Here is a 54,234-nt window from a genome sequence, read left to right as displayed (position 1 = left end):
TGTCGCTGGACCTCACGAGCACAGAGGGATAGCGACGATGCGCACCAAAGACGTGATAGCCGTAGCCTGCGTCAGCTTCATCGTCCCCGCCAGGCCGCACCGCTGACAGGCTGACACTCGGCTCCCGGACCCCGGACAAGGAGACAACGACAGTGGGCACACGGACGGTTGCGATCTTCTCCCTGGGCGGCACCATCGCCATGACCATTGATCCGGCCACCGGCGGTGTCGTGCCGGCCCTGTCCGCCCATGACCTCCTCGCCGCCGTCCCCGCCCTGCGGGACCTCGACGTCGAACTGCACGTCCACGACGTCCGGAACGTGCCCAGCGCCTCCCTCGGCTTCGACGACCTGAGCGCGCTCTCGGACGCCCTCGCCGACGCCTTCCGGACCGGCTGCGACGGCGCGGTGGTCACCCAGGGCACCGACACCATCGAGGAGACCGTCTTCCTCCTCGACCTGCTTCATCCCGGCGACCAGCCGATCGTCGTCACCGGGGCGATGCGCAACCCCACCCTGCCCGGGGCGGACGGCCCGGCGAACATCCACGCGGCCGTCATCGCCGCCGCTGCGCCGGAGTTGACGGGTGCCGGCGCGGTGGTCGTCCTCGGTGACGAGATCCACGCCGCCCGCCAGGTCCACAAGTCCCACAGCACCAGCCCCGCCGCCTTCACCTCCCCGGCCACCGGCCCGCTCGGGCGGCTCTACGAGGGGCACGTCCACCTCCACGGCCCGCTCGCCCGCCGTACGACCTTCGCGGGCCCGTCGACCGGCGCCGCGGCCCGCGTCGGCCTGTACACCGCGACGCTCGGCGACGACGGCACCCTCCTCGCCGCGATGGCGAAGGCGTGCGACGGGCTCGTCGTCGCCGCGTTCGGAGTCGGTCACGTCCCCGAGAACTTCGTGGGCATCCTCGAGCAGGCCGCGTCGCGGATCCCCGTCGTCCTCGCCAGCCGCATCGGCAACGGGCCCGTCCTGCAGGGCACATACGGCTTCCCCGGCTCGGAGAAGGACCTGCTGGCCCGCGGACTGATCCGAGCCGGCCACCTCGACGCCTACAAGGCCCGCCTGCTCCTGCACATCCTGCTCAGCCAGGGCCGCAACCTCGCCGACATCACGGCCGCCTTCGCCGCCGCGGTCCCCTGACTCGTCGGTCGCGGAGCCCGTCGGCCGTCACCGCCGAGGTGTCAGGAGCGGCTGTGCGGGCTCCCCGTGTGGTCCGCGTTTCGGCCGAGGCCGGGGCCGGGGCCGGGGCCGGGGACGCGGACCACACGGGGAGCGTGCGTGGCGGTCAGGCCGGCGGGGTGCCGTTCGGCCAGACACAGGGGGAGCTGACGCGCAGGGAGAGGTTGTGGCTCGCGTCGGAAACGCCGTCCAGGACGGCGAGGAAGTCGTCCTTGGGGTTCTTCAGCTTGATCCAGTCGGGGCCGGTGGCGTCCGAGGTCGGCTGGAAGCCCCGGTCGGTCAGGAAGGTGCGGAAGGCGGCGGCGGTCTCGGCCTTGGGCGCGGACGGTACGTCCCCGAAGTCGTACCCCCGGGCGGTCTGCTTCCTGCCGTGCGGGCCGACGTCGTCGTGGTCGCACTCCAGGTCGCTGAAGTCGCCCGAGCCGGCGGTCGGTTTGACCGGCAGCTTGGCCAGGATGTCCGCGAGGTAGCCGTCGACCTGCTTCTTCGCCTGGTCGAGTGTGACGGTGGGCTTCGACCGCTCCGGCACGGTGTTCGCGCCGCAGGCGGCGAGCAGCAGCGTCGCCGCCGCCAGCGCGGCCGCGGCGGCGGACCGCCGGGCGTGGCGGATGTTGCGCGTGTTGCGCGTGTTTCGGGTGTTGCGGGTTTCGCTCATGAGATCGGCTTTCCGGCGATGGCCTCGCCCATCGCGCGCAGGGAGGCGGAGCCGTTGTTCCAGTAGTCGGAGTGGCCTGTTCCCGGGCTGGTGGGGAGGATGTGGGCGCCGAACTGGTCGACGCTCGGGTCGCGCCCGAAGGCCACGTGGTGGTCGGGGTTGTCGTTGAAGCCGGTCCAGGCGCCGATGTTGTTCTCGACGTTGCTCCACGCCCCGCCGAGGTCCTCGGGCGCCGCGTACTTGATGATGTCGTCGTCGCCCTGCGCCGCGAAGACGTGGGACGGGTCGACGCCGAGTTCCTTGGCGTGTTCGACGCCGGCGCCCGGGCTGGCGATGAGGACGACGTTGTCGACGGGCAGGCCCTTGTCGCGCAGGGTGTAGCCGACGGTCGTGGTGCCGTAGCTGTGGCCGAGGATGGTGTTGTTGGAGGGCTTGCCCTCGTGCGTGGCGCGCAGGCCGGTCTCGAAGCTGTGCAGCTTGTCCTCGGCGTTCTTGGCGTACGTGTCGTCCGCCGCCTCGGGGATGATCGACTGCGGCGCGTCGTAGCCGATCCAGGTGATCGAGGACGTGGTGGCGGGATCGCCGGCCTTCTTGTTGGCCGCGTTCGCGGAGGCGACCATGAGGTCCGACCGGTCGATGTCGCCGCCGACGCCGCCGAGCCGCGCGCCGGTGCCGGGGACGTACGTCGAGACGTTGTCCGCGGTGTCCGGGTTGTTGACGGCGACGATGGCGTGGCCCTTGCCGTTGGTGTCGAAGCCGAGCAGGTACGTGGGCGGGTGGCTGGCGTCGACCGGCTTGTTGAGCCGGTCCTCGATGGCCTTGACGCCCTTCATCTTGTCTTCGAGGTCGTCGTGCTGGCGCTTCCACTCGTCGTACTTGGGGTTGGGGACCGGCTCGCCCTTGACGTAGCCGAGGAACTGCTTGGGCTCGGGGCCGAGGCCGTCGAGCTGGCGCTGCAGGTCCTGCTTGCCGTGCTGCAGGTTGATCCGGTTGGCCTGGTCGCGGGCGGCGGCGGGGACGCCGTCGAGGCCGCCGACCTGGTCGGGGTGGTTGAGGATCATCCGTTGCTGCTCGGCGTCGGTGAGGCTGTTCCACCATCCCTTGACGCTGTTGGGGTCGGTGCCGGCGGGCGGCACGTCCTCGAGCTTGCGGGCCGCGTCGGTGTCGGCCTTCGCGGTGGCGGAGTCGAGGCCGGTGCCGTTGCTCGCGTTGGTGGCGAGGTGGCCGAGGCGGGCGCTGATGGTCTGGTCGGCGTGGTCGGCCTCGGTGAGCGCGGCGGTGATCCGCTTGCTGATCAGCTGGGCCTGCGCCTCGGCGTCGGTGCCGGCGAAGTTGGCCGATTTGGGGTCGTTGTCCCAGGTGATGCCGCCGTCGGGGGCGACGGTCATCTTCTTGGCCTTCGCGTCGTCGAGGGCGCTGATCAGGTGTGCCTGGGCGGCCGCGAAGCCCTCGGAGGCTTCGTGCAGGGCGGTGCCGACGAGGGTGAGTTCCTGCTTGGCGGCCTGGAGTTCGTTGTCCAGGAGCTGGATCCGGGCCTTGGCGTGCTCGGAGGCGGTTCCGGTCCACTGCGAGTTGTTCAGCCGGTTGATGACTTCCTGCTGCCACGACTCGTGGTGCTGGCCGAAGGCGGTGGTCAGGGTGTCGAAGGCGGTTTTCGCGGTGATGAGGTTGATGAAGTCGGCGTCGTAGAGGGTCTTGATGTCCATGGGTTACTCGGCTGCCTTCGCGCTGGAGGGCTTCACGGGGCCCGGGACGAAGGTCGTGCCGAACGGGTCGGGCTCGGCCGGGACCGGCGCGTTCGGGTTTCGCATGCTCTCGTGGATGTCCTTCTCGACCTGGCGGTAGTACGTGGCCGACGCGGCGAGCTTGGTGCCGACGTCCCCCATGTCACCGCCGAGCTTGTCCAGCAGCGTCTTCCAGTTCGTCCCGCAGCTCTGGATGGCGGTGGCCGTCTGCCAGCCCTTCAGGCCGCCGGCGGCCTGGTTGCACGGCTCGGTGACCTTCGAGGTCTCGCCCGGTATGAGGCCACCGATGTGCTGTGCGCTCTGCCCGCAGCCGTCCAGCTCGGCCGGGTTGACCTTGAACTCCAAGCCCGCATCGGGATCAGCCATGTCTTTCCCCCGTAGTTCGTCCGGCCCCTGGGCGTTCCCGCGGCCGTGTTTCGTCAGACAGGATCGCTGGGGGATCGTAATCGGTTGCAGGTCGGCCGTGATCCGCGGGCACCGGCTCGGGCTCGGGCACAGGCTCGGGTGCGGTATCGGGCGCGGCTCCGTGGCGGCCGCGCCGACACCAGCGGACTGTGCCTGGGGTGCGCGGGGCCGGATGGTGAACTGCCGTGTGGAATACCTCATTTGAGTGAAGGTTTGTCCACGGATCGTCGGAACGGCGGCGGCTCGCCGTAGCCTCGGTGGCGACCCGTGGCCACCGAGGGTGCGCGATCCACTCGAAGCCGCAGCAATCCACTGGAAGCCGGCAGGAATCCGTTCGGAGCCGCAGGAATCCGTCGACTCGGAAAGGCCATCGACAGCATGACAGACCCATCGGGCGGGAACGACGCGACGACCGGCGGGCCCTCCCGCCGCAAGCTCCTCAAGATCGGCATCGGCGTCGCCGTGGGGGCGGGGGCCATCGGTTCGGGTGCTCCTGCGGCGATCGCCAACGGCCCGTACGACCCGACCGGTCCGACGATCGCGACCAAGGTGAGGAACCTCAGCGGCCCGGTGGAGACCGGGCCGTTCGCCTCGCCGTGGACCGACCTCGGCATCCCCGTCCTGTGCCCGGACGGCACCATGCTGTTCGTCTGCGGCGACACCTTCGACGGGGACCAGGTGGGCGCCGCCGACTGGCGCGCCCCGGTCGGTCTGCGCTCCGGCAGCGCGGACCTGAACAACCTGCGCATCGACGGCAGTGTCGGCGGCGGCCACGCCAACAGCCTCGTCGACGAGCCGCACAACCCGGTCGGCGACAGGTTCACGACGGCGATCCCGTCCGACGTGTTCGTCGTCGACGGCGTGATGTACATGCACCTCATGCGGGGCGTCATCTACGACACCCACCACACCGACTTCTGGCGCTCCACCGACAACGGTGAGACCTGGGAGTACCTGTGCCAGTGGGCGGGCGACCTGCACGGCGGCCAGTTCCAGCAGAAGACGTACGCCGTGGCCGACGACGGCTACTGCTACGTCCTGTCGACGGTCTTCAACCGCGACGTGGAATCGGGAATGCTGCTGCACCGGGTCCGCAAGGACAGCCTCGGCAACCCGGACGCCTACGAGCCGTGGGGCTACGCGGACGGCGGCTGGCGGTGGAACGCGCCCGCCCCGACGACGGTCTTCGGCACCCGCAAGTGGGGCGAGATGTGCTTCCGCGCCATGGACGGCAAGTACGTCCTCACGTGGCTGAACATGGACCCGCTGTCGATCAGGGCGATGGTCTTCCCCCTCCCGACCTCGGACCTGACCAGGACCCTGGAACAGGCCATGATCCTTCCCGGCACCCCGGGGCAGGAAGTCGGCAATCTCGTCGCCAGCCCGTACGGCGGCTTCGTCATCCCCGGCTCGACGTTCGGCAACTTCCACATCGTCGTCAGCCAGTGGTACGACCCGATGAACTACCGGATCATGCAGTACCGGATCAACATGCTGTCCTGACGGCGCACCTGCACCGGCACCGCGCACTGGCACCCTCGAGGAGCGCTCCTCGTCGTCGGCGCAGGTGTGACAGCGGCGGTCGTCGAGGCGGGCTCGGGCCCGTACGGCCAGGCCAGCCCGGACCACCCGTACGGCCAGGCCAGCCCGGCCGTCGGACGGCGGCTCTGCTGTGGCGCCGAGCACGTGCCTCGCCGACTGTGGGGGTGCCGAGGCCACCGCCTCGACGCAGCCGGCAGAAGGGTTCTCCCATGGCCATCACCACGACCGACCACGCAGTCCCTCACACCTCGACCGTCCCCGCAACGGCGGGCCAGAAGGTCGAACTCTTCGTGCGGGAGCATGACGGCACGCCGTCCGGTCCCCCCGCGAACCGCAAGGCCGTCCTCATGCTGCACGGCAGGAGCATTCCGGTGCTGGCGGGCTACGACCTCCAGCACACCTCGTACGGGTGGGCCAAGGCCCTCGCCCAGGCCGGGTACGACGTCTTCATGATGGACCTCCAGGGGTCGGGCGGGTCGCCGCGTCCCCGGATGGAGGACCCGTGCAACGTCAACCCCGGTCAGCAGTCCGCTGTCACGCCCCCGCTGATGGGCTCGCGCACCGCGAGCTACCCCTTCGTCCTGACCAACTCCCAGAGCGACCAGGACGAGGTCGCCACCGTCGTCGACTACATCCGCAGCACCCGCGGCGTCTCGAAGGTCGCCTTCATCGGCTGGTCGGCGGCCGCGTTCGCGATGGGGCCGTACGCGATCAAGAACCCGGGGAAGGTGGAGAGCCTGTTCCTCCTCGCCCCGATCTTCCCGCCGCTCGGCCCGCCGAACCCGCCGACCCTGCCGGCGCCGGGCTTCCCCACCCACGTGCTCACCAGGAAGGGCTTCGAACAGGCCTGGACCAACGAGGTGCACTGCACGGACCAGCGTGAGTCCGACATGGTCGACGTCGTGTGGAGCGCCCTGATGGACATCGATCCGATCGGCCGCACCTGGGGACCGGTCGACCCGTCGACCGGGAAGCCCGCGGGCGCCAGCCGGTACCGGAACTTCGTGACGTGGGGCTGGAACAACACGACCGCGGGGCAGGGAGGCGTCCTCGGCGGAAGCGTGCCCGTGCTGATCGTGCACGGCGAGTTCGACAGGACAGCCAACACGACACCGTCCAACCCCAACCCGGCGCTCGACTTCCACGTCCCCGCGCTCTACGACGCCATCACGGGACCGCACAAGATCCTGGTCACGGTGCAGTGCGCCAGTCACTCGATGCCCTGGGAGGTCCAGCACAAGAACCTGCACAACCTGTCCAAACACTGGCTCGACCAGACCAAGGTCGACGGCAAGACCGAGGGCCGCTTCGAGATGGACGACAACGGCAACATCAGCCCGGCCTCGTAGGCCGGCCGGCGGCTGTGACCGGCCACCACGACCTCGGCGACACCTGGCACGAAGCCCTCGCCGCCGCCCTGGCCGCACCCGTGCTCACCAACGCCCTGCACGCGGCACGGGACCGGACCGCGCGCAGCCGGGACGGGCCGATCGCGGGCTACCGCCGTGCGTCGACCTGGACGACCGCGTGCCGGCCGTTGGTGCGCCACGGCGCGCCGCTGCTGTCGAGCCGGTCGACGCTGGCGGCGTCGACACCGACGATGACGTCCGACTTCAGCGTCCGCAGGGCCGCGACGGCTGACGGGAAGTGCCCCGTCGCCTCGGTGAACGGGGTGGTCGGCGGCCAGAGCCGGTCGCCGACCAGACGGCGGTAGTTGAGGTCGCCCTTGACGACGGTCAGTGCCGCGCCCGCGAACTCGGCCCGGAGGCCGGCGGGCATGTCGTGGAACGGCAGCGGCGCACAGAAGAACGGGTGGGTACGGACCACGAGCGTGCCGCTGCCCATCGCCTGCCACAGCCGCTCGCCGACTGCCCCGGCGGCCGGCGACGGCGCGCTGCGCAGGCGTTCGACTGCGGCGAGGACGTCGGTCATCGTCGCGTCCGACACGTAGTACGGCTGGGGTTTGACGTACAGGGCGACCTGCGCCGCCGAGCCGCAGGCCAGCAGGTGGTCGATCAGTACGAGGTCCGGCAGCAGCTCCCGGCCCGCGTTGTCCGCGACGACGCAGACCCGCCCGCCGCCCCCGGCCCGCTCCAGTACGGCCCACAGCAGCGCGCTGTCGTCGGCGACCAGGTCGGACGCGGCCGGCCCGCCGGGCTCCGCGGTGATCCGGAAGCTGAGGTCCGCGCGGTTGCCCCACAGCGCGGACGACAGCAGTGCGTCTGCCCGCCGGGCCTGCGACAGAGCGTCGAGCCCGTCCAGCGCCGCCAACTCCTCGTCCACCGCCTCCCCGCCCAGCTCGGCAGTCTTGAACGGCGCGAACGGGTCGACGCCTTGCCACGCACCGGGACGGAAGTAGCCGGTGGCGTCGAGAAGTCGGCGGTAGAAGTAGCTCTCCGCCCACAGGAACGGCGCCTCGCCCCACGGCCTGCCCCACAGGCCCTCACCCCACGCCAGCCACTGGGCCGCGTCCGGAGCATCCGGGTGCGGCGGCTCCAGGACGCCGGTGGTGCTCTCCACGAGCAGCCGCTCGACCGCCGCCCGCTCGGCGGGGCCGTACGGCAGGGCGTCGAGGACCTGCCGGACGAGCTTCGGATGGCGTTCGTGGAAGACGCCCCAGGCGAAGGACCCGAGAACGTCGCTGCGGATCACGGGCGCGTTCGACACGGTGGGGCTCGTCTCTCTCGTCGGCATCGGGCGGGCGGGTCGGCGTTGGGCAGGGGCAGCGTCGGGCGGGCGGGTCGGCGTCGGGCCGGGTCAGCGTGGCCGCAGCCCGGCGAAGACCACGTCGAAGATCCGTTCGCGGGCCGCCGGATCGGCCGCGAGCTGCTCCGCCGCCGTACCGACGCCGACGAGCAGCGCGATCAGCTCCGGCAGGCCCACCTCGGGGCGCACGGCCCCCACCCGCTGCGCGCCGTCCAGGAGTTCGGACAGCTGGGCGCGCATCAGCTCGCTGGACTCCCGCAGGGAGGCGTGCACGTCGATGCCGGCTTCGGTGAGGGCTCGGGTGAACTCCTGTTTGCCGGCGGACTGTTCGACGACCAGGCGGAAGCAGGCGAAGAAGGCCTCGGCGGGTTCGGTCTCGGCGGCGAGCCGGGCGGCGCGGTCGGTGATCGTCTGCAGCCGGCGGACCACGACGGCTTCCAGCAGTGCTTCCTTGGTGGGGAAGTGGCGGAAGAGGGTGCCGATGCCGACGCCGGCGGCGCGGGCGATCTCCTCGGTGGGCACGCCGACGCCGCGGGTGGTGAACACCTCGGTGGCGGCGTCGAGGAGCCTGGCCCGGTTGCGGGCCGCGTCCGCGCGCAGGGGCCGTTCCGAAGCGCTGCTCATCCCGCTCGTCTCCCTCCTCTCCGCGGCGATCGCGGATGTACCCGTGGACCACCGGAGTGGGCAGTCCGTGTCGTTCCAAGTGGAGTCGCTGGTCCGATTCTAGCGGCGCGATCCCGGGGGTTGATCATCTCCGAAACGCCGTTGCCGCGCGAGGTCTCCGTCGAGTTGCTGGGCGGCAGGGAGCGGTCGACCCGTCAGAAAAGCCGACCCCGCCGAGTCACCGTAAGGGCCTTCGCCCCCGAGTCGGCCCCTGTGCTGGCTGGCGGCACGTCGAGGGTCATCCGGTTCGGCAGCACCTCCACCGTCAACGGCATGGGGCAGGTCTTCCCACCGGTGGTGATGATCATTAAGGTGTGGAAGTTGTGAGCATGCGTGAATCCGGTGACGAACTGTGGGAAGAGTTCGTCAAGGAGTTTGAGAAGAACAACGCGGTGCGGGAGCCGAGTGCCGCCGAACGGGCGCGCCGGCCCGTGCGACGAAACGCGCGGCGTCGGCTGCTGCTTCCCGTGGCCGCTGCGCTGCTGGTAGCCGCAGGCGCGGCGGCGTCTCTACTCCGACCGTCGGATCCGGACCCGGCGCCGGCCGCCGCAGCCCCGCCTGCGCCGACCGCCGCGGCTGCGCCGCCATCGTCCGCTCCCTCGCCGCACGCAGCGACGCCGTCGATCGGCGCCCCGTCGGCGGCGTCCGACGGTCCGACCTCGGCGATCCCGCTGTCCGTCTTTCCGGCGCAGGTGCAGGGGTACACGCTGGTGGCGGACGTGGCGCACCCGAGTTGCACCGGCCCGGACACCGTGGCGCCGACCCTCGCCGGGTTGATCACACAGGGCCACGGCTGTCTCGGCGTCGACCTGGCGCTGTACAAGGATGCCGAGGGCAACCAGTACAACCTGGCGCTGTTCACCATGAAAGACCCGGGCGACAGCGTGCACCTGGTGACCCTTCTGGGCTCCCACCCCGAGGCCTACGAGGTCGCCGTCCACATCCCGCCCACGGACTCGGGCCTGAGCCGGTTGCCGGCCGACAGCGGCCTCGTGCAGGGCTTCGCGTCCTACGGGCACGGCATGCTCATCGGTATGGCCCAGTGGTCCGATGGTCGGACCGCAGACTTCGACAAACTGTCGAAGCAGCTCTCGCCGCTGACCGAGGCCGTCATCAACAACGTTCCTGCCTGACGAAGCGCCGTGCCCGACTCGCTCCTCCTCGAAGGGCACGGCGCCCCACCGGACGTCGTACGGCGCCGAACCAACCTGTTGCACGCCCTGGGGCCTGCCTCTGACACGCCGCGGCATCTGGAAGCGCTCCTCGGCGATGATCCGAAGGCCTTCGTCGACGACTCGGCGGCGACACGCGTCCCTGGCTCGGCAACCCGCACGTGGGCGCCGGGGCTGCGCAGCCCCGGCGCCCGAACTGGCCGGCGACGATGCAGCGGCCCGGATTCTGCTGGGACTGGCACAGTCGCCGCACGCGTTCGGCGCGTCATTCGGCGACATGGCTCCGCCGCTGCAGTTCCAGTTCAAGCCGTACAAGGACCTGCTCACGGCAGCGCTCCTCTGGCGGGTCGACGGCGCCGAGATGACCGCGCCGAGATGACGGCGCCGAGCTGACGGCTTCGTCGAGCTCCTGATCCGGACTCTCCGGCCTGTCACCAAGCGAGGGCCGCCCGGCGGGTCCGGACCTACCCCGGGGACTTGACCGCCGCAGGGAGGCGAGCTGCGTGGGCGGTGGTCTGGCGACCCGTTCGGTAGCGGCCCGGGGTCGTTCCGATGAGGTCGGTGAACGCTGCGATGAAGCTGCTGGGGTTGGCCCATCCGCAGGCGTGGGCGGTCTGGGTGGTGTCGTGGCCGTCGGCGAGGAGCACGAGCGCGTGGTAGATGCGCAGTTGCGTGCGCCACTCGTAGAAGGTCATGCCGAGCTCGTTGCGGAACAGTCGGCTGAGGGTGCGGCTGCCGGCTCCGATCGCCTTCCCGAGTTCGGCCAGCGTGGCGTTGTCGGCCGGTGTCTCGTACAGCATCCGGGCGACGGCTTGCAGTCGGTCGTCCTGTGGCTCCGGCAGGTGCAGTGGCTGTTCGTGTGCTTCGCCGAGTTCGTCGACGAGGACTCGAAGGAGGCGAGCGCGCGCAGGGCGGCTGTAGCCAGGCGTGGCGTCGTCGGTGTCGCGGGGGCCGGTCAGGGCGAGCAGGACCTCGCGGGCGAGGGCGGAGGCCAGGAACACGGCGGGATGGTCCGGTAGGAGCCGGGCGAGGGACGGTGCGAGGAAGACGATCCGCATATCGGTGTCGCCGTGGGCGCGGTGAGAGTGCGTGGACCCGGCGGGGGTCCAGGCGACCCGGTTGGCGGGAACGACGGACGTGCCGCGCTCGGTGTGAACTGCCAGGACGCCGCCGGCCGCGTAGACGAGGTGTCCCCGGGTGTGCGACTGCTCCGCGCTTGTTCCGCCGGACGGCCAGAGGTGGCGCCCGCCGGACGGCCACACATGTGACGTCACACCGGCGTTCGGGCGGGGTGGGCGGTGAACAGGCATCGGTTGGCACTCTAGCGGTGGCAAGCCACCCACCCACCCACCCACCCTCTGCGAGGCCGCACCTCCTGGTCGACGTCCCACGTCCCGCAGCCGACAGGGCCGCTTCCTGTACCGGCCGGAGGACGTCACCGCGGGTGACGGATCGCGCCACCGCGGATGACAGGGCGTCATCCGCGGGAGGGCGCCCACCAGGGCCGACGGGCAGTCGCGCGGGAGGCGCGTGCCGGTCAGCCCGTCGGCATGCCGATCTGGTCGCGTTCGAGTGCGGAGCGAAGTTCGGACAGGAGCTGGACGGCGGCCGGTCCCGAGGGGCCGGCGAGGGCGCCTGCGGTCAGCTCGGCCAGTGTCTCGGTGAAGGTCGCCGCCGCGGCCTCGACGAGTTGCAGGCCGTCGTCTGTCAGGTCCAGCAGTGATGAGCGGCGATCCGACGGGTTGGGTTGCCGCATGACCCACGCCTGCTTCTCCAGGCGGTCGATGCCCTTGCTGGTCGCGCCGATGCCGATGGCGAACTCGGCGGCGAGGTCGGCCACCCGGGACCCGGGGTGGTCGCGCAGGAAGCGCAGGAACTCGAACTGCGAGGTGACGATCCCGTGTCGTTCGCGGAGACGGTCGTTCAGCGCGTTGTAGAGGCGCGTCTCGCAGCGGACGAGATCGGCGAAGAAGCCCGGGAGGTCGACCCGGTCACCGCTTGACGTAGATGCCATGGCATATATTCTAATCTAGATGCCTCGGCATATAGTTCCCTGGAATGCACTTGTGATGGAGACGGCGACGATGAGCAGGCAACAGCGCGCGGAGATCGACGCGATGGTCCGGCAGCCCCGGCCCGAGGGCCCTCGGGCGGTGGAGGAACTCCGTGCCGGCTTCAGGGCGATGATGGCCGAAATGATCGTCCCGGCCGGGATCCGCACCCGGACCGCGACGCTCGGCGACCGGCCCGCGGTGCTCGTCGAGCCGGCCGACACCCCGAAGGCCGGGACGATCCTGTACTTCCACGGCGGCTCCTACGTGGTCGGCTCACCGCAGACGGCCATGTCGCTGACGGGGAACCTGGTGACCAGAACCGGATTCAGGGCGTTCTCGCTGGACTACCGGCTCGCCCCCGAGCACCCGTTCCCGGCCGCGATCGAGGACGGGGTGAGCGCCTACCGCGCACTGCTCGACAGCGGCGAGGACCCTTCGGCGATCGCGTTCGCCGGGGACTCCGCCGGCGGCGGTCTCACCGTCGCCACATGCCTCGCCGCCCGCGACGCGGGCCTGCGCGTGCCCGCCGCGATCGTCGCGTTCTCCCCGGGGCTCGACATGACCCGGACGGGCGCGAGCATGGACACCAAGGCGGGCATCGATCCGTTCTTCACGCGTGCGGCCATGGAACACACCGGGGCCATGTACCTCGCGGGACAGGACCCGCACCAGCCCTTGCTCAGCCCCGCCACCCTCGCCGACCTGACCGGCTTTCCCCCGATGCTCCTCCAGGCGGGCACCAACGAGATGCTCCTGGACGACTCCACGCGCATGGCCGCTCGCGCGAGGGACGCCGGAGTGGACGTCTTGCTGGACATCACCGCCGACGTCCCGCACGTCTTCCAGGCATTCGCCGGTGTCCTGGACGAGGCCGACGAGGCACTGGACCGCGCCGCCCTCTTCCTCGGCCAGCGCATCCGCGCCAAGGGCACCGCGCGCACGCCGGGCGTTCGGTTGCGGTAGTGGCAACGGGTGCCGTCGGAGCCGCTGTCCTGCGGCGGGGCATCCCTCAGGGCTGTCCCGTTACCGCGGTGCGCGTGGGACGGTGCGTTCGTAGATGGCTCCTCCTGGCGTGTACCAGCCCGCCTTCTTCCGGACAGCCGGGCTCGGGTCCTGGGCGTGGGCCGCCTCCAGAGCGGCGACGGCGCGGGCATCGGTATGGACGAACTTGCCGACGAGTTCAGCGGCCCTCGACCGGACCTGCGCGTCGGGGTCGGAGGCCAGGTGCTGCAGTGCGGGTTCGAGGACCCGGTCCGGGCCCGGTACGCAGGTGTCGCCCTTGCACCGGTCGCAGGCCAGGGCGTGGAACGCGGCGATCCTGACCTGGGCGTCGGGATCGTCGGTCATGGTGATGAGCCGACCCATGGACGCGGTGTCGACCAGGTGGTCCAGAAGGCGGCAACAGCCCTCACGGACAGCCGCGTTCTCGTGGGACAGGCCGGCGCGGATGGCGCCCACCGAGTCCTCCTTGCGTCGCAGCAGCTCCTGGTAGGCCGCCACGGCGCGCTGTGGGTCGCCCAAGCACGAGACGAGGGCTTCGTTGTCGGTCCTGACGAATCCGAGCATGGCCCCAGTCTCGGGTCACGCGGCAACGCCTGGCAAAGGGATTTCACCTCAGCCGTGGGAAGGAGGACCGACGCCACCTTCCGGCCTCCCACGGGCACAACGAGGAACTGCATGCCCTGAGGCTGGACGGGAGCCGGATCCGCGACACTGATGAGGCACGGGTGCCGGTGATCACGCCGGACGGTCCTGGACTGCTGCGGTGATCCGACTCGGATCGAACGCGCCGGTCACCCGCCCGCCCTGAGCCAGAGGACCAACTGGGCATCCGGCTCCGCACTCGAAAGGCTCCGACCCCGTGACCTTCCAGGACCATCTCCGAACCCTCGCCACGCGAGCGATCAGCTCGATCCCGGCTGCCGAGGCAGCGGACATCTACGTCCTCTCGTTCTTCGTCGACAACGAGCGGGACGACCCGCGACAGCCCACGCTGACCATCGGCTTCAACACCGAAGCTCAGTTCCGACGCAGCATCGCGAACGCCTCCGACGAGGCAGAAGCCCGCTGGAACTACGCCTTCTGGCTCCAGAACGAGCTCACTGTCATCGGCGACCTCACCCGAGACCCCGACGGAGCCGCAGCCCGCCACCGGTGGATCGCCGACCTCGGACTCTGGTACGACGACCCCGCCCACCCCGACGACTGGATGACCACCGTCGGGCCGACTGCCGCACTGATCGAGGCCAACTTCAACCAGACGTGCGTGCAGCTCGCTCGCGACCTCCACGACGAGGGCGTCATCGAGAACACCATCGGCAGGCCGGTGCCCGTGATCCTCCACGAGCTGGAGTACTACGAGGCCATCGCCCGCCGGACCGAGGCGGCCAACCCGCCCGGACTCGCTGACGACTTCACTGCCTGGGTCCGCACCGGGTGAGGCGTTTCAGGCATGTCCACGGCTCCGGGCAGTGCCGAGTGCCGCTGGGCCCGTGACCGTCGTTCAGCCGGCGAGTACCAAGTCGTGGACCAGAAAGTGGAGTTGTACGTCATCCAGGGACTCCGCCCACAGGCCCTCGGCGTCGAGCACGGATGCCGCGACCATCCGGGCCTCGGCGACGAGCTCGGGATGGTAGTCGAAGCCCGGCCACGGCAGGACGGGGTAGTCGTTCGCCTCGCCGAAATGCCGGACCCGCTCGATGTCGCCCAGGACGGCCTGCGGCAGTGACCCGTTCGCCCAGGACCACAGCCAGGACTGCTGGGCGAGGCTGACGCTGCCGATCATCGTGAGTCGGCCGGTGAGGAACACCTTCCCGGCGCGGGACCACGCGATCTGCGCATCGTCCATCGACCAGTGGTACTGCACATCACCCGAGAGCCCGAACCGCTCGACCATGTGGGCCTGCCGCGAGCGGGCACGCTCGCGGGCCGCGAGCACGACCTCCTCCCATCCGGAGTGGTCATGCTTCGAGCGGTCGTCCACCGTGTGCCTCCTCGCGCAGAAATGTCGGCAGGATCCTCTCACGAGGCGGCCGGGGCTGGGCCGGATGACGAATGCGGCCGGCCCCTGCGGGCGCGGGGAGGACTGGCATCGTGTCCTTGGGTCCGGCGCCGTGGCTCGGGATGGCCCGCCCAGTCCCGAGAGGCATGCGATGGAGGCGCCGGTCGGAATGCCCCGCCGGGGCCTCAAAGAGACGTGGTGTCCCGCCTCACCCGATGGGCAAGGCGGGACACCACGCACGTGTCAGCTGCTGGTCGTCAGCAGACGGTTGGCCAGGGCGTCGGCGAGGCGGTAGGCCTCGTCGGCCGAGAGGGTGCGGCAGATGGCGTCTGCCAGTTCCTCGACGTCGTGCCAGTCGACGTTGCCGAGTTCCGTCGACGGAGTGGCGGCCGACGGCGCTTCGTCCGACGACGGCACGACGGCCCGCTGCTCCGGCATCGGGAGCGGCTCGGAATTTTCCGCGGAAAATCGGTCGGTGTCCGTGGCGGGCTCGGCGTCCGGCAGCGGACTGCGCGGAGCAGGCTCCGGCCGAGGTGCGGCGGGGGCCGCGGGCTCAGCCGCAGCCGGTGCCGCCGCCGACGGTGCCGCCTCCGCCACCGGCCGGGCGGCCGGCTGAGCGGTCGGCTGGGCGGCCGGTGCAGATGTGACCACCGGCTGCGGAGCCTGCGCGACGGCAGGAGTGGCCTTGGGCGCGGCCTTCGCCTCCAGCCTCGCCGCCCGCTTGGCCGCCACCGCGTCGGCGTCTGCCTGGAGCAGTTGCTCCAGCTCCGACGTCTGCTGGGCCAGGGACATCTCCTCGATGCCCTTCACCGACCCCAGTCGGCGCGCGACGTTGATGGAGACGCCCTCCTCGCCGCGCGCCTTGGCCCGCACCTGGCGCTGCAGCTCGGGGTGGAGCTTCAGCAGGTTCTTGCGGTGCGAGATCCAGCTCTGGGACCAGCCCTCGGCCTCGGCGGCCTCCTTGGCGGTGGGGTACTGCGCCACGATGAGTAGGACCGCGTTGGCCTCCTCGATCGGGTCGAAGTCCTTGCGCGCCATGTTCTCGTCGAGCGCGGCGCGCAGCAGGGTCGCCTTGGACTCCGCCACCGTGTCGTCGACGACGACGAGCAGCTGCTCGCGCCCGTACAGCTGTGCGGCTGCGCGGCGGCGGTTGCCGTTGACGACGACCACGTCCTGCGGACCCGCGCCGAGTGCCTGCCGGTCCTCCGGCCACAGCCGCAGGTAGGCGGCCGGGGTGACGGCGAGGCAGCTCTGCAGCTGGCGGTCCTTGATGCTCGCCAGGTCGGAGAGGTCGCCCAGTTCGTCGCGGGGGTTGCGCGGGTTGGGGAGGCAGTTGGCGGTGGGGATCCACCGGGCCGGGGTGTTGTTGGCCGCGGAGTTGGCGCTGTCGACGCCGGGGGCGTCGACGACCGGGTCGGTGGCCATCGAGGCGAAGGAGACGCGACGGCCTGCCATCAGCGGCCTCCGTACCCGAGCTCGAGGGACAGCCGGAAGAAGTCCTCGCGGGCCCGGTAGGCGGTGCCGCTCTCCTTGTACTGGGTGACGACGGTGCCTTCGGCGACCGCCCGCGAGTGGATCTTGTAGCGGCGCAGGACGGTCTTGGCGCGCGGCCAGCCCTTCGCCGCGATGTACGCCTCGGTGTCCTCGAGGTCGGCGCGGCCGTCCCGGGGGTCCCAGTTGTTGATGACGATCCGGAAGGGGATGTTCATCGGCTCGATGACCTTCTGGATGGTCCGGGCCGTCGGGTCGAAGCACAGCGGCTCGGTGATCATCGGGACCAGGACGTCATCCGCTATCTCCAGGGCCCGCCGCAGGATCTCCTCGTCGGCCAGGGTGCCCGGCGTGTCGATGAAGATGTGCTCGTACTCGTCCTTCTCACCGAGGACGTCGAACGTGCACGCCGCGAGGTTGACCGTGGTGGTGGTCTTGCCCACGCCGCCCTTCTGGTTGGCGATGACGTGGATCTTCGCGCCGGTGTTCTTGAGGTGGATCAGCTGTTCGGCATGGTCGTGCGCCGCCATGAAGTCGAAGGGCAGGTTGTCGCCCACTCTCTCCGCCCAGACGACGGCGGACCCCTGGGGGTCGGTGGACACGACAAGCACGGATGGCTTCATGATGTTCCGTTCTCTCCGTGGGCTTCCCGGGCGGACTACCCGGTACTGCGGACGCCCGCCGTTCGAAGTCGTGAACGGCGGACAGGAACAGCATCTCAGAAGATCAACTGGGAGTCTGACGCGACCCGCCTGTGTTTGCGCACAATGGTCGGCTCCCGGGCCTGATTCCGTATCGGATTCCGCACGAGATTCCCTGCCGGAAACCGGTCGTCCCCTCGTGGGAACGACGGTTCGCCCCGGCGATCCGTGTTCGGGGACCGGCCTGCGGGGGAGGGGGGAGTGAACAGGAATCGGTCGCGGCACTAGCCGAATCGCGCACCCGGATAATCAGCAGGAAGTGACGTTCCGGGATTGTGACGGACCGGCAGATCGGAAGCCGCCGGAATTCCCCCGCCGCCGCCGACGACGCGCCGCTGGGGCCGCACAGGCCGCCGGGGATGCGGCGGCCCGGCGGCCCGTCGTGTCCTCAGCCGTCCGCGATGCCCAGCGCCGTGCGGATCTCGGCGGCCAGTCGGGCGTCCAGGCCGCCGGTGGTCATCCGGTTCTTGACGAGGGCGAAGGAGAACCGGTGCGCCGGGTCGGCGAACGCCGTGCTGCCGCCCGAGCCGCTGTGGCCGAAGCCGCCCGCCGGACGCACTGGCGGCGAGGAGGCGTCCCCGATCAGGAAGCCGTAGCCCATCGTCCACGGGATGCCCAGCATCCGGTCCACGCCGCTCGCGCGGACCGTGGTCGCCTCCCGCAGGGCCGGTCCCGAGAGCAGCCGCATCCCGTCCAGCTCACCGCCGCCCGCCAGCGCCGCGTACAGCCGGGCGACCGCACGCGCGGTCATCACACCGTTGGCCGGCAGCGGCGTGCGCCGGAAGTCGGCGCGGTTGGCCAGCCCGGCCACGGGGAGCACGGCGCGCGGGGCGCAGACGAAGAACGGAGCTCCGGCCGGGATCCCCTCCAGCTGCGCTGCCCAGCCGCCGTCGTCACAGGTGGCCACCCGCGGCAGCAGGTGCTCGGGGGCGTGGAAGAGCAGGTCGTCGGCGATCCCGAGGGGCCCGGCCAGTTCCTCGCGCAGCAGCTCGTCGCAGCCCCGGCCGGTGGCGCGGCGCAGGATCTCGGCCACCAGCACCCCGTACGTCCAGGCGTGGTAGCCGACCGCGCTGCCCGGCTTCCACAGCGGCTCCTGCCCGGCGAGCCAGGCGGCCGTGGCCGGAAGGTCCAGCAGCCGTTCGGGCGTCACGTCCGCCGGCAGCTGCGGCAGCCCGGCCACGTGGGAGAGCACCTGGCCCAGCGTGATCCGCTCCTTGCCGGCCGCGCCGAACTCCGGCCAGTACCGCGCCACCGGGTCCCCGTACGCCAGCACGCCCCGGTCCACCAGCACCGCCACCAGGGCGGCCGCCACCCCCTTCCCGATCGACCAGGCCGGCACCAGCGTGTCCGGCCCCATCGGCCGGTCCCCGGCCCGGTCGGCCGCGCCCGCCCAGGCGTCCACCACCAGCTCACCGTCCAGCCACGCGGCCACCTGCACGCCGAGCTCCGCACCGGAGCCGGTGACCTCCTCCAGGACCGCCTCGACCCGCCGCTGCGCCGCGTTGTCCGGCGCCGTTCCGCTCCCCATCCCGCCCTCGTCCCCCTTCGTCCGCTGCCCGGGCCCCGCGGCTGCGGGGCCCGCTCACGAACTCCAACTCGGCTGACGGCCGGAAGGATCCCGCGCGCAGGCGAGGAAAGGGGTGTACTCGACGACGTAGCGGTGGCCCTGCTGGGAGATCTCCATCACCCGGCCCTTCCAGAGCTTCAGGCTCACCTGCGAGCCGGTCGCCACGGCGTCGTAGAACGCCTGGTCGACCGTGGAGGTGTCGGCGTGGGCCCAGTCGCAGGCGATGGTCAGGTCGAAGTCGGTGCCGGTGCCGTCCTTCGTCTGCTTGTCCGTCACCTTCCCGGTCGTCTGCCGGAGACAGCCGCTGCCGGCCACGGCGGCCGGCGTGCAGCAGGTCGTCCCGGGTCCCCTTGGCGAGCCGTCGCAGGACCGGCACCTGCGAAGCCGGGTTGGCCGGGTCCGGGATGGCGGTGATGTGCCGATCAGGATGGCCCGGGAGTCGGCGAACGCGGGTGGTTCGGGCGGCTCACTCATCGTCGTCACCTCGGCCGTCACGTCCGAGCGCCGGGTCCGCAGCCAGACCTCCAGCGCCCTGGCCACCACCGCGCCCGCGCCGCCGGCGCCGAGGGCGACCTCGAGGACCTCGTGGACCCCGCCCAACTGCCCGTCGGCAGGCGGGGTCGGGACGGCCCGGACCAGCCCCGCGAGCGCGCGTTCGCGCCGCAGCCAGTCCCACAGCTCCGCCGTCTCCCGCACCTCGTCGCCGCCGGTGATCCTGATCCGCGCGTCCATCGCGCCCCTCCATCGCACCCCTCCAGCGCCTCACGTCCCGGGCACAGGCCGGGGACCCAGCGGGATGATGGCGGGCAGCCGTCGGCCGAGTGGCCAACTATCCTTCCTCGTAAGAGATTTGTCGGCCCGGCGAACAGGTGTCCGATCGCGGCCGGATCCCTGCCGCTCTCCATCGCGCCGACCCGACGGGTCGACGGGTCGACGGCGAACAGCCCGATAGTCCGATGGTCAACAACGAGGGGTCGCGGGAGGAATGCCTCCGGGCATTCCGGAACCGGATGACCGCCGCGCCCGCCGGCAGCCTGGCAGTCCGGCCGCTGCGGGCCGCCCGGTGATGCGAACGGTCCGGCCGGGCGGGCGCGCGGGATCCGCCGTGCGTTGTCCAGGATCGACGCCTCGCCGCACACTCGTTCGGTAGCCAGACGCTTTCGGACAGTAGTCGATCGTGTTCTGGACAGACCGTCCGATCTTCGGGAAAGGCGCTCGGCCGGACCGCCACCCTGATGTCGCCGCGGCCGAGGGAAGGCCCGCGATACCCGGGAGAGCCAGTGCCCGTAACGAAGACCGGCCGGAACGTCGAATCGCTGGTCACCGAGTTGTCCGAAGTCCGCACGCAACTGGACGGGCTCCCCGCCCGGTACCAGGAGACGATCAGCGGACTGCTCGCCTCCGTTCGGGCCGAACTGACCGAGCACCGCGACCGGTTCATCGGAGTCCTGCGCGCCGAGCAGACCGAGGCCGCCAAGCTCCGCAAGGACAACTCCGCGCAGCAGCACCGCATCGAGGAACTCCTCGCCGACCTCGCCCAGGCCCGCCTCGACCTCGCCCAGGCCGGTCACCCCGGCCATCCCGATCGCCTCGGCGCACCAGCCGCGCAGCAGCAGCTGGTGGAACCCGACGCCACCGCGGCGCAACCCGGCCCCGGTGCCTTCGACGAGCAGGACCTCGTCCCCGTCCGCCTCGAGGCCGACGACTCCGTTCCAGGCCCCGCCCCGGACCCGACCACCATCACCACCAGCACGGAGGAACCAGCCATGACCGAGCCCACCCCCCGGCCCGGCGCCGAAGACGTCCCCCCGGCCGTACGCGACTACATCCGGCAGGTCCTGGCCGAGCAACTCCACGCTTCCCCCGCGCCCCAGGAACCGGCCGCCGACACGTCGGCCGCGCCGGAGCAGGCCCGCACCACCACGGCCGGGGCTCCGCTGCGGCCGCCGGCGGGTGGCACCAGCGACCTCATCCCGCCCACGATGGCCTGGCCGGCCCACGTCGCCACCCTGCGCAAGGCCTCGGCCGTCCACAAGCTCGTCATCGCCTGCCACCCGCACACCTGGGACTTCCTCGCCGGTCAGGTCCGCACCGCAGGCACCGACGACCGCAACCCGCACTTCACCGACCCGGCCGGCACCGACCGTGACCAGCGCCGCGACTGGGAACGAGGCGGCACCGACCTCGACAAGCACCCCGACACCGTCCTGTCCGGCCGCAGTGCGGTCGCGCTGCTCAACGCCCTGCACACGACGGTGCACCGGGGCCTGGACGCCGAGCGCAGCATCGAGACGTGGTCGCTGGCCGTGACCGCGTACGAGCGGATCGCCGAGGTCGTCAATGCGACCCGGCCGGGAACGGGCACGCCGGAGGGCCCGGACAATCGGCCCCGGGTGGTGCTGGACGACCGCAGCCCCGGCGCGGGCCACTGACGCTGCCGCGCACGCTTCCCGGGCCGGGCCGCTGCCCGCCCCACAACATGCAGGGGTGTCCTCGAAGCCGTCGGACGGCTTCGAGGACACCCCTGTGCCTTGTGCACGGGGCCCTGACCAGGCATTCCGGCCCGGTCGAAGATCCCTAGCTGATACGGGTGACGTTCTCCGCCTGTGGTCCCTTGGGACCCTGCACGAGGCCGTACTCGACGGCCTCGCCCTCGACCAGTTCCTTGAAGCCCGACCCCTGGATCGCAGAGAAGTGGACGAACACGTCCGGGCCGCCATCGTCCTGCTGGATGAAGCCGAAGCCCTTCTCCGCGTTGAACCACTTCACAACGCCTGTTGCCATCGGTGCTGTCCCTCGTCTCAATCCACGGCATGAGAGCCACGCCGACCGCAGCCTCAGCTCGGCTCCGGCACCTGATCATTCTCCTCCCGACGCGGTCTCGAACCAAGCGGGACCGCCGGTGTCGGCGGCCGGGTTGGTGCGGGCGGAGCAGTCGTCGACCTCCGGGCCCGTGCCGCCCGGCACCGGGACGCCGATCCCGCACCGTCGATCCGTGGCTCTCGGGTTCGAATGCCGTCCGCCGTCGGTGTGAGCACCACCTCCGGAACTCGGTCGCTTCAGTAGCTGAAAGGCTCATCCACTCCACCCTGCCGGAAAGCAATAGCGGCCCGCGGGCCGCCACCGGGTTCAGGGGACCATGGCCAGCCCCGACGTGGCGGCGCCCCGGCTGAGCACCGCCGAGCGGATGTGCTCCAGGGCCCGGGCGTAGTCGGCGCGGCCGGGGTTGCGGCGGGCGGCCTGGCGTAGGTCGAGGACGCGGTAGGGCGGCCCTAGGTCCGTCACCTGGGGGATGAACTCGGCCTTGGCGACCGTCCACCGCTGCCCCTGCGCGCCCGGCGGGGCGAAGGTGAACCGGGCGATGGAGCTCCAGTTGCCGCGTGGATCCTCGGCACCGTCGTAGGTGAACATGTGCCCGGCGAGCTGGTCGCCGAGGCCGTACACCGTCCAGGTGTCGTTGATCTTCTCGTAGGCCTGCGGGATGTGGGCGTGGGTGCCGAGGACCAGGTCGATGTCGGGGCGGCCTGCGGCCTGCCCGGCGGCCAGTTCGCGGGCCAGCGTGAGCTGCTGGTCGTTCGGCGTGTCCTGCCACTCGGTGCCCCAGTGGATGCTCACCACCACGAGGTCCGCACCGCTCGCCCGGGCGGCGCGCGCGTCGGCGAGCATCCGGTCCCGGTCGATCAGGTTCACCGCCCAGGGTCGGCCTGTGGGCAGCGGAATTCCGTTGGTGCCGTAGGTGTAGGCGAGGTGCGCGACGGTGGCGCCGCCGGCCCGGAGCAGCGCGGGCCTTCCGGCCTCGGCCTCGTTGCGGGCGGAGCCGGTGTGCGCCAGGCCCACGGCGTCCATGGCGTCGAGCGTGCGCCGGATGCCGTCCGGGCCGTCGTCGAGGGTGTGGTTGGAGGCGGTGTCACAGGCGGTGTAGCCGGCGTCCTTGAGGGCGGCAGCGACCTGCGGCGGAGATTTGAACGCCGGGTAGCCGGTGAACGGCCCGCCGTCGGCGCCGTAGACGGTCTCCATGTGGCAGATGGCGAGGTCCGCGCCGCTGATCAGCGGTTTGACGTCGGCGAACATCGGGCGGAAGTCGTATCCGTCCCCGCCGGCGTCCTCCTTGGCCTGCCGGATGATCTCGGTGTGCGGCAGCACGTCGCCGGTGGCGACCAGGGTGAACGCCCGCGGCCCGGTCGGGGACGGGGTGGCGGTGGCACCGGCGGGCGCAGCGACGGTGGGGCTCCGGCCGGCCGCCGACGGCGCCGTCGGGGAGCCGCAGCCTGCGGGGGCGAGGAGCAGCGCGACGGCCATGGTGACGGCCGATCGGCGGGGCAGACGCATCATCGTCTCGTCTCATGATCGGAAGGTGTCATCGGCCTTCCGACTATGCGACGTCCCGGCCGCTCCCCCTCGACCCCACGCCGACGGACCCGTCGGGGCGCTGTCCCGTCGGCCCGATCAGCGGTCGAGGCGGGGGCAGCGGTAGTCGGCGAAGCCGTGGGCGGGGTGCCAGCCCTGGGCGTGGGCGCGGGTGAGGTCGAGGACGACGCCGCGGGTGAGGAGGTCAACGGTGTAGGGGGTGAGGCCGGGGACGCGGCCGGTGCGGGCGGCGAGGCGGGCAAGAGGGGCGGGGAGGTGGGCGATGCGGGCGGGGAGGCGGTGGGCGGTGAGGACGTGGCGTAGGGCGTCGTCGCGGCGGTAGGGGGTGGCATCGGCGCACGTCGGTCGGGAAGCCCGGGTGCGGGCGGTGCCGTGAGAGGGACGGTCGTCTGACGGTGACGGTTCGTCGGAAGGTGCCGCCCGGCTGTCAATGCCGCAGGGGGCCGTTCGCGTCCGCCTGATTTCCCGAATCGGCCCCGGGCCCCCGATCACTCTGGCATGCTCACCCGAATGGCAGCAGGCAGCGGGTGGCCGATGCCTCACACAGCGTCAAGGGTGGGCAGTGCAGTACACGATCAGCGCGACGGCGTTCCTCGCGATCCTCATCGTCATCCGGCTCCGACGTCGTACCGAGGCCCGTAGCCGTACCGACGAGGCGTTCACCGTCTTCACCGGCGTCGTGTTCGGCGTCCTGATCGCCGCCACCGGCTGGGGGCACGCGATCCTCCAGCTGGTCGGCATCGTCGTCGAAGCCACCCACTGACCCCGGGCGCGCGTATCGCGGGCCTGGCCGCGAGGCAGGTGTGGCAGCCCCCCGAAAGCCCCGAAAGCCCCCTGAAAACCGCGGAAAGGACACCGACGTGATCAGGCCCGGAGCAGCGAATGGTTAGGAGCAGGCCTGCGGTGCGCCGCCGCCGAGGACGCGGGACCGCCGTGCGGCGCGACGACGCCACCTGGCTCGCCTACGCCCTGCTGGCGCTTCTTGCGCTCGGTGCGGCGGCCGCCGTACTGCGGTGGCTGGCCGCGCACTGGTGGATCCCCGTCGCTGTCGCCCTCGCGGCCGGCGCCGCTGCTGCGGCCGTCCTGCGCGCCCGCGCACTGGCGGCCCGCGAGCACCGGCTCCGCGCCGCCCGGCTGCGCCTGGCGCTCAGCGGTCCGGGCGGGATCGACCACATGAAGCCGGACGCGTTCGAGTACGCGGTGCGCGACCTGCTGGAGCGCGACGGCTGCCGCGCGCGCAAGGTCGGGAGGGCCAACGACCAGAGCGTGGACGTCCTCGCCGAGGACCCGATGGGCCGGCGCTGGGCCGTGCAGTGCAAGCACAAGCGGGACCCCGTCGGGGGCAAGCCGGTGGCCGTCGGCGTCCTGTACGCGCTTGCCGGCACCTACCAGCGTGCCCACGGCGCCCACCTTGCCGTCGTCGTCACCAACGGCCGTTTCTCCCGCGAGGCCCATCGCTGGGGCTCTGAGCAGGGCATTCTCCTGGTCGACCGGAACACCCTCGCCGGCTGGGCCGCCGGCGGCCGGCCCCTGTGGGACGTCCTGCCGCACGTCCCCGCCCCCCGTAGCGGCCGCCACCACTGACGGCGGGCCACAGATCGGACCGGCGTCGGCGGCTCCGGTCGGCGGCGAGTACGAGCCCGGTCCCGCGGGCGGCTGCACGCCGGAGGCCCCCGGAGCGCGGCTGCATCGAGCGCTGTCCGCAGGGGTTCCTCCCCTGGGCCCGGCGGAGTCGATGTCAGGTTCCGCCCTCGACCGCCTGGACGGTGCCGGGCGGATCGGCGCCGTGGGCCGGGCGGACCAAGCCGGTCTCGTAAGCGGCGATCACCAGTTGGGCCCGGTCGGGGGCGCCGAGCTTCATCAGCAGGCGTCCGACGTGGGTCTTGGCAGTGGAGAGGCTGACGTGGAGGTGGCGGCGATCCCGTACCCCTGCGCCTCCTTCGATACCTGTCACGCCTCGGCGGTTCCGCGTCGATGCCGATGTGTCATCGCGGGACCGGTCGGTTGTCCGTCTCGGTGCCGTCGTCGGCCGTGACCGGGTCGTACGGAGCAAGGGAGCGGATGCGCGGTATCGGTGAGGGGAGCAGCCAGAGCAGCGACAGTGCTCCTCCGACGGCGGCCGTGACCAGGGTGGCCCTGAGCCCGGTGTGGGTGGCGAGCACTCCTCCGACGATGGCGCCGACGGGGCGTATGCCGTAGTTCACCGTGCTGTAGGCGCCGGCCACGCGACTGCGCATGCCGTCCGGTATCACCGCAGCCTGCAGGGAGTTGAGGTTGACATCGAACAGCATCACGCCGATTCCGGCGAGGAACTCTGCAACGCCCAAGGCTCCCGCGCGGGCCCACGGGGGACCGCTCGCGGTGGCGGCGATGGCGATGGGCGCCGGGAACAGTACGGCGCCTGCCGCAATGCTGCGTCCCACACCGATCCATCGCGAGATCTTCGGGGCCAGCACCGCGCCTGCGAGGGCTCCGGTCGATCCGATTCCGAATGCCAGCCCGATGGTTCCTGCGGACAGGCCAAGCACCCGGTCGGCGAACAGAACGGTCAAGCCGGTGCTCGACACGAAAGTGAAGAAGTTGAGGGTCGTCGCGCAACCGAGGCTCGCCCGCAGTACCGGGTGACGAACGACGAAGATCAGCCCTTCTCTGGCCCGCCTCAGCAGCGAAGGCGCTGCCGTCCCACCGGCTGCGACGGCTGGTTCGTCGACCCGGATCGGCCCGAGAAGAGCGGCCGAGGCGAGGAAGGACAGGGCATCAGCGATCACGGCGACGGGCGCGCTCAGGATCTGGACGAGGGCACCGCCCACCGCCGGGCCGACGACGTAGGAGGCGGATCGGCTGGCGCCGAGTTTGCTGTTCGCGTCGACGTAGGACGAGCGGGGCACGAGGTGGGCGAAGAAGGGCGGATAGGCGGTGTTGAACAGCACCGCCGCGGCGCCGGTCAGCAGTGCCACGGCATACAACTGGAGAAGCGTCACGGTGCCTGACAGGTATGCGACGGGCAGGGTGAGCAGCACGCACGCGCGGATCAGATCGGCGGTGATCATCAGGCGGCGCTTGTGGACGCGGTGGTCGACCCAGGCGCCCAGCACGATGGCGAGGAGATTCGGGGCCCAGACAAGCGCGGTCAGCCATGCGACCTGGCCGGCCGAGGCGTGCAGCGCTGCCACGGCGATCAGGGGTAACGCCAGTTCGGAGATCCGGTCGCCGAACTGCGATACCGACTGCCCGGCCCAGAAGCGGACGAAGCGCCGATCCCGCCAGAGTGATAACGAGGGGGTCGTGTCCTGTGGGGAGTTCATGCCGTGTCGCCCGTCCGCTCCTCGGTGGCCTCCGGCAGGACGTAGCGCAGCAGCCGGACGCCGCGGCTCCCGCTCGGCCGCTGCGCAGGGTCGCGCGTCACATAGGGCGCGAGGACGCTCTCGATCGCGTCCTCGATGGCGGCGAGTTCCTCGGGAGACACCACGACGCGGGTGTTCGCCAGCCCCGCGGGCTTGCGCCAGACCTGATCGAGTCCGGGTTCGGTCTCGGTCACCCACCGATGTGGCAGGCCGGCGGAGCGGGCGAACATCTCCCGGGACAGCACCCGTGCGGCGGACTGGCCCTCTTCGTCCTCCGGCATCCCGAATCGGAAACCCCGGGCCGCAGCCTCCCACCGTCGTTCCCGGCGGTCCGTTCCGGCCTTGGCGTCGCGGATCAGCCCGAAGCCCGCCAGGTGGCGCAGATGCCAGCTGGTCACGGACGGGGTGGCTCCGACATCCGGTGACAACTGCGTTGCCGTCGCCGGCCCGTGCCGTTGTAGACGCTCCAGGATCGCAAGCCGCACTGGATGCGCCAACGCTCGCATGGCCTTCGGGTCAGTGATCTCGATATCGCCCAGGCGATTCCCATGTTCCATGTTGTGAGAGTGTTCTCTCATAATGTGTGAGAGTCAACTCTCATACATTGCCAAGGCTGTTGGGGTCTGACCGGTCGGGCGCCGACGACCCGCGCCTGCGGGTCCTGGGTCGGGCTGCGGACCGCGGTGTGGGGGCCGTTTCCGGGCACCTGTATGTTGATCACGCGCCGGCCCTGGTGGTGTCCCGTCCCGGGGGTGCCGGCGTGCGGGTGCGGCCCGGACTGGTGACCGCTCTCGCGGGGAGGCCGGGGCCGCCGTCGCCGGGGCGTCAGGAAGACCTCGAGCCGGGGCTGGACGGCCGCTCGTCATCTGAACGTTCTCGAAGGATCCCGTATGACCGTTTCCGTCCCGCCCGACAGCCCGCAGTCTGCCGAGGGGTCGGCCGACAGCAGCCCGCAGTCTGCCGAGGGGCCGGCCGACAGCAACCCGTGGGCGCCGCCGGACCCGGGTCAGGGCAAGGCTCCGGCGCCGGGCGGGGCCACGGTCCCTGCGCCTGCGCCTGCCGTCGCGACTGCTGCCGTACCTGCCGCGGCCCCCGGCGAGGTCCCGGCCCCTGCCGCTGCCCCCGGGCAGGCCCCGGGTGTGCCGTACTGGCCGCCGTATCCGATGCCGGCGCCGCAGCCCCGCAACGGCCTGGGCATCGCGGCGATGGTGCTCGGGATCGTCGGTACGGTCCTCGGCCTCGCCGTCGTCCTGTTCTGGCTGTCCTGGCTGCCGGCCCTGCTCGCCGTGGTCTTCGGTGCCATCGGCCTGGGCCACGTGCGCAAGGGCGTGGCGACCAACCGGGCGATGGCGCTCGCGGGCGTGATCCTGGGTGTCACCGGCCTGCTGGTCTCGGTCGGTGCCGGGGCGTTCGTCGTGGTACGGGTGCAGGCGGTCAACGAGGAGCGGCGGGCGGAGGCGGATGCCGCACGCGCTCGCGCCGAGGCCGCGATCCAGGCCGCCCAGGAACGGGCGGCGAAGGAGAAGGAGCGGGTCGAGGCCGAGCAGAAGAGGGTCGAGGCCGAGCGGGAGAAGGCGGCCGCGGACGAGCGGGCCCGGCGCCTGTCGTTCGGCCAGTCCTACACGTACGGGGACGGGCTGAAGGTCACGATGGCCGTGCCGGTGCCGTACGTGCCGAGCGAGACGGTGTTCGAGGCCCCCAAGAACGCCAGGATCATCCAGGTGAAGATCACCGTCGTCAACACCGGATCCCAGGAGCTCTCCCTGTACGGATCGGGCATGCCGTTCGTCAGGGACGCCAAGGGCGGCCTCGTCTACTCGCTGATCGACGGGAGCAACCGGCTGAAGGTCCTCGCCGGCTCCCTGTCGCCGGGCCAGGAAGCGACCGGCCTGTCCGCGTACGCCCTGCCGATCGGCGCGGCGGATCCCTTCACCGTCGAGTTCAACTACGGCTCCGGGCTGCAGCGCAAGAACGTCATCTGGTCGGGCTCGCCCGACTGACCCGGCCCCCGCAGGTTGCGAAGCGCTGACTCGTCCGGCGCAGCGTGGCGCGCGGGCCGGGCGGGGTGCTGCGATCTTCGGAGGACGCCCGGCCGCGTCCGACCTCCGGGCCTCGTCGTCCCGAGACCGTGGAGGCCCGGATGTGGCAGGCACCCCCCGCCCCCGTCAGCCGTGAGTGGCTCCCGGTGCTGGACATGCCGGCGGCCGGCGCACAGAACCGCTGGACGGTGCTGCTGCGCGTGCTGCTGCTGATCCCCCAGTTCGTGGTGGTGTGGGTGCTGGCGGTGGTGGCGTTCTTCGTCACCGTCATCGGCTGGTTCGGCGCGCTGGTGCTCGGCCGGCTGCCCGGCTTCGCGGTGGACTACCTCACCGCGTTCGTTCCGTACGAGACCCGCTTCGCCGCCTACCTGATGCTCACCGTGGACCGCTACCCGCCGTTCCGGTTCGACGCCCCCGACCACCCCGTGCAGGTCGGGCTGCGGCCGGGCGAGCTGAACCGGCTCGCCGTCCTCTTCCGCATCATCCTCGTCATCCCCGCCGCGATCGTGCAGGGCCTGCTGTACGCGGGCTGGTGGATGGTGTCGTTCGTGATCTGGCTCGTGGTGCTGGTCCTCGGCCGGATGCCGCAGCCGCTGTACGAGGCGACGACCGCGATCCTGCGCTACCGGATGCGCTGCACCGCCTACTTCGTGATGCTCTCCTCCGCCTACCCCAAGCGCCTGTTCGGCGAGGAGCCGGGCAGCGAGCCGGACGGCCCGGTGTCGGCCACCCGCCCGCTCGTCCTGAGCAGCGCCGGGCGCGGCCTGCTCGTCGTCTTCATCCTCCTCGGCGTGGTCTCCTGGGCGACGAGCTCGATCACTGCCTCGGTGAACTCGGACGACGGCGCCGACGACACCACCAACCCGACCCAGCACGTCATCGCCCCCCTCGTGCCGGGCCCCGCCGACCGCGCGCTCCGGAACCCGACGGGCCGGTCGTAAGCCGCTGGTAGCCGGTCGCAGCCGCTGGTAGCCGGTCGTCGTCGCTGGCAGCCGTTCGTTTTACGGGGATCGGGGCAGCGCCGTACGGGCGGTCGGCCGGCTCGTGATCTTCGCTAGCCTGAGCGAATGACCGACAAATTGGTGAACCGTTACCGCCAGGCCGTGGAACCGCTCTTGGAAGCGGGCGAGCGGACGCTGGACGTGGCTACCGTCTACCCGGTGGCCGGGGCCAAGGGCCTGGGGGACGGGGCGGGCGCGAAACTCGGGAACAGGCTGGCGAGGGTCGGCGCGGTCGCGGGCGAGACGGGCAGCCTGGCGCACGGCTTCCCGACCGGTGCCGGTACGGCGATCCACAAGCTGCTCGTGGTCACCGACCGGCGCGTCGCGTTCGTCTCGGCGCGCGACATCCGGAAGGCCGGCGAGGTGTTGTGGCACGTACCGCGCCACCTGGTCACGCGGATCGAACGCCGTCCGAGGTTGCAGGCGATGGCCCGGTTCCGGCTGCACTTCGCGGACGGTTCGGCGGTCGCGGCGCTCACCCCGAGGCGGCGCACCATCGAGGCCCTGGCGGACCAGCTGGGACGGTAGGCAGTTCACCGGCCCAGGGGTTGAAGGGAGGCGAACACCTCCCGGGTGCCGGTGGACTCTTCACCTGGCTGCCCCGCGAAGGCTGCCCCGCGCGGGCCGCCCCCGCGCAGGCGTCGACTTTCCGTTATCGATGCCGGGCCTTCCGGATCTCCTGGGCATCGCGGCCTGATCGGCCGAAGGGCGCAGGAAAGGTTCGCAGTGAGCAATCGTTGGATGGGACACCGCTTTCTCTGGGCCTGCTCCCTCGTGCTGGCCGTCGGTTCGATCGCCCTGCTCGTGCTGCCTGCGCGAAGCTCGTCTGCGAACTCAGCGAACTCAGCGAACTCTGCGAACTCCGCGCACACCGAGCACTCCGGAATGCCCGGTATGGACCACGGCACGACGGCGACACCCGGCGTGACCGGCGCAGCGGGGATGCCCGGCATGCCGGCCGGAGAGGGGCTCGCCGCCGAGAGCGACGGCTACCGCCTCGACTCGCGGGCCACCGGACTCCCGGCCGGCCAGGCGGTGAGCTATCCGTTCACCGCCGTCGGGCCGGACGGAGAGCCGGTCACCGACTTCGCCGAAGTCCAGGGCAAGCAACTGCACTTCTACGCGATCCGCTCGGACCTCACCGGCTACCAGCACCTTCACCCCACGATGGCCGCCGACGGCACCTGGACCGCCGACCTGGCTGCCCTCCAACCGGGCGACTGGCGGCTGTACGCCTCCTTCACACCGAACACCGGCCCCCGCAAGGGCAGCGAATTCGTCCTCAGCCGCACCGTGACGGTGTCCGGCGACGCGGCCCCGGCGCCACTGCCCGCCGCCACCGACAGCACCACGGTCGACGGGTACACCGTCGCCGTCCGGGGCGACCTGACGGCCGGTCGGGCAGGCCCGCTCACCGTCACGATCAGCGAGGACGGCCGACCGGTCACCGACCTGCAGCCGTACCTCGACAGCTACGCCCACCTCAGCGCCTTCCACGAGGGGGACCAGGCGCTGGCCCACCTCCACCCCATCACCCGCGTCAACGGGGATCACGGCGGGCCGACGCTGACCTTCTACGCCCTGCTCGGCAGGCCCGGGAACTGGCGGGTCTTCCTGCAGTTCCAGACCGACGGACGCGTGCACACCGCGGTCCTCACGCTGCGCGTCGGCTGACGCTCCAGCCGTCGGTGCCGCAGGGCGGGGCGGCGGCCCGATCGGTTGGCGTCGCCGTTATCCGCCCCGCCGCTCACTCCCCGGTCGTGCGCCGCGCCGGCCAGGTGCGGGCGAGCGAGGCGGCGAGGGCCGTGCCCTGCCGGTGGCCGGCGCGGGCGGCGGCGGGGCGCCGGGCGTTGGCGGTCAGGTCGCGTCCCATGGCGCGGCGGGCGTCGGTGTCAGGGGTGATCAGGGTGGTGCGCGCGCCGGCGGCGCGCAGTTCCATTGTCTGCTGCTGGGCGCTGGGGTGCGGCCCGACGGCGGTGGGCACGGGCGAGACGGCCAGCACCTGCCGGTGGCCGGCGGCCAGTTGGAGGTTGCCGGTGGAGCGGGTGCCGCCGTCGATCCATCGTCGCCCGAGGGCGGTAGTGGGCGGCCAGACCAGCGGGACGGCGCAGCTGGCGGCGACCGCGTCGGCGAGGTCGAGGCCGGAGCCCGCGTCGAAGGCTTCGACGCTGCCGGTCTCCGCGTCCACGGCGGTGATGCGCAGCGTCGTCTGCGCGGGCCAGGCGGTGGCGTCGCGCAGCAGGGTGCGTACGGTGTCGTGGAGGTCGTGGGCGGGGGTGGTGCGCGCGGTCAGGGCGGCGTGGCCCAGGCGCCGGACGGAGCGTTCCGGGTCGCGGGTGGCGAGGGCCGCCCACAGGAAGCGCAGGGTCTGTGCGGCGGTGACACCCATCTCGACCCGGTCGAGGCCGGCCAGTTGACGCTCATACAGGTCGCGGGCGGGTTCGCCGCTCGCGAGGCGGGCTCCGAAGACGGCTCCGGCCGAGGTGCCGATGACGGTGTCGGCGGCCGTCAGGTCGATTCCGCCGTCGGCGAGGCCCGCGAGTACGCCGGTCAGCCACGCACCGCCGACCGGTCCGCCGCCGCCCAGCACCAGCGCCGTCCCGTTCATGGCACTCCTCTCCCCTGGTCTCCCCTGGCCGCGAATCGGGGACTGATCCCCGTTTCACCTTGAGTGTGAGGGTACACCGGCAGCGGGCGGCGCACGTTGGCCCCGCCTTGCGGGCCCCGATCGGGTGTCAGTGGCGGGTTTCGATTGCCGTAGCCGTAGCCGTAGCCGTAGCCGTAGCCGTAGCCGTAGCCGGGCCCGCCGGGGCTTTTCGCGGAGTGGGTCAGTTGCCCGGGTGGGAGGCTGCCCAGCCGTGTTCGAGGAGTGCGAAGGCTTCGTCGGCGGCTCGGCGCGGTTCGGCGTGGCGCAGGATGAGGCTGCGGGCCTCGAGGGCGAAGCGGGCCAGGGCGGCGCAGCTGACGTCGTCCTCGGGTGCGCCCACGGCCTCGGCGATGGCCCGGGTCAGGGCGGCTTCGTGGCGGGTCCACATGCGGTGGGCGTAGTCGCGCAGTGCGGGGGTGTCCTCCACCAGGCGGGTGAAGTCGGCGAATCGCGGGTCCGCGGCGTGGATGGAGAGCTGGGTCTGCTTCAGCAGGAGGTGCTCGCGCAGCGCCTGCGGGATGGACCGGCCCGGGGGGCGTTCGCGTACGGCGGCGACGAGGGATGCTTCCAGGTCGTCGTCCTGGTCGAAGACCAGGGCTTCCTTGCCGGAGAAGTGCTTGAACAGGGTGGTCACCGAGACGTCGGCGGCGTCGGCGATGTCCTTGACGCCGACCTGGTCGTAGCCGTGTTCGAGGAAAAGCTCGAGTGCGGCGTCGGCCAGGGACTGGCGGGTCTGGGCCTTCTTGCGCTCGCGGCGCCCGGTCGGTTCGGTCGGTTCGGTCACTCGCCCACCGTACCCCATAGTGCATTCACTGCAAAAGTTTAGTCATTGCGCTTTTTTAGTGAGTGTGGTTTCTTGGTGGTGCCGGGCTCCCGGCAACTCATCCACCTCCCGAAGGACACTCCTGTGAACTCTGCCCGTGACCCCCGCATCGCGATCGTCGGCGCCGGCCTCGGCGGCCTCACCTGCGCTCGAGTCCTCCAGCAACACGGCCGCTCCGTCACCGTCTTCGAACGCGAGGCATCCGCCGACGCCCGCCCCCAGGGCGGCACCCTCGACATGCACCCCGACACCGGCCAGGCCGCCCTGCGCTCGGCGGGACTCCTCGACCGGTTCCACGCCCTTGCCCGCCCCGAGGGAGACGAGTGGCGCGTCCTCGACTTCGCCACCGGCGCCCTCATCGCGCAGCAGGGGCCCTCCGCCGACGGCGGCCGCCCCGAGATCGACCGGGGCCAACTGCGCGGTCTGCTCCTGGACTCGATCACCGAGGGCGCCGTGCGGTGGGACCGCACCGTCCGCGAGGTCACCCCGCTGCCGGACGGCACCTGCCGGCTGCTCTTCGCCGACGGCACCGCCGAGGACTTCGACCTGGTGGTCGGCGCCGACGGCGCCTGGTCGCGCGTACGCCCGGCCCTGTCGCACGCCGCACCCGGCTACACCGGCGTCACCTTCGTCGAGACCGGATTCGACCACTGCGACACCCGCCACCGCGACCTCGCGCGACTGGTCGGCAACGGATCGATGCTGGCCAAGGGAACCGGCCGGACCCTGGTCGCCCAGCGCAACAGCAACGGCCACATCCGCGCCTACATCGCGCTGCGCGCGCCGCAGGACTGGCACGCGGCCGCCGGTGTCGACCTCGGTGACCGGCAGGCCGTACGCACCCACCTGCTGGGGATGTTCGACGGCTGGGACGAGAGCCTGCGCTACCTCCTGCGCGACAGCGACAACGGATACGTCAACCGGCCCCTGTTTGTCCTGCCCGCCTTGCACACCTGGGAGCACGTTCCCGGCGTCACGCTGCTCGGCGACGCCGCACACCTGATGCCCCCGGTCGGGCTGGGCGCCAACCTCGCCATGCTCGACGGCTCCGACCTCGCCCACGCCCTCGTGACCGAAGCCGACGTCGACGACGCCGTCCGCGCCTACGAGAGCGTCATGCTGCCGCGCTCGATCGAAGCCGCGACGGCCAGCGCGCAGGGGCTCGACCACCTCGTCCCCGCGACGACCCCCTGAGCGGACTCCAGCGCCCCGGCCCCACCGCCCCGGCCGCACCGCCCCGGCCCCACTGCCCCCGACTCCACCGCCCCCGGCCGCCCCGTCCCCGGTTCCGGCGGCGGGGGCAGGGAACCCATGACCGCGCAGGTCAGGGGGTCGGGTGTCGGCGGACCTCGTGGTCGTGGCGCTAGCGAGGCACCGTAAGATCGTCTCCGCTCACGGCTCCCCGAGTGGCCGAGGACGAGCGTTCCGAGGAGGGGGATCCCAAGATGGAAACCGGCAAGGACCACGACAGAACGAACCGCGTCGTGGTGGTCGCGGCGGTTGCGTCGGTGCTGGCCTTCGGCACCGTGGCCGCCCTGTGGGGGCTGGGCGTCCTCAAGGAGAACCGGACGCCGGCGACATGCAGCGGGCCCGGACCCAACGACCCCGCGGCGGCGTACCAGGCGCTGTGCGCCGCGCTCAACCGCCCTGATCTGCCGACCCTGCTCGGCACGCCGGACGACCACGTCTCGACCGCGCAGCCCGGGACCTTCGCCAACGGGGTGGCGATGGCGGAGGTGCGCTTGCAGCGCAGTGTCGTCGGTGTCTCGGACAGTCAGACCTCGGTCTGGTCGATGGCCGACACCCAGCAGTTCCACGCCGAGCGGGCCACCGTTCTCGGTCACCCCGCGGTGACCTACTCCGGTCACGCGCTGAAACTCTTCCCCTCGAACGGGAAGTCCGGCGGGGACGGCCCCGTCACGCGGAACATCGTCGTCGCGTGGGATCCCAAGGACCCCGGCGGCCGGGCCTACGAGTTCACCGTCTTCCGGCAGGACGGCCAGGCCCCCGACGACGCCGCTCTGCGCCGGGTCGCCGAAACGGTGCTGCCGACCCTCCCGGGCTGGGTCGCCGCCCAGTAGGTCCGCGCCACGGCCGACACCGTGAGGCGGCGGCGAGGGGGAGGGGCGAACTGCGGGCGAGCAGCGCGAGCGGGGCCGGCAGCTCGTACGCCGGCCCCTTCGCGACGACCCCGTGCCGCCCCCGCCGCCCGCGGTCAGCTTTCGGCACCCAGGTGGACCGTGAAGAACTCGGCCAGCTTGTCGACGGTCGGGTCGATGTACTCCTCCCGGTCGTAGAGGTCGACGTGACTCGCGCCCTCGATCCGGTACAACTCCTTGGGTCCGGTGGCCCGTTGGTGCGCCTCGACAGCCATCCAGGAGGTGACGGCACGCTCGCCGACGATCTGCAGCATCGGGCGGGGGCCGATCAGCGGGACGGCGAAGAACGGGTCGTAACAGGCCAGCCTGTCGATGCTCTCCCAGGCCAGGAACTTCGCGGACCGCTCGTGCTCACCGCGCGAAGTGCAGTAGTACTCGAAGCCCTCGGCGCCGTGCTCGCCGCCGAGCGCGCCCGCCTGCTCGGCCGTCTGCGGGAACATCGTCATCACACCGGGGTCCTGGCCGCGGGCGGCGGCGGTGCGGGCCCGGGCGGCCGCGTCCAGCAGGGCCCGGAAGACCGCCGGGTCCTGGCCGCCGTCGGCCCCCAGCCGGAACTGGCGGGAGGGATCGGCGGTGCACACGGCGGCCACCGCCCGGACCCGGCGGTCACCGCCGGTGGCGGCCAGCGAGTAGCCACCGGACGCGCAGATGCCGAGCAGGCCGATCCGCCCTTCGGCGACCTCCTCGCGGGTGACCAGGTACGACACCGCGGCCTTGAAGTCCTCCACGCGCTGGGCCGGGTCCTCCAGCCCGCGTGGCAGACCCCCCGACTCGCCCTGGTGGGCCGCGTCGAAGGCGAGGGTGACGAACCCGCGCTCGGCCATCCGCCGCGCGTACGCGCCGGAGGTCTGTTCCTTCACCCCCGTGCCCGGGTGGCCGACCACCAGCGCCGCAAGCGGGCGGGGCGCCGGATCGTCGGGGATGTACAGGTGTGCGGCGATCTCGATGCCGGCGCTGTCGAAACTGATGTCGGACCTGGCCATGCGGGCACTCTTCCTGTCGGTCGGCTCGTCGCCTGCTCGTCGGCTCCGCCCCCGTTCCGGGCGGGCGTCGCCCCGGACCTCACTCTGGGTCCGGGAGGAGGCCGGCGGAACAGTCAAATGACGCTGCGCCCGACAGGCCGCGCGCACCGACGTTGCGTCATCCGCACGACGCCACGCCGCCCCGGCCTCGCGAACGGCCCCCCGGTGCCCCGGCGCGTACGGCTCGTCCGGCGGGTCAGGGCGTGCCGGACAGGACTTCCACCTCGCCCGTGTCGAGCGAGTAGTAGGCGCCGACCACGGCGAGGGAGCCCTTCTCCACGAGTGGGGCCAGGTCCTGGTTGGAACGCAGATCGGCCGCGGTCAGCGTGACCTGGGCGCGGGCCATGGTCTCGACCGGGTCGGCGCCGCCTTCCCGGGCCGCCTGTTCGTACGCCGGCTGCAGGGCCTTGACGATCGCCTGCAGGTTGCCGGGCAGCGGTTTGTTGTCACGGAGGGACTCGTACGCCGCCTTGACGGCGCCGCAGCGCTGATGACCGAGGACCACGACGAGGGGGGTGGCACTCGTCATGGGCCCGTACTCGACGGAACCGGTGACCACCGGGCCGACCGCTTCCCCGCCCGTGCGCATCACGTAGAGGTCGCCCAGGCCGGTGTCGAAGAGGAGCTCGGGCGGCACCCGCGAGTCGATGCACGAGAGGATCGCCCCGAAGGGCTCCTGTTCCTGGGCGACGAACTGACGCCGGTTCGGATCCCGGTCGGGGTGGTGGAGGTCTCCGCTCACCCAGCGCTTGTTGCCGTCCATCAGCCTCGTGAACGCCGCGGCGGGCGTGGTGGGCCGTGCCTGCGGCGAAGCACTGGTCGAGGACGAGGCCGCCCTCGTCGCCGCGCACCCCGTGAGCGCGGCCGCGGCGCCCGCGAGGCCGCCGGCAAGCAGCGTCCTACGACCCGGGTGTCCGGCTCTCTCCATCGGTTGATCCCCTCGATGCCGCTCGGACACGTTCCGTGCCTCGACCCGGCCGATTGTCCAGCGGGGTACGGGTGGCCCGGCGGAAGGCGCAAGCGGGCGCGGGCCACATTGCCGCGAACGGCCCACGGAACCCGCTCGGGCAGCCCGTCGGGCCGGCCGGGCGGAAAATCGGGTGCCCCGGGGCGCCGGCCGCGTTACCCTCGCTGCCATGAACGTCACCGGCCCGATCACCGCCACCGCGCGAGCGACCAGCTCGCCGGTTGCCGCCGCCTGACGTACCCCTCCCCACGGCGACCGGAAACGGTCCGCCGGTGGTGGCTTCGAGGTGTTTCCTCCTCGGTTCCGATGATCGCGTGGACCTGTTGTCCGGTGCGTCGTCCCCTGACACACGCGACGCACGCGACACACGCGACTCACGCGACTCACGCCAAGGAGCCACCCCGTGAACACCGACCAGCTCGTCCGCACCTTCATCGAGTACTTCGAGGAGCGCGGCCACCGCCGGATCACCGGCGCGACCCTGCTGCCCCCGCCCGGAGACCCGGTGCTGTTCACCACCTCCGGCATGCACCCCCTCACGCCCTACCTGGAGGGGCGCCCGCACCCGCTCGGCAGGCGGCTGGTCAACGTCCAGCGCTGCCTGCGCACCACGGACCTCGACGAGGTCGGCGACCGCACCCACCTGACCGTCTTCGAGATGCTCGGCACCTGGTCCCTCGGCGACTACGAGGGCCCGCAGAGCCTCGACTGGGGCTACGGGCTGCTCACCGACGGGCTCGGCGTCGACCCCGGCCGGCTCCATGTCACCGTCTTCGGCGGCGACGACCGGGTCGGCCCGGACACCGGCTCGCTGGAGCTGTGGCAGGACCGCGGCGTGCCGGCCGAACTCACCGTCGAGGACAACTGGTGGTCCAACGGGCCGACCGGCCCGTGCGGCCCGGACTCGGAGATCTTCCTGTGGACCGGCGACACCCCGCCGCAGTCGACACCCACCCGGGACGACCGCTGGGTGGAGGTGTGGAACCACGTGATGATGCGCCACCGGCGCCTCGACGACGGCACACTCGTCCCGCTGCCCCAACGCAACATCGACACCGGACTCGGCCTGGAACGGCTCTCCTCGCTGCTGCAGGGCCGGACGTCGGTCTTCGAGTGCGACGTCTTCGACCCCTGGCGCCGCCTCGTCCCGCCCCTGTGGCAGCTGGACGAACCGTCACTGCGGCTGGTCTGCGACCACCTGCGCTCGGGCATCGTCGTCATCGGCGACGGCGTCCGCCCGTCCAACACCGGCCGCGGCTACGTGCTGCGCCGCCTGGTACGCCGGGTGCTCACGGTGCTCCGCCGGGACGACCCGCGGCGCGGACTCGGCGACCTGCCGCTCGAGTTGGTCCGGCACACCCTGGACCGCTTCCGCCAGGACGTGGACCCGGAGTCCGTGCGCCGGGTGCTGCTCGACGAGGAACTCCGGTTCGACCGCCTCCTGGAACGCGGCCGCCGGGTGCTCTCCCGCCCCCGCTTCCGCGGCTCGCTGACCGAGGACGACCTCCACTACCTCCACGACACCCACGGCCTGCCGCGCGACCTCGTCCTGGACCTGCGGTCGCGGTGACGGTGCAACCGACGCGGGGCGCGTCCTCGGATCGCTCGGATCCGCGGACGCGCCCCGGCCGCTCTCCCGGGATCCGCCCTTCGTCGTCCCGGGTCAGCCGACGGGCGTTCGCTGCTTGCGCCAGCGGGCCTTGTGGAAGATCGGTTCGACGGCGACGACGCAGAACGCGTGCATGGGCCGGTTCGTGCCATGGGGGTCGAAGAATCCGACCATGTCGCCGAGGAAGCTCTCGCCGTGCCGATGGACGTGGCTGTCCTGGGCGACTTGGTCGCCGACGGCGGTGAGCCAGTCGCCGATCCAGAACAGGAGTTCGGCGCGGGCGGTGATGATGATCGTCGCGGCGTGCTCGGCGAAGCGGGCGGGGTGGCGATCGGCTCGGCGACGGACGTCGTCGGGCCGATCGTGCGACCGTGCCGCCGGGGCGGTCACCGTCAAGGGCGCCGAGGCGCGGCGCATCCCGTGCCGCAGACCCGGCCAGTCGGAAGGCCGCAGTCCCGTGTCCTCACGGGCCAGGAGCACGGGTCGCGGCCGGGCGTCGCCGCCGCCGAAGGAGGTCACCAGTCGGTCGGTCGGCGGGACCGGGAGGTGGATCGCGCTGTGCGGGCTCGTCGCGGCGACGCGGAACAGGGCGCCGAGGCGGAGGAGATCGGCGCGGTTCGCGTACAGATACCCCACCTGGCTGTCGGGCGGGAGGACGAACGTGTTGCGGAGCATGGGACCGGTGCTCAGGATCCGGCCGAGCCCCGATCCGAGCCCCGATCCGAGGCCTGATCCTGGCCCGGATCCTGGACCGGCAACCGGATGGCTCGTCAGTTGCAGCCGCATCCGCCCGTCGTCAACCCCCATGTGCCCAGTACAGCACGCGTACCGACGGCCTCAAACTCCTTTTGTGAAGCCCCGCACCCGCATCCCTCGCCACGGAGTGCCGACGCCGGCCCACGCACGGCTATTGACTCCCAGTCCAACAATGGCGATCCTCGTCACACCGAGTGCGCGGTCCATGACAACCGGCCCGGACGGGTCGGTCCGCGCGTCCCGGACGGTGCCCGGTGCCCGGCCCGCGCCACCCCCTCACCTCGGACCCGGGTGGTGACCATGCACCAACTCCGCAGCAACAGGCGCGGATTCGTCGCACTTCTGGCCGCACTCCTCACATTGGCCGCCATGGTGCTCGCCGCTCCGGCGCCCGCGGCGCCGGGCGGGGGCGCCGGAACCGGCGGGACCGACGGGACGGGTGGGACGGGCTGGTGGAACCCGACCGCACGGCCCGTGCCCGACTCGCAGATCGACGTCACGGGCGAGCCGTTCCGCGGGACCGACGCCCAGGGCAAGGTCCGGGGCTTCGTCGACGCGCACGACCACATCATGGCCAACGAGGCCTTCGGCGGCCGACTCATCTGCGGCAAGTCCTTCTCCGCAGCCGGGATCGCGGACGCGCTGAAGGACTGCCCCGAGCACTACCCCGACGGCTCGCTCGCCATCTTCGACTTCCTCACCAAGGGCGGCGACGGCAAGCACGACCCGGTCGGCTGGCCGACCTTCAAGGACTGGCCGGCCCACGACTCGCTGACCCACCAGCAGAACTACTACGCCTGGATCGAACGCGCCTGGCGCGGCGGCCAGCGGGTCCTCGTCAACGACCTGGTCACCAACGGGGTGATCTGCTCGGTCTACTTCTTCAAGGACCGCAGCTGCGACGAGATGACCTCCATCCGGCTCCAGGCGCAGAAGACGTACGAGCTGCAGGCGTACGTCGACACGATGTACGGCGGGCCGGGCAAGGGCTGGTTCCGGATCGTCACCGACAGCACGCAGGCCCGCGAGGTGATCGAGCAGGGCAAGCTGGCCGTCGTCCTCGGTGTGGAGACCTCCGAGCCGTTCGGCTGCAAGCAGATCCTCGACGTCGCCCAGTGCGGCAAGGCCGACATCGACCGCGGCCTGGACGAGCTGTACGGGCTGGGCGTGCGCAGCATGTTCCTCTGCCACAAGTTCGACAACGCGCTCTGCGGGGTGCGCTTCGACGAGGGCGCGCTCGGGACGGCCATCAACGTCGGCCAGTTCCTCTCGACCGGCACCTTCTGGAAGACCGAGAAGTGCGCCGGGCCGCAGCACGACAACCCGATCGGGCTCGCCCCGGCGCCCGAGGCGCAGAAGCAGCTCCCGGCGGGGGTGGCGGTGCCGGCCTACGCCGGCGACGCGCAGTGCAACAGCCGCGGGCTGACCGACCTCGGCGAGTACGCGGTGCGCGGGCTGATGAAACGCAAGATGATGCTCGAGGTCGACCACATGAGCGTCAAAGCGGCCGGGCGGTCCTTCGACATCCTGGAGTCCGAGTCCTACCCGGGCGTGCTCTCCTCGCACAGCTGGATGGACCTCGACTGGATCGAGCGGGTCTACCAGCTCGGCGGCTTCGTCGCCCAGTACATGAACGGCGCCGAGGCGTTCAGCGCGGAGGCCAAGCGCACCGACGCGCTGCGCGCCAAGTACCACGTGGGGTACGGCTACGGCACCGACATGAACGGCGTCGGCGGCTGGCCCGGCCCGCGCGGGGCGGACACCGCGAACCCGGTGCGCTACCCGTTCCGCAGCGCGGACGGCGGGTCCCTCATCGACCGCCAGACCACCGGCGCGCGCACCTGGGACATCAACACGGACGGCGCCGCGCACTACGGCCTGGTACCGGACTGGTTGGAGGACATCCGGCAGGTCGGCGGCCAGGGCGTGGTGGACGACCTCTTCCACGGAGCCGAGTCCTACCTCACCACCTGGGGGGCCTCGGAGCGGCACCAGGCCACGGTGAACCTGGCCGCGGGCCGCCCGGCCACGGCCAGTACCACCGAGTGGTGGAACCCGTTCGTCAGCTACGCGCCCGGCCGGGCGGTGGACGGCGACCCGGGTACCCGCTGGGCCAGCGAGTGGAGCGACGACCAGTGGCTTCAGGTCGACCTCGGGGCCACCAACCTCGTCGGGCGCGTCACGCTGGACTGGGAACGCGCCTACGCGCGGGCGTACCGGATCGAGGTCTCCACCGACGGAAGCAACTGGCAGTCGGTGTGGTCCACCACCACCGGCGACGGCGGCCTGGATACCGCACGGTTCGCCGGCGTCCCGGCCCGCCACGTCCGCATCCACGGGGTGCAGCGCGGCACCCAGTGGGGCTACTCGCTGCACGAGGTCGGCGTCTACAGCAGCTAGGCACCGGGCCCCTGTTGGGCGGGGTCGGGGTCCGTGGGCCTCACCGCTCCCGGAACTCGCCCTCGCCCGGAGCCGACTCCCATCCGGTGCGGCCCGTCCGCGCGATCCGGCGCCGGGACCGTTCGGCCCGGTCCGTCACCTCGAACCAGACCAGCACGACGACAGCCAGGACGGCCAACCCGGCAGGTGCGAAGGCCCACACGGTACGGGAGTACAACCAGAGCAACAGGCCGAGGGCGGCCGAGCCGAGGATGGCGTACGAGAGCCCCAGCCGGCTGCCGGGCGAGCTGCGGTGGATCTCCTCGATCTGCGCAGCGGCGTCGCCCTCGGCGCCGCCGGTGAACTCGCCGGGGTCGAAGAAGAAGGGCTCGATGTCGCCCTCCTCCCAGCCCCGTTCCGCCCGGACCGCCCGCCTGCGGAAGCCGCGGCGCCGCGGGCCGTCTGGTGCCGCGTTGTACCCGCTGCTCATTCGCTCCTCCTCCTGGGGGCGCTGTGCCCGGCCCGTTGCGGTGTCGGGTTCAGCCGGCCAGCCCGCCGGCGAGCAGATCGGCCATCATCAGCAGCTGCCGTACGTTCTGGTCGCTGAACTCCTGCCGGTCGGGGTCGTGGAAGACATCGCTCCAGGAGTCCGTCTTCGCGTCCACCGCGAGCACGCCGAGCGGTACGCCAGGACCGTGGCGGGGGAGGCGTCGTGCAGCAGGCCGCCCCGGCGGCCCGGCGCCCGGCACCGCCGGTGTGCCGTGGCCGGGACGGGCGCGCCGGGCGTGCCAGACTCGCACCACCGGGTGCCGCGCACGGGCCCGGCGGTGGGCCACCGGTCCCGCCGCATGCGACGGAAGGTGCGACGGCATGGCCTTCGAGGGCGCGGTCCCCGACGTCTACGAGCGGTACCTCGTGCCGCTGCTCTTCCGCCCCTACGCCCGCGACCTGGCACGGCGCCTGGCGCAGCGCCACCCCCGGGACGTGCTCGAGACCGCCGCCGGCACCGGCGCGCTCACCCGCGAGCTGGCCGCCGTCCTGCCGAGGGACACCTCGATCACCGCGACCGACCTCAGCCGGCCGATGCTCGACCGCGCGCAGGCCGTGCCGCTCGCCCGCCCGGTGTGCTGGGCCGCGGCGGACGCCATGGCACTGCCGTTCCCGGACGGCTCCTGCGACGCTGTGGTCTGCCAGTTCGGGGCCATGTTCTTCCCCGACCGCCCGCGCGCCTTCGGCGAGGCCGTCCGGGTGCTGCGGCCCGGCGGTGTCCTGTCGTTCAGCGTGTGGAACGACATCGCGGCGAACGACTTCCTCGCGGTGACCGAGGCGACCGCCGCCGAGCTCTTCCCCGCCGACCCGCCGGACTTCCTGAGCCGCATTTCGTACGGATACCACGACGCATCCGCGATCGCGCGGGACCTGGCGGACGGCGGCTTCACCAGCGTCCCGCAGATCGAGACCGTCACCGAACGGGGCCGCGCCGACTCGGCGAAGGACGTGGCGACGGCCCTGTGCCAGGGCACCCCGCTGCGCGGCGAGATCGAGGCCCGGGGCGGGCACAGCCTGGACGAGGTGACCCGGGCGGTCACGGCGGCGATCGCCGACCGCTTCGGCACCGGCCCGGTCGAGGGGCCGCTCAGCGCGCTGGTGGTGACCGTCACCCGCTGACGGCCCCGGCGTTCCCGCCGGCAGACTGCGCTCCTTGAGGCGGAGAGCCTCGTGAACGCCACGAGCACGTGTCGCGCCCCCACCGCACCACGTCGGAGTCCGTCGTCACGCGCTGTGGGGGTGGTGGGCACCGCGGGCGTGGTGGGAGCCGAGGTCGGTCGCGGGGCCATCCGGCGCGTCGCCGTCAGCCGTCGTCGCTCGATTTGCACGCGCTTGTTGGCATGGAGGAAGGCGTGCAACTCCGAGGCCGGTGTGAAGGGCGCGATTACCAGCACTGCGGTGAAGAGCGGACCTGCCATCATCACCGTGCCGACCCAACGCGCGAAGGTGGCACGTCCGTTTCGTCCGGCCCGTGAACGGCTTGTGAACGCGAGCGAGGTCCGGTACCCGTGTGGGCACCGGACCTCGCCCGACAGTGGAGCGCCAGGCCCGGGTTGCACGGACTCTCCCTACTGAAAGTAGGGCGTGCTCTGGTAGCACCGCTGACGCCTGGCGAGGAATCATCTCCCTCGCGACAAGAAGAATATTAGCAGGTCAGCAGCCCGCCGTCGAAGTCGATCACGGGGCGGCCGGGGCTCGTCCGCCCCGGGCGGTGCGGTCGGGAGGGTTGTGTCCCGTGTCCGGCGGTGGTTGCCTGGGCGGGTCAACTTCCGCCACCAGGGCGGGTGATGAAGTGGGAGGTAGCACATGCCGGATATGACTGGCGGGTTCGCGAGGCTGGCTGTCACGAGTGTCGTCGTGGCGGGTGCCGCGTTCGGCCTCGCGACGCCGTCGCACGCTGCCGAGCGGGAGGTGCCGGTGTCCGCTGTCTCCGGGGCCCACGAACTCGCCGAACTCGCCGCGCCCGTGGCGCGGGGGATGGAAGCGGCGAACCAGGGGCACTACCTGTAGAACCCGAACCCGTAGGACGTGTCCGGGGTGCGGAGGCGGTGGGCTGCGGCTCGTGGCCCGTGTTCTCGCCGAGTCTGTCGTCGTCGGGGGCGCGGACACCCCGGACTGACACAACCGTACGAGTAGCGCAGTGGTTGACATCGACGGTAGGGGGCCGGCGGATGAGCAGGACGCGCGGGGCACTGGTCTGGGGTGCCATCGTCGCCCAACTCCTTTTCACCGTATCGTGGTTGGTGGGCAGTCTCGCGGAAGGCCGGCACTACCGGGTGTCTGCGGAGGGCATCAGTGACCTGGGTGCGCTGACGGCCGGTCATCCCTGGTTCGTGCTCACGGCGCAGGGCGTCGCGGGCCTGCTGACCATCGCGTTCGCCCTGTTCGCGCTGGGCCCGGCGCTGGCCTCCGGCGGAGGGAGGCGGCCGGTGGCCGCGTGGTTGGTGGCTGCCACCCCGCTGGGGCTGGACAACGTCTGGGACCTGTTCTTCCGGCTGGACTGCCGGGCGGCCGATCCCGGGTGCGTACAGAGCCTCGGTTCGGCCTCCTGGCACGCGACCGGGCACCTGGCGATCTCGTTCCTCAGCTTCCCGGTCATGGTGATCACGCCGTCCGTCCTGGCCGCCCGGTTCCGCGCCGTCCCGGCCTGGCAGGGGTACTCCGGCTTCGCGCTGGCCTTCAGCTCGGTGATGTTCATCGGGGTGATCGCCTTCATCGGACTGCACGGACACGACGGCGCCGGCTACGCGGAACGAGCCCTCGCCCTGGCCGCCTCGATCGGCCTGGTGCTGCTGGCCCTGGCGACTCGGCGGGCCCTGACCGGCTCCGCCGACCCAGAGCCCGCGCCGCTGACAACCGCCCGCGCCTGAACGGCCCGGCGGGTCACGGGCAGCAGGCCGAGCGTGTCGACCACGATGTGCCGTTCGCGGCCGTTGATCAGTTTGCCGCCGTCGAAACCACGGAGTACTGCCAGACGCTCTCTGCCCCGGTCGTGCCAGGATGCTCGGCATGTCTGCTCGTGCACTGAGCTTCGGGGCAATCGCGGAAGCCTACGAAAGGTTCCGGCCGGGGTATCCCGCAGAGCTCTTCGACGTGGTGATGGCATACGCGGGCCGGCCGGTTCGGACCGCCCTGGAGATCGGTGCGGGGACAGGCAAGGCAACCCGCCTGTTCACCGAGCATGGGGTCGCGGTCACGGCGACGGAGCCCGACGCCGCCATGCTCGCCGAGCTGAACAAGGCCGTTCCCGCGAACGTGACGACCGTGCGGGCCGCGTTGGAGGACCTGCGGCCGGGCGAAACCCATGGGTTGGTCTATGCGGCGGCAGCCCTGCATTGGACACGCCCGGAGGACCGGTGGCCAAGAGTGGCCGCGCTACTGGAACCGGACGGTGTGTTTGCCTCGTTCGGTGGCCCGGTTCAGCCGGCCGATCCGGCTGTCGAGGAGTCTGTGCGTGCGGCACGGGCGCCGTTCCTGGAGAGCGACGAGGTTCCGTCTCCCGACGGGACTGCTCCGGATGAGGAGATGCAGTGGCCGGGTACGGAGCTGCAGCGGTCTCCGTTGTTCCTCGACGTCCAGCAGGTCGTCATCAATCGGTGCTTGACGATGAGCGCTCCTGACTACGTCGGCTATCTGTCGACCGTCTCGGCGTACCTCCAACTGCCGCGATCGAGGCGGCAGCAGACGTACGACGAGATCGCGCGGGTCCTGCCCGAGACGGTCGAGATCGCCGCCGACATCATCGTCCATCTCGCGCGTCGGCGATCCGGGTAAGTTCGGCGGCCCGAGTACGTCGGCGATCCGAGGAAGGGGCGGCCCTCCTCTTCCGACCGCATCGAACTCGTGATCCGGCACGTCAGGGGATTCGGGCCTCGACGTGGGCGAGTTGGGCGGCGAGGATCTCCTCGAACGCGGCGCGGCGGTCCGCGCCGAGGGGGCGGACGTCGCGGGCGAAGTGGGCCAGGGCGGGGAAGCGTTCGGGGTCGGCGCCGAGCACCGCGACGCGGAACTGCTCCATGCCCTGTTCGTACTCCTCGGGGGTGATGGTGCTGATGCCGGCCTCGGAGGAGATCAGCGCGGCGAGGAGGGTCACGATGCGGTGGTAGCGCGCCGGGATCTCCTGGTCGGGCAGGCCGGACGTGCGTAGGGCCTGCAGCAGTTCCTCCATGACCAGCCGGGATCCGGTGCCGCCGGACCCGTAGCGTCCCCAGACCGTGGCGAGTTGGGGTTGCTCGCCGAAGGCCTCGCGCAGGCGCAGGCCAAGGGCGGTGATGCGCTGCTTCCAGTCGCCCTCGGGGCGGTGGCCGGCCATGGCGGCGAGCAGGATCCGGTCGGCGACCGCGCGCAGCAGTTCGGTCTTGTTGCGGAAGTGGCGGTAGAGGCTGGAGGAGTCGGTCCCGAGCGCGGCGGCGAGCTTGCGCACGCTGAACGACTCGGCGTCGCCCGTGCGCAGGAGTTCCGTCGCCGTATCCAGGATCTCCTCGGTCGACCATCGCCTTCGGCCGGTCATCTCGCCCCTCTCGTCAGGACTCAGCCTAGTCTATGCACTTGGCGTTGCACGCGGTGCGTGCATAATGAGGACAACTCAGAGGGGGAGAAGGACACATGAGCGAGACCACTACCGCCGCGCGGCCGCCGGAGCCGGACTTCTCGGCGATCACGACCGAGGAACTACTCGCCTACCGCGACGCGGAGAACCGCTTCCGGGCCTCCAACGCGGCGCGGGCGATCCTCGGAGAGCCGGACCCCGCCGCCGCCATCGACTGGCAACAGATCGCGCTGCCCGGACGCGACCTCCCGGTCCGGGTCTACCGGCCGGCGCCGCCGGGCGACGGCGAAGCCGCCGCCCGAACCGACCTGCCACTCGTGCTCCATGTCCACGGAGGCGGCTTCGTGGGCACGGCGGCGCAGTGCGACTGGACCAACAGCCACCTCGCCACCCGACTGCCCGCGCTCGTCGTCTCGGTCGAGCACCGCCTCCTCGCCCCGGACAGCCCGCTCACGGACGCCGCCGACGACGGCTGGGACATGCTCGACCACGTGCTGCGGCACGCCGCGCAGTGGGGCGTCGACCCGGCGCGCACGGCCGTCTTCGGCGAGAGCTGCGGCGCGCTGATCAGCGCCCTGACGGCCATCCGCGCCCGGGAGGCCGGCCTGGAACTCACGGCGCAGGTGCTGGTCAACCCCGTAGGCGACGTGACTGAGGCGATGTTCGACCACGCCTCGATGGCCGAGTACGCCTACAGCCCGACCCGGGCCCTGCCGCTACTGCGGCTCTTCCAGCGGCTCGCCGCCCCGCCGGGAACCGACGCCCGCGCACTCTCGCCGCTGCACGCGGACGACCTGAGCGGCCTCGCTCCGGCACTCGTGGTGCTGCCCACCCAGGACGCCCTCGCCGACCACGGCCGCCGCTACGCCGAGCGGCTGCGCGCGGCCGGGACTCCCGTACGGCTCTCCGAATACCCGGGCGCGAAGCACGCGTTCCTCACCCTGCCCGGCGTCGAACCTCAGGCCGAGGCCGCCCAGGCGGAGATCCTCCGGTTCCTCCGCGCGGCCCTGGCGAAGTGAGGGAGCAGGGAAGGCACCCCGCCCTCGGACCCAGGGCGGCGTCGTTCTGGAGATGTGTCCGGTTTGATCACATGATGCCCAGTGTGGTGATCGGGCGGGCGGCGTCCCGGGCGTGGTGACGGATGCCTGCGGCGATGTTGTCGTGGCCGGTCAGTCGCAGCGCACCGATGGCGAGGTTGCGCAGGGTGGCCATGGCGCGGGGCGCGGTGCCGGTGCGGACGCGGGAGGGGTCCTCGGCGTATGCGGTGTCACGCACGTGATGGAGCTTGTTCTCGACGCCCCAGTGCTCTCGGTCGCGCTGCGCGATCTCCACCGGACCGGCGTGCTCGGGCGTGAGGCTGGTGACACCGTAGACGCATCGGCGAGTTGGCCCAGGCCAGCTGGGATGGGCGATGATGAACAGGCAGGCGCCCGCTGACCTGCAACTTCAAGATGGACGCAGCTCATTGGGCTCCGGGCTCGCAGTCGGCCCCAGCGGCGGAGTAGCTGACTGGGTGAGGCTTGTGGTGGCCCGGCAGCGGGTCTGCCGGGCCATGTTCGGTCAGTGGGTGTCGGTGCGCTTTTCTAAGCGGGTGCCGTGGCGAAGGGTGATCGACATCAGGTCGCTGGGAACGTCCAGTTCCAGGCGGTGCCAGCGGCCACGGGGGACGATCACCGCGGTGCCTGCCTGCAACCGCACCATGTCCTCGGTGCCGCCGGGCCTGTCGGAACGGAAGTAGAGGCGGAGGCCGCCGGTCAGGCAGCACACCGCTTCCTCGGCCTGCGGGTGCATCTCCCAGTGGTCGGCGTGAACGTCGGCGTCGGTTTCCACGTGGAACGTGGCGATCTGCCAGGCGCCGGAGTCGCTGCTCGTCATCTGCCGTTCGACGGCTCGGACGTCGCCGTCGGGGTGGAAGTGCAGCGCCGAGGCGAACAGGTCGATGGGGGTCGTCGTCATGATGATGTTCCTTCCAACTGGCTCTCTGTGGGAGCGGTGGGTCGCGGGAGAGGTGTGACGGCCCGGCGGCGCGGCAGTACGCCGATGGCCACGACCGCCGCGAGCACGAAGAGGGCGGCGGCGATGGCCAGGCCCAGGACGTAGCCGTCGTTGAGTGCGGCGGGGTCGGTGGCCGGGCCGGTGTGGTGTGCGGCGATGGTGGCCAGGGCGGCCAGGCCGATGCAGCCGCCCAGTTGGCGGGAGCTGTTGAAGAGGCCGGAGGCCATGCCGGCCTCACGCGGAGCGACGCCGGTGGTCGCGGCGGCGGCGACCGGGGCCAGCACCAGTCCGGTACCGATGCTGGTGACGAGGGACGGGCCGAGTACGTCGGCGAGGAAACTGCCGTCGGGGCTGATGAGCGCGAACCAGGCCAGGCCCGCGGCGGCCAGCAGGGCGCCGGGCACGAGCGATGCGCGAAGTGTGCGGGTGGAGGTGATGCGGGTCGCGGCGACGGTGCCCGCGACCAGGCCTGCGGAGAAGGGCAGGAACGCGGCGCCGGTTGCTGCGGTGCCCATGCCCAGGACCTGCTGCATGTACAGGGACACGAAGTAGAACGCCGTGAACTGCCCGGCCGCGGCCAGGAACACCAGCACGTTCGCGCCGGCGACCCAACGGCTGCTCAGGAGGCCGAAGCGCAGCAGGGGTGCGGTGACTCGTGACTCGGCGAAGACGAAGGCGGCCAGCAGCGCGACCGCGGCGGCGAGGGTCGCCCACGTGATCGGGGAGCCCCAGCCAAGGGTGTCGGTGCGGACGACACCGAACACCAGTAACCCGACTCCGCCGGTCGCCAGGACGGCACCCAGCACGTCCAGCCTCTCGCGCCGGGCGGGCTGTGCTCCGGCGGGCACGCCTGCGGGCACCAGCGCGAGAGCCGCCACGACGATGGGCAGGTTGATCAGCATGACCCAGCGCCAGCCCGCGTACTCGGTCAGCAGCCCACCTGCCAGCACGCCCAGCGCGCCGCCTGCGGCGTTCACCGCGCTCCACACCCCGAGCGCGCGGGCGCGCTGGGGGCCTTCGGTGAAGGTGGTGGTGAGCATCGCCAGCGCGGCCGGCGCGGCGGCAGCGGCGCCCAGGCCTTGCCCGGCGCGGGCGGCGATCAGTTGCCAGGGTGCCTGAGCCAGTCCGCCCGCCAGTGAGCACAGCCCGAAAACGGCCAAGCCCAGCACGAACAGTCGACGCCGGCCGTACAGATCGCAAGCGCGGCCACCCAGCAGCAGTAACCCGCCGAACGTGAGCGCGTAGAGGTGCACGACCCACGACAGGTCGAGCGGCGCGAATCCCAGCGCTGTGCGGATCGCGGGCAGTGCGACGTTGACCACCGACATGTCCAGGGCGAGGACGAACTGGGCGACGGCCACTGCCGCCAGCACCGCTCCGGGGCGCCCCCGTAAGTTTTTATACATGTAAGGAAAGTAGCGCGAAGGGATCGCCGCTGTCGACACCTGGGGGATGATGGGAGGCATGCCGCAACCGTCCGCACCGCGTAAAACCCTCGGCCGACCTCCCCGCATCCTCCTTGCGGAGGTCATCGAGACGGCCAACCGGATCGTGACCGAGGAAGGCGTGAACCGGCTGACCATGCGGCGACTGGCCACAGAGATCGGCAGTACGCCGATGGCGCTCTACCACCACGTCCGCAACAAGGAAGACCTGCTCGTCCTGCTACTGGACGACTACGCCACGCGGACACTGCGCCGACCCGAACTGCCTGCCCACCCTCGCGAGCGGATCGTCGCCGCTGCCGCCGCGATCCACGAGGCGCTCGCCGCCTGCCCCTGGATCACTGAGGTGCTGACCGCCGACGACTTGATGTCCACGTCCGCACTGTGGTTCGTCGAGCAGATCGTCGATGGCCTGGTCGAGTGCGGACTGACCCCTGAGCAGGCCGTGCGCGGCTACCGCGCGATCTGGTACTACACCGCCGGTGAAATCATGGTCCGCGCGGCAGCGACCCGGCGGCGCGCACACGATGACCGTGCGACCTACCGGGAGCGAGTCTTCGCCGATCTCGACCCGGGCGAGCTTCCCCGCTTGGCACAGGTCGCGGACCACTGGGCGTCGCTGACCGCTGAGGACACCTACCTGGACGGGCTCCGAGCCCTGGTGGACGGCCTCCTCACCACCCGCTGACGGACCGCGGCCGCCAATGAACGCGTCAACGTCCTGCACCGCTGACATTCTGCCAACACACCAGTGCGTCTCCTCTGTCGAGCATGGTCGCCTTGAGCTGGGGGCGCAGCCGCCACTCCTCGCGGGTCTGGGTTCCGCCGGCCAGGGCGCGGGTCATGTGGGCCTCGATGGCGCGGACGGTGAGTAGGTGCAGCGAGACGCCGTAGCCCAGTCGGGCGAGGGCGGCGTCCTCCTGGAGATATGTCCTCCGGGGCTGGCAAATCAAGGCCAACGGCGGCGACAACGAGAAATTCTTTCTCGACAAGGCCTAGCAGTCGGGTCGCCGGGGGGGCAGGGGGAATTCAACCTCGAGCTCTCGCCGAAACGTACGTGACGTTGAGTGGGTATTCGGCAGGATGCCGGTGCCCGGGCTCATGCCGGTGAGTCGGCCTGGGCGTTCACCTGGGACAATGCGCGGATCGTGATCGCCAATGCCATCGTCATTGTCATCGGAAATGAGAAAAGTGCGAAAGTGCCTTCCGTGTCGGGAAGATGAGTCCCTGTCGAAGGTCTCTTTCAACCCGGCAGGGAAGGCACTTCTGCGTACCACCCCGGCGCCCCGACCGCTTCGGACTGATCGCCGCCGGCCTTTCCCCGAGATCGCCTCCGGGGATTCACAGCTGCGCGCGCCTGCCGCGTCCGAGGAGGAGTCAGCCGGACCGTGGTGACAGACGGAGGGGACGCCGCTCGGCACGGCGTCCCCTCTCATGCGCGGCGCGCAGGGCGGCGGGCAGCTCAGGTGGCGGGGAGGCTGTTCGCCAGCTCCCGGAAGCGGGCGGAGGGCCGCATCATGCCGTTGTCGCCGACGTTCAGGTTCTCCAGCCAGCCGTCCCGGTACCAGAAGATCGACGAGGTCAGCGGGGCCGGATCGTTGGCCTGGAGCTGCTTCGACAGGTCGATCATGAAGCGGATCGCGTTCAGTGACGCGCCGCTGCGGATCGGCGCTGCGCAGAACGCGTTGTTCGTCGGCAGGGTGACCAGGGCGCCGTGGGGCAGCTCGACCCCGCCGAGGGCGCTCTCCAGGCGCAGGGCCTGGGCGGCGCCGGGCCACACCCCTGTCCCGTTGACGGCGTAGAGGATGTCGCCGTTCGACGCGTTGAAGGACTGCCGGTTGAGCTGCTCGGTGGCCAGGTTGCCGAAGGCCCGCTCCCAGAGCTCGGCCCGGCTGACGCTCCACTGGTCGGCGGCGTGCTCGGCTATCGACAGGGCCTCGGTCGTCCCGCCCCGCTTCCCGCCGTTCACGCACAGGACGACCGACAGCTCGTCGTCGATCTGCCGGGCCATGGGGTCGGGTCCCAGGGCGCGGGTCGGGGTGACCAGGAGCCGCAGCCGGTCCCGGACCTCGAAGACCGAGATCGCGGCCAGCGCTTTGCACGGGCCGTGCTCGTCGCACAGCGGCTTCGGAAGGTTCTTGCGGTTGCCGAACAGCGGCATGGGGGGCTCCCACGGGTCGGTGCGGTGGTCGGACCAAGGTCACAGCATCCCACCGGAGTTCGCTGCCGTCCCATGGATCGTCCGATTCTCGGACTGCGTCCGGACGGTTTGTCAGGGTGAAGGCCCCGAACCCTGGAACCCAAGGTCGGCTTCGGGGCGTTCACCTTGTGCCGTCAGAGCCCGAAGTTCCAGTCGACGATCATCTGCAGCAGGTCCTTGCGCTCGTCCACGAAGTCCATCGCGATCACGCCGTAGTGCGCGCGTTGGGAGATGCGCGGCGTCAGGTAGTCCCGGATGGAGGGGTTGACGACCTTGGCGATCCTGTACGGATCCTCGGGGAAGGCGCTGGCGCTGGCGAAGTGGATGTACAGCTTGCCGTCGTCCTGGTGGTAGAACGCCGTGTCCAGTCCAGCCCTGACCCGCTGGACCTTGCGGCTGGACCCGTCGCCGAACTCGTCCTGCAGCCAGATCCGGTTGCTGTCCCCCCACCGCAGGGGGTCGTAGCGCCCGTCACCCCAGGTGAAGTCCGACATGATGGGGACGATCTTGCCGCGCACCTGGCCCAAGGTGGGCAGCCCGTCGGGCAGCGAACCGGTCTTGGGGAGCCAGAACCACGGCCGGTAGTTGCCCTTCCCGTCCATGCCGTCCATGTAGTAGTTGAAGATCTCGCTGAACCGGTAGTCCTGCCCCTCGGTGTATTCCTTCCTGATCCGCATGATGATCGTCTCGCGGGGGTTCGACTTCAGGAAGTCGATGCACAGGTTCAGCACGTCACCGAAGTTGATCTTCTGGTAGATCTTGTCGTGGTGGATGGTGAAGACATCGCCCATCACCCGGCACCGGATGTCGAGGAATCGCACCCCCGCCTGGAGCTGCTGGGGGATCCGCCACTCCTGGCACTGGGCATAGCCGAAGGCGCCGCCGTCGTAGAGCGCACAGGTCTCGTGGGTTCCGGGGATCGTCAGTTGCGACAGCTTCACGTTGTCGCCCAGCAGCGACATCCACTTCTCGGTGGGGCGGTGGACGAGGCGGTCCGGTGCGGCGGAGGCCAACGCGCCCGAACCGGCGACGCCCAGCGCACCGGTCGTGGCCGTGAGCGCTGCGGCTCGGAGAAGGGTCCTACGGTTGATCGGCATACAAGAAACCTCCGGAATCGGAGCCCTGATGGGTGATCGGATGTGAACGTCTCTTCTGCCGACTCCAACGGGCCACCGCCCGGGCCCGGTTCATCGTTCGCGAACCGCCCGGCCGCCCGGCCGCCCGGCCACCGGCTACCTGCTGATCGACGCAGTTCTGCGCCCCGCGACCCGTCCGGGTGCTTGGACGCGGAGCCGATGTTCGGCGTCGAGTTCAAGCACCCCGAGAAACGCGGCCGCTTCGGTGAGTTCGGCCCGCAGACTGCGCAGGCGTCCGGCCCTTTCGAGCGGCCCTCGCGGGATCCCTAGCTGTACTGACCACAGAGGTTGGTGACGGGGTTCACAGGCGGGTGATCTTGAAATGAGTGAGGGCCTTCTGGCTCGGTGTGGATTGCGACA

Annotated in this window: 56 protein-coding genes and 1 pseudogene; 24 read left to right on the top strand and 33 right to left on the bottom strand. The window is 71.4% G+C overall.

What is annotated here, in order from left to right:
* Positions 1 to 152 precede the first annotated feature (152 nt).
* Positions 153 to 1,145 (top strand): asparaginase, encoded by a 993-nt coding sequence (locus ACIBEC_RS37915; RefSeq protein ID WP_360504824.1) that lies wholly within the window; start codon positions 153 to 155, stop codon positions 1,143 to 1,145.
* Between the two features lie 145 nt (positions 1,146 to 1,290).
* Here ACIBEC_RS37915 and ACIBEC_RS37910 read toward each other — a convergent pair whose 3' ends face one another.
* The 3 genes from ACIBEC_RS37910 to ACIBEC_RS37900 are packed head-to-tail and all read right to left on the bottom strand — an operon-like array spanning position 1,291 to position 3,950.
* Entirely contained in the window at positions 1,291 to 1,839 is a 549-nt protein-coding gene (locus tag ACIBEC_RS37910; RefSeq protein ID WP_360504822.1) for a hypothetical protein, read from the bottom strand.
* Complete coding sequence (locus ACIBEC_RS37905; RefSeq protein WP_360504820.1) at positions 1,836 to 3,545, bottom strand: alpha/beta hydrolase; 1,710 nt, start codon at positions 3,543 to 3,545, stop codon at positions 1,836 to 1,838. The genes ACIBEC_RS37910 and ACIBEC_RS37905 overlap by 4 nt, the downstream gene beginning before the upstream one ends.
* A gap of 3 nt (positions 3,546 to 3,548) precedes the next feature.
* On the bottom strand, positions 3,549 to 3,950 hold the full coding sequence (locus ACIBEC_RS37900; RefSeq protein WP_360504818.1) for a hypothetical protein: 402 nt from the start codon (positions 3,948 to 3,950) through the stop codon (positions 3,549 to 3,551).
* 417 nt (positions 3,951 to 4,367) lie between these two features.
* Between ACIBEC_RS37900 and ACIBEC_RS37895 the strand changes: the two genes are divergently transcribed.
* Together ACIBEC_RS37895 and ACIBEC_RS37890 are read left to right on the top strand one after the other, a co-directional pair.
* Complete coding sequence (locus ACIBEC_RS37895) at positions 4,368 to 5,492, top strand: DUF4185 domain-containing protein (RefSeq protein ID WP_360504816.1); 1,125 nt, start codon at positions 4,368 to 4,370, stop codon at positions 5,490 to 5,492.
* Between the two features lie 248 nt (positions 5,493 to 5,740).
* Positions 5,741 to 6,880 (top strand): alpha/beta fold hydrolase, encoded by a 1,140-nt coding sequence (locus tag ACIBEC_RS37890; protein ID WP_360504814.1) that lies wholly within the window; start codon positions 5,741 to 5,743, stop codon positions 6,878 to 6,880.
* A gap of 148 nt (positions 6,881 to 7,028) precedes the next feature.
* On the opposite strand, the gene ACIBEC_RS37885 is transcribed toward ACIBEC_RS37890, so the two are convergent.
* Positions 7,029 to 8,198 carry a damage-control phosphatase ARMT1 family protein gene (locus ACIBEC_RS37885; protein ID WP_360504812.1) on the bottom strand — a complete coding sequence of 390 codons (1,170 nt, stop codon included), beginning with the start codon at positions 8,196 to 8,198 and terminating at the stop codon, positions 7,029 to 7,031.
* A 90-nt stretch (positions 8,199 to 8,288) separates the two neighbouring features.
* Positions 8,289 to 8,861 (bottom strand): helix-turn-helix domain-containing protein, encoded by a 573-nt coding sequence (locus ACIBEC_RS37880; protein ID WP_360504810.1) that lies wholly within the window; start codon positions 8,859 to 8,861, stop codon positions 8,289 to 8,291.
* Between the two features lie 120 nt (positions 8,862 to 8,981).
* Here ACIBEC_RS37880 and ACIBEC_RS37875 point away from each other — a divergent pair, with 120 nt between their 5' ends.
* Both ACIBEC_RS37875 and ACIBEC_RS37870 read left to right on the top strand, forming a co-directional pair.
* Entirely contained in the window at positions 8,982 to 9,227 is a 246-nt protein-coding gene (locus tag ACIBEC_RS37875) for a hypothetical protein (protein ID WP_360504808.1), read from the top strand.
* On the top strand, positions 9,224 to 10,033 hold the full coding sequence (locus ACIBEC_RS37870) for a hypothetical protein (RefSeq protein ID WP_360504806.1): 810 nt from the start codon (positions 9,224 to 9,226) through the stop codon (positions 10,031 to 10,033). The genes ACIBEC_RS37875 and ACIBEC_RS37870 overlap by 4 nt, the downstream gene beginning before the upstream one ends.
* A 503-nt stretch (positions 10,034 to 10,536) precedes the next feature.
* Here the strand turns inward: ACIBEC_RS37870 and ACIBEC_RS37865 are convergent.
* Together ACIBEC_RS37865 and ACIBEC_RS37860 are read right to left on the bottom strand one after the other, a co-directional pair.
* Positions 10,537 to 11,382, bottom strand: a complete 846-nt coding sequence (locus ACIBEC_RS37865; RefSeq protein WP_360504804.1) for a helix-turn-helix transcriptional regulator — start codon at positions 11,380 to 11,382, stop codon at positions 10,537 to 10,539.
* Between the two features lie 227 nt (positions 11,383 to 11,609).
* Positions 11,610 to 12,086 (bottom strand): MarR family transcriptional regulator, encoded by a 477-nt coding sequence (locus tag ACIBEC_RS37860; protein ID WP_360504802.1) that lies wholly within the window; start codon positions 12,084 to 12,086, stop codon positions 11,610 to 11,612.
* A 70-nt stretch (positions 12,087 to 12,156) separates the two neighbouring features.
* Here ACIBEC_RS37860 and ACIBEC_RS37855 point away from each other — a divergent pair, with 70 nt between their 5' ends.
* A complete protein-coding gene (locus ACIBEC_RS37855; protein ID WP_360504800.1) occupies positions 12,157 to 13,089 on the top strand; it encodes an alpha/beta hydrolase in 933 nt (310 codons plus the stop codon).
* A gap of 60 nt (positions 13,090 to 13,149) precedes the next feature.
* On the opposite strand, the gene ACIBEC_RS37850 is transcribed toward ACIBEC_RS37855, so the two are convergent.
* Positions 13,150 to 13,692 carry a HEAT repeat domain-containing protein gene (locus tag ACIBEC_RS37850; RefSeq protein ID WP_360504798.1) on the bottom strand — a complete coding sequence of 181 codons (543 nt, stop codon included), beginning with the start codon at positions 13,690 to 13,692 and terminating at the stop codon, positions 13,150 to 13,152.
* 295 nt (positions 13,693 to 13,987) lie between these two features.
* Here ACIBEC_RS37850 and ACIBEC_RS37845 point away from each other — a divergent pair, with 295 nt between their 5' ends.
* Entirely contained in the window at positions 13,988 to 14,566 is a 579-nt protein-coding gene (locus tag ACIBEC_RS37845; protein ID WP_360504796.1) for a hypothetical protein, read from the top strand.
* A 63-nt stretch (positions 14,567 to 14,629) separates the two neighbouring features.
* Here the strand turns inward: ACIBEC_RS37845 and ACIBEC_RS37840 are convergent, their stop codons facing one another.
* The 5 genes from ACIBEC_RS37840 to ACIBEC_RS37820 form a co-directional block, all read right to left on the bottom strand.
* Positions 14,630 to 15,109, bottom strand: coding sequence for a DUF6882 domain-containing protein (locus ACIBEC_RS37840; RefSeq protein WP_360504794.1), 480 nt, complete (start codon positions 15,107 to 15,109; stop codon positions 14,630 to 14,632).
* A gap of 261 nt (positions 15,110 to 15,370) precedes the next feature.
* The gene (locus tag ACIBEC_RS37835; RefSeq protein WP_360504793.1) at positions 15,371 to 16,582 is read right to left on the bottom strand and encodes a ParB N-terminal domain-containing protein; all 1,212 of its coding nucleotides are present in this window, start codon (positions 16,580 to 16,582) and stop codon (positions 15,371 to 15,373) included.
* Positions 16,582 to 17,220 (bottom strand): ParA family protein, encoded by a 639-nt coding sequence (locus tag ACIBEC_RS37830; protein WP_360504791.1) that lies wholly within the window; start codon positions 17,218 to 17,220, stop codon positions 16,582 to 16,584. The genes ACIBEC_RS37835 and ACIBEC_RS37830 overlap by 1 nt, the downstream gene beginning before the upstream one ends.
* 487 nt (positions 17,221 to 17,707) lie before the next feature.
* Positions 17,708 to 18,847: a serine hydrolase domain-containing protein gene (locus tag ACIBEC_RS37825; protein WP_360504789.1), complete on the bottom strand. Its 1,140-nt coding sequence runs from the start codon at positions 18,845 to 18,847 to the stop codon at positions 17,708 to 17,710.
* Positions 18,848 to 18,901: 54 nt separating this feature from the next.
* On the bottom strand, positions 18,902 to 19,618 hold the full coding sequence (locus ACIBEC_RS37820; protein ID WP_360504787.1) for a hypothetical protein: 717 nt from the start codon (positions 19,616 to 19,618) through the stop codon (positions 18,902 to 18,904).
* Positions 19,619 to 20,166: 548 nt separating this feature from the next.
* On the opposite strand from ACIBEC_RS37820, the gene ACIBEC_RS37815 reads away from it, so the two are divergent.
* Positions 20,167 to 21,318, top strand: coding sequence for a hypothetical protein (locus tag ACIBEC_RS37815; RefSeq protein WP_360504785.1), 1,152 nt, complete (start codon positions 20,167 to 20,169; stop codon positions 21,316 to 21,318).
* A 145-nt stretch (positions 21,319 to 21,463) separates the two neighbouring features.
* On the opposite strand, the gene ACIBEC_RS37810 is transcribed toward ACIBEC_RS37815, so the two are convergent.
* The 3 genes from ACIBEC_RS37810 to ACIBEC_RS37800 form a co-directional block, all read right to left on the bottom strand.
* Positions 21,464 to 21,670, bottom strand: a complete 207-nt coding sequence (locus tag ACIBEC_RS37810) for a cold-shock protein (RefSeq protein WP_360504783.1) — start codon at positions 21,668 to 21,670, stop codon at positions 21,464 to 21,466.
* A gap of 345 nt (positions 21,671 to 22,015) precedes the next feature.
* On the bottom strand, positions 22,016 to 23,218 hold the full coding sequence (locus tag ACIBEC_RS37805) for a CapA family protein (RefSeq protein WP_360504782.1): 1,203 nt from the start codon (positions 23,216 to 23,218) through the stop codon (positions 22,016 to 22,018).
* A 114-nt stretch (positions 23,219 to 23,332) separates the two neighbouring features.
* Positions 23,333 to 23,746, bottom strand: coding sequence for a hypothetical protein (locus ACIBEC_RS37800; RefSeq protein WP_360504780.1), 414 nt, complete (start codon positions 23,744 to 23,746; stop codon positions 23,333 to 23,335).
* A gap of 70 nt (positions 23,747 to 23,816) precedes the next feature.
* On the opposite strand from ACIBEC_RS37800, the gene ACIBEC_RS37795 reads away from it, so the two are divergent.
* Together ACIBEC_RS37795 and ACIBEC_RS37790 are read left to right on the top strand one after the other, a co-directional pair.
* On the top strand, positions 23,817 to 24,017 hold the full coding sequence (locus ACIBEC_RS37795) for a hypothetical protein (RefSeq protein WP_360504778.1): 201 nt from the start codon (positions 23,817 to 23,819) through the stop codon (positions 24,015 to 24,017).
* A gap of 170 nt (positions 24,018 to 24,187) precedes the next feature.
* Positions 24,188 to 24,838 carry a restriction endonuclease gene (locus ACIBEC_RS37790; protein ID WP_360504776.1) on the top strand — a complete coding sequence of 217 codons (651 nt, stop codon included), beginning with the start codon at positions 24,188 to 24,190 and terminating at the stop codon, positions 24,836 to 24,838.
* 154 nt (positions 24,839 to 24,992) lie between these two features.
* Here the strand turns inward: ACIBEC_RS37790 and ACIBEC_RS37785 are convergent.
* From ACIBEC_RS37785 to ACIBEC_RS37775, 3 genes and pseudogenes are all read right to left on the bottom strand, one after another.
* Positions 24,993 to 25,163, bottom strand: a pseudogene (locus ACIBEC_RS37785) (response regulator transcription factor); the annotation flags it as partial.
* A 76-nt stretch (positions 25,164 to 25,239) separates the two neighbouring features.
* Positions 25,240 to 26,559, bottom strand: coding sequence for an MFS transporter (locus ACIBEC_RS37780; protein ID WP_360504774.1), 1,320 nt, complete (start codon positions 26,557 to 26,559; stop codon positions 25,240 to 25,242).
* Entirely contained in the window at positions 26,556 to 27,104 is a 549-nt protein-coding gene (locus ACIBEC_RS37775) for a helix-turn-helix domain-containing protein (protein WP_360504867.1), read from the bottom strand. The genes ACIBEC_RS37780 and ACIBEC_RS37775 overlap by 4 nt, the downstream gene beginning before the upstream one ends.
* A 384-nt stretch (positions 27,105 to 27,488) precedes the next feature.
* Between ACIBEC_RS37775 and ACIBEC_RS37770 the strand changes: the two genes are divergently transcribed.
* From ACIBEC_RS37770 to ACIBEC_RS37755, 4 genes are all read left to right on the top strand, one after another.
* Positions 27,489 to 28,598, top strand: a complete 1,110-nt coding sequence (locus tag ACIBEC_RS37770) for a DUF4190 domain-containing protein (protein ID WP_360504772.1) — start codon at positions 27,489 to 27,491, stop codon at positions 28,596 to 28,598.
* 140 nt (positions 28,599 to 28,738) lie between these two features.
* A complete protein-coding gene (locus tag ACIBEC_RS37765) occupies positions 28,739 to 29,578 on the top strand; it encodes a DUF4389 domain-containing protein (RefSeq protein ID WP_360504770.1) in 840 nt (279 codons plus the stop codon).
* 126 nt (positions 29,579 to 29,704) lie between these two features.
* Positions 29,705 to 30,166 carry a hypothetical protein gene (locus ACIBEC_RS37760; RefSeq protein WP_360504768.1) on the top strand — a complete coding sequence of 154 codons (462 nt, stop codon included), beginning with the start codon at positions 29,705 to 29,707 and terminating at the stop codon, positions 30,164 to 30,166.
* Between the two features lie 366 nt (positions 30,167 to 30,532).
* On the top strand, positions 30,533 to 31,312 hold the full coding sequence (locus ACIBEC_RS37755; protein ID WP_360504766.1) for a hypothetical protein: 780 nt from the start codon (positions 30,533 to 30,535) through the stop codon (positions 31,310 to 31,312).
* Between the two features lie 73 nt (positions 31,313 to 31,385).
* Here ACIBEC_RS37755 and ACIBEC_RS37750 read toward each other — a convergent pair whose 3' ends face one another.
* Complete coding sequence (locus ACIBEC_RS37750; RefSeq protein WP_360504764.1) at positions 31,386 to 32,246, bottom strand: patatin-like phospholipase family protein; 861 nt, start codon at positions 32,244 to 32,246, stop codon at positions 31,386 to 31,388.
* A 220-nt stretch (positions 32,247 to 32,466) separates the two neighbouring features.
* Entirely contained in the window at positions 32,467 to 33,069 is a 603-nt protein-coding gene (locus tag ACIBEC_RS37745) for a helix-turn-helix domain-containing protein (RefSeq protein WP_360504762.1), read from the bottom strand.
* Positions 33,070 to 33,192: 123 nt separating this feature from the next.
* Between ACIBEC_RS37745 and ACIBEC_RS37740 the strand changes: the two genes are divergently transcribed.
* Together ACIBEC_RS37740 and ACIBEC_RS37735 are read left to right on the top strand one after the other, a co-directional pair.
* A complete protein-coding gene (locus ACIBEC_RS37740; protein WP_360504760.1) occupies positions 33,193 to 34,302 on the top strand; it encodes an NAD(P)/FAD-dependent oxidoreductase in 1,110 nt (369 codons plus the stop codon).
* A 251-nt stretch (positions 34,303 to 34,553) separates the two neighbouring features.
* Positions 34,554 to 35,189, top strand: coding sequence for a DUF6215 domain-containing protein (locus ACIBEC_RS37735; protein WP_360504758.1), 636 nt, complete (start codon positions 34,554 to 34,556; stop codon positions 35,187 to 35,189).
* 134 nt (positions 35,190 to 35,323) lie between these two features.
* Here the strand turns inward: ACIBEC_RS37735 and ACIBEC_RS37730 are convergent, their stop codons facing one another.
* Both ACIBEC_RS37730 and ACIBEC_RS37725 read right to left on the bottom strand, forming a co-directional pair.
* Positions 35,324 to 36,250 (bottom strand): alpha/beta hydrolase, encoded by a 927-nt coding sequence (locus ACIBEC_RS37730; protein WP_360504756.1) that lies wholly within the window; start codon positions 36,248 to 36,250, stop codon positions 35,324 to 35,326.
* A gap of 235 nt (positions 36,251 to 36,485) precedes the next feature.
* On the bottom strand, positions 36,486 to 37,217 hold the full coding sequence (locus tag ACIBEC_RS37725; protein ID WP_396289974.1) for a carbonic anhydrase: 732 nt from the start codon (positions 37,215 to 37,217) through the stop codon (positions 36,486 to 36,488).
* A 442-nt stretch (positions 37,218 to 37,659) separates the two neighbouring features.
* Here ACIBEC_RS37725 and ACIBEC_RS37720 point away from each other — a divergent pair, with 442 nt between their 5' ends.
* Complete coding sequence (locus ACIBEC_RS37720; protein WP_360504752.1) at positions 37,660 to 38,826, top strand: alanine--tRNA ligase-related protein; 1,167 nt, start codon at positions 37,660 to 37,662, stop codon at positions 38,824 to 38,826.
* A 93-nt stretch (positions 38,827 to 38,919) separates the two neighbouring features.
* On the opposite strand, the gene ACIBEC_RS37715 is transcribed toward ACIBEC_RS37720, so the two are convergent.
* Positions 38,920 to 39,540, bottom strand: a complete 621-nt coding sequence (locus ACIBEC_RS37715; RefSeq protein WP_360504750.1) for a hypothetical protein — start codon at positions 39,538 to 39,540, stop codon at positions 38,920 to 38,922.
* A gap of 381 nt (positions 39,541 to 39,921) precedes the next feature.
* Here ACIBEC_RS37715 and ACIBEC_RS37710 point away from each other — a divergent pair, with 381 nt between their 5' ends.
* Positions 39,922 to 42,021 (top strand): discoidin domain-containing protein, encoded by a 2,100-nt coding sequence (locus tag ACIBEC_RS37710; protein WP_360504748.1) that lies wholly within the window; start codon positions 39,922 to 39,924, stop codon positions 42,019 to 42,021.
* 40 nt (positions 42,022 to 42,061) lie between these two features.
* On the opposite strand, the gene ACIBEC_RS37705 is transcribed toward ACIBEC_RS37710, so the two are convergent.
* Together ACIBEC_RS37705 and ACIBEC_RS37700 are read right to left on the bottom strand one after the other, a co-directional pair.
* Positions 42,062 to 42,490 carry a hypothetical protein gene (locus ACIBEC_RS37705; RefSeq protein ID WP_360504746.1) on the bottom strand — a complete coding sequence of 143 codons (429 nt, stop codon included), beginning with the start codon at positions 42,488 to 42,490 and terminating at the stop codon, positions 42,062 to 42,064.
* Positions 42,491 to 42,539: 49 nt separating this feature from the next.
* Positions 42,540 to 42,665, bottom strand: a complete 126-nt coding sequence (locus ACIBEC_RS37700; RefSeq protein ID WP_360504744.1) for a hypothetical protein — start codon at positions 42,663 to 42,665, stop codon at positions 42,540 to 42,542.
* Between the two features lie 205 nt (positions 42,666 to 42,870).
* Between ACIBEC_RS37700 and ACIBEC_RS37695 the strand changes: the two genes are divergently transcribed.
* The 4 genes from ACIBEC_RS37695 (at position 42,871) to ACIBEC_RS37680 (ending at position 46,323) form a co-directional block, all read left to right on the top strand.
* Entirely contained in the window at positions 42,871 to 43,668 is a 798-nt protein-coding gene (locus ACIBEC_RS37695; RefSeq protein WP_360504742.1) for a class I SAM-dependent methyltransferase, read from the top strand.
* A 687-nt stretch (positions 43,669 to 44,355) separates the two neighbouring features.
* Positions 44,356 to 44,559: a hypothetical protein gene (locus ACIBEC_RS37690; protein ID WP_360504740.1), complete on the top strand. Its 204-nt coding sequence runs from the start codon at positions 44,356 to 44,358 to the stop codon at positions 44,557 to 44,559.
* Between the two features lie 161 nt (positions 44,560 to 44,720).
* Positions 44,721 to 45,419 carry a DUF998 domain-containing protein gene (locus tag ACIBEC_RS37685; protein ID WP_360504738.1) on the top strand — a complete coding sequence of 233 codons (699 nt, stop codon included), beginning with the start codon at positions 44,721 to 44,723 and terminating at the stop codon, positions 45,417 to 45,419.
* Positions 45,420 to 45,558: 139 nt separating this feature from the next.
* Complete coding sequence (locus tag ACIBEC_RS37680; protein WP_360504736.1) at positions 45,559 to 46,323, top strand: class I SAM-dependent methyltransferase; 765 nt, start codon at positions 45,559 to 45,561, stop codon at positions 46,321 to 46,323.
* Between the two features lie 82 nt (positions 46,324 to 46,405).
* On the opposite strand, the gene ACIBEC_RS37675 is transcribed toward ACIBEC_RS37680, so the two are convergent.
* Positions 46,406 to 47,059 (bottom strand): TetR/AcrR family transcriptional regulator, encoded by a 654-nt coding sequence (locus ACIBEC_RS37675; protein ID WP_360504734.1) that lies wholly within the window; start codon positions 47,057 to 47,059, stop codon positions 46,406 to 46,408.
* A gap of 95 nt (positions 47,060 to 47,154) precedes the next feature.
* On the opposite strand from ACIBEC_RS37675, the gene ACIBEC_RS37670 reads away from it, so the two are divergent.
* Positions 47,155 to 48,117: an alpha/beta hydrolase gene (locus ACIBEC_RS37670; RefSeq protein ID WP_360504732.1), complete on the top strand. Its 963-nt coding sequence runs from the start codon at positions 47,155 to 47,157 to the stop codon at positions 48,115 to 48,117.
* A gap of 67 nt (positions 48,118 to 48,184) precedes the next feature.
* Here the strand turns inward: ACIBEC_RS37670 and ACIBEC_RS37665 are convergent, their stop codons facing one another.
* The 3 genes from ACIBEC_RS37665 to ACIBEC_RS37655 form a co-directional block, all read right to left on the bottom strand.
* Positions 48,185 to 48,373: a hypothetical protein gene (locus tag ACIBEC_RS37665; protein ID WP_360504730.1), complete on the bottom strand. Its 189-nt coding sequence runs from the start codon at positions 48,371 to 48,373 to the stop codon at positions 48,185 to 48,187.
* 285 nt (positions 48,374 to 48,658) lie between these two features.
* Positions 48,659 to 49,054, bottom strand: a complete 396-nt coding sequence (locus ACIBEC_RS37660) for a cupin (protein WP_360504728.1) — start codon at positions 49,052 to 49,054, stop codon at positions 48,659 to 48,661.
* Positions 49,051 to 50,499, bottom strand: coding sequence for an MFS transporter (locus ACIBEC_RS37655; RefSeq protein ID WP_360504726.1), 1,449 nt, complete (start codon positions 50,497 to 50,499; stop codon positions 49,051 to 49,053). Before ACIBEC_RS37655 ends, ACIBEC_RS37660 begins: the two co-directional genes overlap by 4 nt.
* 58 nt (positions 50,500 to 50,557) lie before the next feature.
* Between ACIBEC_RS37655 and ACIBEC_RS37650 the strand changes: the two genes are divergently transcribed.
* Positions 50,558 to 51,226, top strand: coding sequence for a helix-turn-helix domain-containing protein (locus ACIBEC_RS37650; protein WP_360504724.1), 669 nt, complete (start codon positions 50,558 to 50,560; stop codon positions 51,224 to 51,226).
* 25 nt (positions 51,227 to 51,251) lie between these two features.
* Here the strand turns inward: ACIBEC_RS37650 and ACIBEC_RS37645 are convergent, their stop codons facing one another.
* From ACIBEC_RS37645 to ACIBEC_RS37635, 3 genes are all read right to left on the bottom strand, one after another.
* Positions 51,252 to 51,509 carry a hypothetical protein gene (locus ACIBEC_RS37645; RefSeq protein WP_360504722.1) on the bottom strand — a complete coding sequence of 86 codons (258 nt, stop codon included), beginning with the start codon at positions 51,507 to 51,509 and terminating at the stop codon, positions 51,252 to 51,254.
* Positions 51,510 to 52,000: 491 nt separating this feature from the next.
* Positions 52,001 to 52,699, bottom strand: coding sequence for a hypothetical protein (locus tag ACIBEC_RS37640; protein WP_360504720.1), 699 nt, complete (start codon positions 52,697 to 52,699; stop codon positions 52,001 to 52,003).
* Between the two features lie 173 nt (positions 52,700 to 52,872).
* Positions 52,873 to 53,835, bottom strand: coding sequence for a phosphatidylinositol-specific phospholipase C (locus ACIBEC_RS37635; RefSeq protein WP_360504718.1), 963 nt, complete (start codon positions 53,833 to 53,835; stop codon positions 52,873 to 52,875).
* Positions 53,836 to 54,234 lie beyond the last annotated feature (399 nt).

Origin of the sequence: Kitasatospora sp. NPDC051164 (assembly GCF_044455625.1) — a bacterium.
Taxonomy (GTDB): Bacteria; Actinomycetota; Actinomycetes; order Streptomycetales; family Streptomycetaceae; genus Kitasatospora.
Note: the sequence above shows the minus strand (reverse complement) of the source record. Positions and strands in the feature narration are given on the sequence as shown.

Coding starts and splice junctions, on each gene's coding strand:
- ACIBEC_RS37910 (WP_360504822.1), bottom strand. CDS start 1,839: ATGAGCGAAACCCGCAACACCCGAAACACGCGCAACACGCGCAACATC.
- ACIBEC_RS37905 (WP_360504820.1), bottom strand. CDS start 3,545: ATGGACATCAAGACCCTCTACGACGCCGACTTCATCAACCTCATCACC.
- ACIBEC_RS37900 (WP_360504818.1), bottom strand. CDS start 3,950: ATGGCTGATCCCGATGCGGGCTTGGAGTTCAAGGTCAACCCGGCCGAG.
- ACIBEC_RS37895 (WP_360504816.1), top strand. CDS start 4,368: ATGACAGACCCATCGGGCGGGAACGACGCGACGACCGGCGGGCCCTCC.
- ACIBEC_RS37890 (WP_360504814.1), top strand. CDS start 5,741: ATGGCCATCACCACGACCGACCACGCAGTCCCTCACACCTCGACCGTC.
- ACIBEC_RS37880 (WP_360504810.1), bottom strand. CDS start 8,861: ATGAGCAGCGCTTCGGAACGGCCCCTGCGCGCGGACGCGGCCCGCAAC.
- ACIBEC_RS37865 (WP_360504804.1), bottom strand. CDS start 11,382: ATGCCTGTTCACCGCCCACCCCGCCCGAACGCCGGTGTGACGTCACAT.
- ACIBEC_RS37860 (WP_360504802.1), bottom strand. CDS start 12,086: ATGGCATCTACGTCAAGCGGTGACCGGGTCGACCTCCCGGGCTTCTTC.
- ACIBEC_RS37855 (WP_360504800.1), top strand. CDS start 12,157: ATGAGCAGGCAACAGCGCGCGGAGATCGACGCGATGGTCCGGCAGCCC.
- ACIBEC_RS37850 (WP_360504798.1), bottom strand. CDS start 13,692: ATGCTCGGATTCGTCAGGACCGACAACGAAGCCCTCGTCTCGTGCTTG.
- ACIBEC_RS37835 (WP_360504793.1), bottom strand. CDS start 16,582: ATGGCAGGCCGTCGCGTCTCCTTCGCCTCGATGGCCACCGACCCGGTC.
- ACIBEC_RS37825 (WP_360504789.1), bottom strand. CDS start 18,847: ATGGGGAGCGGAACGGCGCCGGACAACGCGGCGCAGCGGCGGGTCGAG.
- ACIBEC_RS37820 (WP_360504787.1), bottom strand. CDS start 19,618: ATGGACGCGCGGATCAGGATCACCGGCGGCGACGAGGTGCGGGAGACG.
- ACIBEC_RS37810 (WP_360504783.1), bottom strand. CDS start 21,670: ATGGCAACAGGCGTTGTGAAGTGGTTCAACGCGGAGAAGGGCTTCGGC.
- ACIBEC_RS37805 (WP_360504782.1), bottom strand. CDS start 23,218: ATGATGCGTCTGCCCCGCCGATCGGCCGTCACCATGGCCGTCGCGCTG.
- ACIBEC_RS37780 (WP_360504774.1), bottom strand. CDS start 26,559: ATGAACTCCCCACAGGACACGACCCCCTCGTTATCACTCTGGCGGGAT.
- ACIBEC_RS37775 (WP_360504867.1), bottom strand. CDS start 27,104: ATGCGAGCGTTGGCGCATCCAGTGCGGCTTGCGATCCTGGAGCGTCTA.
- ACIBEC_RS37770 (WP_360504772.1), top strand. CDS start 27,489: ATGACCGTTTCCGTCCCGCCCGACAGCCCGCAGTCTGCCGAGGGGTCG.
- ACIBEC_RS37765 (WP_360504770.1), top strand. CDS start 28,739: ATGTGGCAGGCACCCCCCGCCCCCGTCAGCCGTGAGTGGCTCCCGGTG.
- ACIBEC_RS37760 (WP_360504768.1), top strand. CDS start 29,705: ATGACCGACAAATTGGTGAACCGTTACCGCCAGGCCGTGGAACCGCTC.
- ACIBEC_RS37755 (WP_360504766.1), top strand. CDS start 30,533: ATGGACCACGGCACGACGGCGACACCCGGCGTGACCGGCGCAGCGGGG.
- ACIBEC_RS37750 (WP_360504764.1), bottom strand. CDS start 32,246: ATGAACGGGACGGCGCTGGTGCTGGGCGGCGGCGGACCGGTCGGCGGT.
- ACIBEC_RS37735 (WP_360504758.1), top strand. CDS start 34,554: ATGGAAACCGGCAAGGACCACGACAGAACGAACCGCGTCGTGGTGGTC.
- ACIBEC_RS37730 (WP_360504756.1), bottom strand. CDS start 36,250: ATGGCCAGGTCCGACATCAGTTTCGACAGCGCCGGCATCGAGATCGCC.
- ACIBEC_RS37725 (WP_396289974.1), bottom strand. CDS start 37,217: ATGGAGAGAGCCGGACACCCGGGTCGTAGGACGCTGCTTGCCGGCGGC.
- ACIBEC_RS37715 (WP_360504750.1), bottom strand. CDS start 39,540: ATGCTCCGCAACACGTTCGTCCTCCCGCCCGACAGCCAGGTGGGGTAT.
- ACIBEC_RS37710 (WP_360504748.1), top strand. CDS start 39,922: ATGCACCAACTCCGCAGCAACAGGCGCGGATTCGTCGCACTTCTGGCC.
- ACIBEC_RS37705 (WP_360504746.1), bottom strand. CDS start 42,490: ATGAGCAGCGGGTACAACGCGGCACCAGACGGCCCGCGGCGCCGCGGC.
- ACIBEC_RS37695 (WP_360504742.1), top strand. CDS start 42,871: ATGGCCTTCGAGGGCGCGGTCCCCGACGTCTACGAGCGGTACCTCGTG.
- ACIBEC_RS37690 (WP_360504740.1), top strand. CDS start 44,356: ATGCCGGATATGACTGGCGGGTTCGCGAGGCTGGCTGTCACGAGTGTC.
- ACIBEC_RS37685 (WP_360504738.1), top strand. CDS start 44,721: ATGAGCAGGACGCGCGGGGCACTGGTCTGGGGTGCCATCGTCGCCCAA.
- ACIBEC_RS37680 (WP_360504736.1), top strand. CDS start 45,559: ATGTCTGCTCGTGCACTGAGCTTCGGGGCAATCGCGGAAGCCTACGAA.
- ACIBEC_RS37675 (WP_360504734.1), bottom strand. CDS start 47,059: ATGACCGGCCGAAGGCGATGGTCGACCGAGGAGATCCTGGATACGGCG.
- ACIBEC_RS37670 (WP_360504732.1), top strand. CDS start 47,155: ATGAGCGAGACCACTACCGCCGCGCGGCCGCCGGAGCCGGACTTCTCG.
- ACIBEC_RS37660 (WP_360504728.1), bottom strand. CDS start 49,054: ATGACGACGACCCCCATCGACCTGTTCGCCTCGGCGCTGCACTTCCAC.
- ACIBEC_RS37655 (WP_360504726.1), bottom strand. CDS start 50,499: ATGTATAAAAACTTACGGGGGCGCCCCGGAGCGGTGCTGGCGGCAGTG.
- ACIBEC_RS37650 (WP_360504724.1), top strand. CDS start 50,558: ATGCCGCAACCGTCCGCACCGCGTAAAACCCTCGGCCGACCTCCCCGC.
- ACIBEC_RS37640 (WP_360504720.1), bottom strand. CDS start 52,699: ATGCCGCTGTTCGGCAACCGCAAGAACCTTCCGAAGCCGCTGTGCGAC.
- ACIBEC_RS37635 (WP_360504718.1), bottom strand. CDS start 53,835: ATGCCGATCAACCGTAGGACCCTTCTCCGAGCCGCAGCGCTCACGGCC.